Here is a 56,861-nt window from a genome sequence, read left to right on the forward strand (position 1 = left end):
CTTACTTCTATTTATTCCCCTCGCGAAGCCCTACCCACCCCTAGTATATTCCTCTGGAGCGTAAGCGGAATGGGGTATTTATATGTAATCATCGAATTTAAGCGATGTCAAGTAAACTTAATATTTTATTTACAATTACTTAATAAATTTAGCTAGCAGAAATAAAATAGTAATTAAACCGCTAAAATTCGGTGTTTTTACGGTTACAAAATACTATTTAAGAACTTATTCAGAATAAGTTCTTAAATATCAGTTCTTGCTACCCTTGAATCAAGGCTCTAGGAGACGGTAAGAAAGAGCCTAATTAAGTTAATAAGACTCAAGAGTAATGATGGATGAAATAGAAACTATCTCCTGGCGTGAGCTTACAGGAAATAAATTCTTGCGTACTATTGACCCTGCAATGCTAACCGAAAAAGGGTACGTCAAAAGGTCTGCTCTCAGACGCATTGGAGACAGGGACAAAACTATGTTTGATGTGGTTTACGATCGCGAGTATTTAATTAAGGCAATTGGCAAAACTGTCTGTAAGCATATGTTTATTATTGGCAAAGAAAAGACCTTAGAACTTGTCAGTGAAGCTTGGGATACTTGCTATCCCAATTCAAGCGAGAATCATCTACAAGCCAGGAGGGTAGTTGATGAGAACTACGCCAAAATATAAATCTAAAGTTGTCTTTTTTGACACTGACAAGCAAATAGTTATTGATAGTTCTGAGGTTGAAAGATATCGTAACAAAGCACGCTTAAGGCTACCTGAGAACATTACTAGGTTTGACTCTCAGCATGAGTTCAAGGTTTACCTGGAGCTATGTAGAATCTATGGGGCAGACAGAATAGTCAGGCAGTATCCAATCGAGCTTATCCCTCCTGGACAATGTTACCCAAAGGGGAAAACCTGGAAAGTAGATTTTGCTATCAAAGATGCTGACAAGAGAGAAGCCTTAACTACTCTGGTAGAAGCTAAAGGCGCGCTGATGCCTGAATTCATTAGCACTCTTGCTCATTTGGAAGTAAATGAGCCTGATGCTTTTGAAGACCTTGTTGTTGTCTTTAGTCGCTCAATACCTACTGATAACAAAGTAATCAAATCTCTGCTGAATAAGACTTACGCCCCCCAATTTTATACCCTTAAGGAGTTAGAACAATCGACACACGAAATTTCACACCTATAACTTCCCTTGAAGATGTACGTCTAGTCACCCTGATAGGCGTAGCGATTAACGCAATTGAGAGCTGTGCAATTGAGATAGGTGATGATCCTGATTACATTCTAGCAAGCAGTCTTTACACGATCACTAAACACATACATGAAATGGGTACAGATTGCTATTTAGAAAAGCTAATTTCTCATTACTCATTACTTAAAGAAGCGATCAACTAGCTCATTTCACTTGCATATATGCAATCAAGAATAATATGGTAGTCAAATATTTAGACCCGTGGAAAGACGACCTTTACGGCAAGCTTAGAGGAGACAAAACAGATGCGTATCTTAAAATCACTTTTGATGAAGCTCAGGTACATAAGACTGATGATGCTTATATACTTGCTGCTTTTGTTACAGCCTATCAGGGTGTGGTTAGAAACTTTAAACCAGAAAATCCGCTAACACCTGGTTTATGTGCCGTACCTATTTACGGTCAAGAATATGAGATTAGACAGAAGGATAAGGATGGCAACTGGACGGGGGTTAAGTATCAGCCTTCTAAGTTTGAAAAGGCTCTCTATGAGAATATCCAAACCCATGAGTCGCTTTGGATACCCGAAGGACAAGGCATCAAAGGAGAGATTACCTTTATGCCTGATGGGATGTGTGCCAATATGGATGCCCCCACCTTAGATGGTCTGGTGGCAGCTAACAGTCAAACTAATCCCGTTCCTCTCACTGGTAAACTTCCTGCTTTCACTCCTCCTAGTGGCAACGCTCAACGGAAAAGCTCTGGCAAATCTTACGGCTTATCCCCAGACGAGCGAATCATCTTCATTAAGAAGCAGCTTTGTAATGACTTAGCCTCGTCAGGTTTCACCACTGAAAACAGCTTGCCCCTGTTAATCCAGCAGATGATTAATGAGCATCCAATGGATAATGACTTACTTACGATTTACTTCGATACAATAACCGCTTGCGCTAGATAATTATGTCTTTCGACTACTCAGTTTTATATAAATCTGAGGATGGTATAAGTAACACCTGGAGGGAGGTATACGATGAGAATTCCTCTCTTCCAGAGAACTTACTTTGCATCCTACAAAGTTCCGTCTTTTTGCCTCATGATTTTTACGATCTTATTGCTGCTTACTTTCTCCTCCCTTCTGCTTTGTGTAACGTTGTTCCTTACCTATTTCTTCACGGACAGTCGGGGAGTGGGAAGTCTACACTTGCTAAGGTTGCTAAACATCTGCACGGGGTTGCTTTTAACTCTTCTAGTGATACTTTTGCAGGGATAAGGAACAGCTTAGACCAACGACGGACTACTTGGGTAGAAATGCCCTTACCAGAAGATTCAAGGCGTACCTACAGTAAGCAGGTAGAGAAAAATACTTGTATGGTCTGGGATGATGTAGACGCTTCTGTATTTATTAATTCCCCTGACTTGTACCGCCTCTTCAAGTTTGGCTACGACCGTAGCACCGACAAAATTACTCTATCATCCAAAGAAGTTGGTCAAAACTTAGAATTTAGATGCTTTTGTCCCAAGGTATTCTCAACCATCTCCCCACTGCATCTAGATGACCGTTTTAGGGAGCTAAAACGAAGATTGATTGTTATCCCCTGTAAACGAGTAGAGGAGATACCAGAGGCTCGTTTAAGCGAGATGGGGATTACTGTAGATAACTGGCAACAGAAGCTACTAAACATCGATGCTTACGACTGGTCTGGTTTTAGTAAGGAGTTCCAAGCTTACTGGGACTTGGATAAGGCTCAAGCCTTTATTGAGACTAGGCGGGAGCTTACTAAGTCAAAGGTAGGCTTAACCTCTCAGCAACTAGCGATCAGTGTTGACCTGCTTACTACTGGTATCGTTGCGGGTATCTGGGAGGATAGACACCACGCTGTTACTAGACTTAAAACCTACTGGGACTGGTTCAAGTCTGAGACAGAGCAAGGCGCTGGGTTGGGACAGTTGTTGAAGAGCTTTTTAGTTAGCGAGATTAAAAGCTGTCAAGTTTCAGGTAGGACACCAGAGGTTTATTCTTGTTCAATCCGTCAACAGGTTAAAGCTTGGGTGGAGATGGGCTGGCTTTACGAAGCCCCCAAAGGGACGATCGTTAGAGATTTGATGTATGACTTGGGCTGGCGTTTTAATGAGGGCAAATGGAGGAAAGGATAAGAAAATGAGATTAACACAAGAGGAAGAGCTAGAAATGATTAGCTTTTTAATACGTGACTTGGGACACTCTGAAGATGTATTACTATCCTTCCCCTCAGATATAAAAGAGCTAAAGCCAGAGCATAAATTCTTGCGCAATGTACCTGCTACTGTTGTGTCCTCAGCAGTCTTAAGAGCAAGCTTTCTAAAAGTTTTAATGAGCAAAAATAAGCTTCCTCCTTTGACTAAGGAGGGTTATCGGCTAATCGATCTCTGGACGAAGGTTGGAGATGGTCTACCAGAGGAGGAAGTTGATGATACCTAAAGACACTACGGCTTTTTACAACCTTATCCATGCTATAGATGACCAGGTAGCCCGTTTAGGTTGGTCAAAGGAGAGATGTATCGTTTACATCAAAGATCGCTATCATGTGCGTTCTCGTTTGGCTATGACAGACGAACAGCTAAAACACTTCTTAAAGGTGCTTAGTAGCATGAGTATTCATGCTACCAGTGAAAGGTCAATTATTCGAGTAGGCAGAAGAAGAAAGAAGAAGCATATCTAGGAAGTGTTAAATAAGTTATTTAACACTTCTCAAAGATGCCTCTAATAAGACTAGCAAAAAGCTTAACTCGCTCTAACTAGATATCCCCCTCTTAGATGAGGCGGGGGCTTATCCTCTCCTAGGAGTGATATCTAATTGTCATCAAACCTCAAGCAAACAACGCTTAAGAAGAGTTTCAAATAGGCTTTTCCGCCCTGTAAACGGGTTGGTTAGTCCATTTGACAGATCTGGAAGATAGTAGTATAATGAGCGCTTTTTTGAATACTTGGGGTAGCTCCTCTCAGGTCAGGGCTGCTAGACAGCTACAGCTCAATTTAATTTAAGGCAGGCTGAGGATAGAGGTCATGATTTTTTATGACCTCTATTAGTGCATAGCTATTTAAGCGTTTAATAAATTGGGGTATATATGTACCCCGTTTACTTATCTCTTGACGATCGCTATAGTTACTTTTGAGTAAGTTTTGAGTAAAGCGCCATGCCTTACAAGCAGGACGTCACCGTGAAAACCAGTCAAGGATTGAGCGGAAGCGAAATGGGCGATACTGGATTTGAACCAGTGACGTCCTGCTTGTAAGGCAGGCGCTCTACCGCTGAGCTAATCGCCCAAATATGCTGTTTAGACACTTGGTTAGTATAGCAGCATTAAGGTTTTTTGTGCAAATAGGCAGAGCAAAAGCATACTCAAGAATTAAGGAATACTGAAAATGTCAGGCGATCGCCTTGAGTAAACCCTTGACGTTAATTTAATAAAAAAGGTGGGTAAATCCCACCTTTAGTTAAATGTAGCTTGAATTATATTATTCTAGCGATCTACTGATCCCATAATGATGTCTACACTGCCGAGAATGGGCATTATATCTGCCAACTTAACGCCCTTTAGTAGTTCAGGTAAAATCTGAAGATTGTTAAAGTCAGGGGCGCGAATTTTCCAACGCCAGGGAAAGACATTATCGTTACCGACGATAAAGATACCTAATTCACCTTTACCACTTTCCAATCGAACATAGTGTTCTCCTGCGGGCATTTTGAAGGTGGGGGCAACTTTTTTGGCAATATACTGATATTCAAAGTCATTCCACTTTGATTTACGTCCTTCTGCCATTCTTTGTGCTTCCAGGTTTTCATAAGGGCCACCAGGAATACCTTTTAATGCCTGACGAATAATTTTGATTGCTTCGCGCATTTCGCGCACCCGTACTAAGTAACGAGCAAAACAATCTCCCGCAGTCTCCCACTGGACATCCCAATCAAAATCGTCATAACATTCGTAGTGGTCTACCTTGCGTAAATCCCATTTGACTCCCGATGCCCGTAGCATTGGCCCTGACAAGCCCCAGTTGATTGCCTGAGCGCGAGAAATTGTGCCGACTCCTTCCACTCGCCGACGGAAAATTGGGTTATTGGTGATCAATTTTTCATATTCATCAACTTTTGGGTCGAAATAATCACAAAAATCTGTGCACTTATCAATCCAGCCATAGGGTAAATCGACGGATACGCCACCAATACGAAAATAGTTATTGTTAATTAATCGTTGTCCTGTGGCTGCTTCCCAAAGATCGTAAATTAACTCTCGTTCGCGGAAAATGTAGAAAAAGGGAGTTTGTGCGCCCACATCCGCCATAAATGGACCAAGCCACAATAAATGGTTGGCAATGCGGTTCAACTCCAGCATGATGACTCGGATATATTGAGCGCGTTTAGGTACTTCAATACCTGCCAGCTTTTCGGGAGCATTAACCGTAATGGCTTCATTAAACATTCCTGCTGCATAGTCCCAACGACTTACATAGGGAACATACATGACGCTAGTACGACTTTCGGCGATTTTCTCCATCCCTCGATGAAGATAACCGATTACGGGCTCACAATCGATGACATCTTCCCCATCAAGGGTAACAATGAGGCGCAAAACGCCATGCATTGAAGGATGATGAGGTCCCATGTTGAGAATCATGGGTTCGGTTCTAGTTTCTATCTGTGCCATAAATCAGCGCTTTGTCTTAATATGAGGAATTATTATCTTCAACTGCAACTTTGTTATCTATCTTATCTAGTTTCTTGACCTGAATATGACATTACATTATTTACTTGATTCCGAGTCGATTAATAATTCTTAAAAAAATTAAAGACTCCGACCATGCCATAGATTATGATTGTCTGAGTGGCGATATTTCGGCGGAGTTGTGGAGATGGTAGTTCAGGAAAATAGGATTAGCACTCTTCTAGATCCTTTTCAACGTTTCGGCGTTCACCTAGGTTTAGAGCGAATTAAAAAACTGCTAGCAGACTTAGGTAATCCTCATCATCAAGTACCGATTATTCATGTGACAGGTACTAACGGGAAAGGTTCTGTCTGTGCTTACCTCTCTTCGATCTTGACCGAAGCAGGTTATCGAGTCGGGCGCTATACTTCCCCACATTTGGTCGATTGGACAGAACGTATCCAGATCAACGAACAGGATATTGCCAATAATGCTTTGGTAGAAATCTTACAGGAAATACAGTCGGCGATCGCCACGAACACCCCCAGTCCGACTCAATTTGAAGTGATTACCGCAGCAGCCTGGGTCTATTTTGCGCGATCGCAAGTCGATCTAGCGGTGATTGAAGTTGGCTTAGGTGGTAGGCTCGATGCTACAAATGTCAAGGATAGTAGCTTAGTGAGCGTGATTACATCCTTGAGTAGAGAACATTGGCAACGTTTAGGCCCTACTCTAGCTGATATTGCTCAAGAGAAAGCAGGAATAATTAAAGCTAATTGCCCTGTAATTGTGGGTCAACTGCCAGCATCAGTCAAAGAAGTGTTTAAGGCGAAGGCAGAAGAATTAAATGCGCCCATGACCACCGTTGAACCTGCTACCGAAGTAAAAATTACGGGAGCTAACCAAATCACCTGGGCAAACTATCAAGATTTGCAATATCCGCTGCCTTTGTTGGGTCAATTTCAGTTGAGTAATTCGGCGATCGCTATTGCCACAATTAAAGCTCTGCAACAGCAAGGATGGCTTATTCCCGAACTAGCAATTCAAACTGGTATGAATAAAACTCGCTGGCGAGGAAGATTGCAGTGGACAACCTGGAATGATCATCCTTTGTTAGTTGACGGCGCTCATAATCCCGCAGCAGCGATCGCCCTACGTCAGTATGTAGACACCCTCAACCAGCCTGTTACTTGGGTAATGGGGATGTTATCTACCAAAGATCACGAAGATATTTTTGAGGCGCTGTTAAAGCCCCATGATGAACTGCATTTAGTTCCCGTGCCAGGTCATAGCAGCGCCGATCCTGAAGAATTAGCTGCTTTGGCAATTCAAGTTTGCCCTCGTCTCAACAATTGCCAAACCCATCAGGATGTTGCTCAAGCACTGGATGTGGCGATCGCTCAATCTAATCAAGATTCAGACCGATTAACTATTTTATGTGGCTCTTTATATCTTATTGGTAGCATTAGTTGTTTAAAACAGAATGTTTAGAGTTAAAAGCAATTTTAATTTACTTTGCTTTATATTATTAATGCTTCTTAATTTTAATACTCCACGTTTCAACATAATCAAATAAGCTATTATTCAACTTCCCTTGTTGCCAAAGTTTTCTTACGGCATGATGATTTACACTCGTGGTTTTGAAATCATCGGCAAGTTCTTCTAATGGCACTTTAGATTTGACTTGAGTAATACTATCTATACGCTCAACTTGCTGACCATTATTCAAGGGCATATTATTTCTCTCTATTTTTTTGAGGTAAAGACCGCATTTAGTTTTAATGATGTCTTCTCTTTTGCTTAGAGCTAAACGTTGTGCCGATATTTCTTCTAATTCAAGACAAATATTAACTAAGTCATCATTGTTGTTGATCTCAAGAATCTCAGAATCTTCTTCAATTTCAGCATTAGCTATTTCCTGCAAAATACGAAGTGTTTGTCGACAATCACCTTGAGCAGTATGATCTCCACCAAGTTTTTCAGTATTCTTTGTACCTGTAAATTGCTGACGAAGACGCATGAGACAAAATGCTTCTTTTACAGGACTATCGTATCCATATAAAGCTGCGGTTTGCATGATCATCTTTTGATCAAAGCTAGAATTGTAGGCAAGCATTATTTTGCCAGCAAGAGCCTGATTTATTTTGTCAGCGCTATTATCCCAAGTAATTGCACCTTTTTGTTGCAAAACCTCCTTGGTAAGACCGTGTTTGGAAATTGTTTCAGGCAAAATCATCCCCGTAGGCATAAAAAAACACTCAAGTACAATCTCTCCCTGTAAGTTCATAGCACATATCTCTAGGACTTCTGCGCTATCGCCTAATCCTGATGTTTCGGTATCAACAATGATATATTTATCAGAATTGCTCAAAATTTCTTGAGCTTTGAATATGGCATGATTTCGCTTGGTTACTTTGCTCAGAATCATCTTAAGTTATGTAGTTATAATTCAAATAAGATTCTGCATCTTAAAAAAATAATTGTCACTACTAGCCAAACAAAAATAGGTCATATAACTGTACGTAAGGATTTTATTGTGGCGATCGCTATTTTCCCTACCGTCGTAATTTCTTCTGGGGTATTAAACCGACCAATGCCAAAGCGTAAAGAAGCATGGGCTAGTTTTTCGTCTCGACCTAAAGCAGTTAAAACATGAGAAGGTGCAGTAGATTCAGCAGAACAAGCCGAACCAGAAGAGACTGCTACTAATGGCTGTAAAGCTAGTAACAAAGCCGAACCGTTGACCCCTTCAACACTCAAATTAAGATTATTTGGCAGGCTATGAGTAAAATCGCCGTTTAAATAAATACCATCTAGAGGTTCAAACATCGACCAGAGTTGTTGTTTAAGCTGCATGAAACGCTCTGATTCACTTTTCATGGATTCCACTCCAATTTCGAGAGCTTTAGCAAAGCCAACTATCTGCGGAGTATAGAGAGTACCCGATCGCCTACCTCTTTCTTGTCCGCCTCCTTGAATCTGAGAAGCTAACTTAACTCGGGGATCGCGACGACGTACATACAACGCGCCGATCCCTTTTGGCCCATAGATCTTGTGAGCAGTTAAAGACATCAAATCAATGTTCATTGCTGCTACATCTAAAGGAATTTTGGCGATCGCTTGAGCAGCATCGGTATGAAATAATACTCCGCGACTATGACAAAGTTTGCCTATTTCGGCTAAAGGTTGCAGTACGCCTATTTCGTTATTAGCTGCCATGACAGAAACCAAAATCGTATCCTCGCGGATGGCTGCTGCTAGCTTGGTCAAATCTAAAATGCCGTTGGACTGCACAGTCAGATAAGTAACCTCAAAGCCTAGCGTTTCTAAATAAGCACAGGGATCGAGTACTGCCCGATGTTCGGTAGCCACGGTAATCAAATGTTTACCTTGATTAAAATAAGCTTCGGCAACTCCTTTGATCGCTAAATTATTGGCTTCCGTTGCCCCACTGGTAAAAACAATTTCTTCAGGAGTAGCGTTAATTATCTGGGCAATTACTTCTCTGGCATTTTTTACGGCAGCACTAGCTTCCCAACCATAAATATGAGTATTGCTCGAAGGATTCCCAAAACTCTCGGTAAAGAAGGGCAGCATTGCTTCTAATACCCGTTGATCCACGGGAGTAGTGGCGTGAGCATCTAGATAGATTGGGCGTTGATCCATAGTTTAAATATCAAACTTTTCATACCTAAGTATAGCTAGCGTGATTGGCACAAGAATCGACGAACATGGCGAGAACCAATACGAACGATCCAAATTTGAGCGTCTGGGTAACGAGCTTCAAGACGATCGCAAGCAGCAATTTCACTAGCATCGACTTCAAATGCTCCAGTTTCAAGATCGATCGCCACTATCTTGCCACGATTACCTTCTTCGACTTGCGATCGCACCTCAGACTCATACAGAGCGTCACCCCTCTGGGCAAATTCTTCTTTGCTATATCGGGGTTGTCTGAGTGCCATAAGTTTGACCTCGCTACGACTTCACTACTTCATTTTAGCTTGGTGTCGCGATCGATGGCTTAGGCTGCACTAGAATTCCTTACTGCGATCATCTCAATGTATCGCTCCTAACAGTTGTTCCAGATACAAAGCCCATTTAAACGTCAAATCCATATTCCATCGATAGCTGTTTTCTCACCAACTATATCGCCTGTATTAATTGTTTTGGCTATTTCGACTAACATAGCTTGGCATTCATGCTGTGCAGATGTTTTATGCTCCATCCCTTTCGGTATGATAAACATTTCTCCATCTTTTATGATTGCATCACCATCTTTAAAGTGAATCGTCATTTCCCCATGAATCACGATAAAAACTTCATCCGTATCGCTATGATTATGCCAGACAAATTCTCCTTGGAATTTGACAAGCTTAAATTGATACTCATTCATCTGAGCAATAATTTTGGGCGACCAGTGTTCAGAAAATTTAGAAAATTTATCCGCTAGGTTAATTGGTTCGTAATTCATACGTCTAATGTGAATTAGGAAAAAGTGAGGAAAAGAAAGAAGATGAAAGTTACCAAGCTCATCATCAAAAATCCTTCCTCATGAATAACATAGACTTTGAAAGTGTAATTATCACAGTATTTGTTCTCGTAGACGACTGGTATCAGGAAGAAGGGAAAGCTCTCAAAGCAATATCTCCAGGGGCTAAGGCTGAGATGAGCGATAGCGAAATAATCACCCTGGCGTTAATCATGGATTATTTACCATTTCCAGGTGAAACTTAATTTATTGGCTTTATGCGAGCTGGGGAAATATATATTGCTCAGTAATCACTAGCCCGTAATCAATAATTAATATGCTTCACTATAAATTTAATCCACGAAATCATCTTTGTTCTCTAGTTTGGACGTTATTTTTATTGATTACCGTAACCAAAGAAACTAAGCTCATCAACGGTGTTACCTGTGCTGCATTGTTTGGTTTGCCTACCATTGTGGCGGGAATTAATCTACGAGAAAAAGCCGAATGCCATCGCCGTCGACGAATTATTAAAATTATTACAGAAAAGCAAATGCTCACTGTTGGTCAAGCTGCTAACATCTTGGATATTCCCGCCAAGGAGGCTGAGGTATTGCTGAGTCAACTCTACCGAGAATCAAGAATTGATCTTGGTAATCGCAGTGATGACATGGCTGTTGTTTATCTTCCCTCAAAATAAATAATAAAATAATATGACAGAATGCGCGATCGCTTTAGGCAGTAATCAAGGTGATTCTCTAAGCATCTTAGAGAGTTCTCTCAATGTTCTCAATCAAATTCCTGGGATTGATCTCAAGACAACTTCAAGCTGGTATCAAACCAAACCTGTCGGTACTGCCGAAGCCCAGGATGATTATCTCAACGGCTGTGTTTTATTATCTGTCGCCCAAACTCCAGAAGAATTATTAGCTATTTTGCAAGCTACGGAACTTCAGTTTGGCAGAACCAGTAAAGGAGATCGTCAACCCCGTACTTTAGATCTAGATTTACTGTTGTATGGAGATTTAGTCCTCAACACGCCAAACTTAACTCTACCCCATCCCAGGATGACAGAAAGAGCATTTGTGTTAGTACCCTTGGCGGAGATTGCTGCTGACTGGATTGAACCAAGATCGGGGACGAAGATTGCTAAATTACTGAAAAATATCGATACGAGTGGTGTGCAGCTTTTTATGATGGCTTAAAGCTTAAAACTTCGCTCGTTTACCTGGTCACTGGTGAGATCTGATCTTCCTGCTTCAATTAAAGCGCGATCGCGTATTCGACAAGAATCACATAAACCACAGGGGTTTACGACTCCCTGATAACAAGACCAAGTATCGGCAATAGGTACATTTAACTCCAAAGCGCGACGAACAATATCAACCTTCGAATCTTCTACCAAAGGAGCAACTAATTGAGGGGCATTACCTTCTACTCCCGCTTTGGAGGAAAGATTAGCCAACTTTTGATAGGCTGCCAAATATTCGGGGCGACAATCTGGATAACCAGAATAGTCTATAGCATTAATCCCTAGATAAATCGCTTGAGCATTTTTTGCTTCGGCAAGGGAAAGAGCGATCGCGAGAAATACCGTGTTGCGTCCTGGTACATAGGTAGAAGGAATAATATCAGGCTGTAAACCTCCTTGAGGGATTGCCATCGATTGATCTGTTAAGGAAGATCCCCCCCACTGAGATAGATCGATATCGGTGATAAAGTGTTCTGTAATTCCCAATGCTTCAGCTATTTTTTTCGCTGCTGCTAATTCCTTTGCGTGTCTTTGACCATAGCGGAAAGAAAGAGCAATAACCTGATACCCTTGGGCGATCGCAATCGCTGCTGTGGTGGCGGAATCCAATCCTCCAGAAAGTAAGACTACTGCTTTATTCATATTTATTCAGGCAAATTTATCATTTAATATAAATATAATCAAAATTCATCTATTTAATAGCTCAAATGCCTATCCAGGGAGAAACCATTGTAGCGATCGCCACTGCTATATTACCCCAACAGGGTAGCGTTGGCATCGTACGTCTATCAGGCACCAAATCTCTGGCGATCGCGAAAAGTCTGTTTTATTCCCCTGGAAAGCAGGAATGGTCATCTCATCGCATTCTTTATGGTTATATTCGCGATCCCGAAACCAAACAGACCATAGATGAAGCGCTACTAATGTTAATGCTGCAACCTCGTTCTTTTACCCGCGAGGATGTAGTCGAGTTTCACTGTCACGGCGGAATTATTGCGGTACAGGAGGTTCTACAGCTATGTGTAGCCCAAGGAGCAAGATTAGCCCAGCCAGGAGAATTTAGCCTCAGAGCTTTTCTTAATGGCAGAATTGATTTAACTCAAGCTGAAAGTATTGCTGAATTAGTCTCCGCTCAATCAAAACAAGCCTCGCAAATAGCTTTAGCAGGTTTACAGGGTAAATTAGGCAGTCCGATTCGGGATCTGCGCACAACTTGTTTAGATATCTTGGCAGAAGTAGAGGCACGTATTGATTTTGCTGACGATTTGCCACCATTGAATGAAGCGCAAATCGAGCAACAGCTAGAGGATGTGTTAGACCGAGTAAACCAGATCTTGGCAACAGCAGAACAAGGAGAATTATTAAGAAACGGTTTAAAAGTAGCAATCGTTGGCTGCCCTAATGTGGGCAAGTCCAGTTTGCTAAACGCATGGAGCAAAAGCGATCGCGCCATTGTCACTGATTTACCAGGAACAACTCGTGATGTAATTGAGTCTACTTTGGTAGTTGCGGGAATTCCCATTCAGGTACTCGATACCGCAGGGATTCGGGAAACTGTCGATACTGTGGAAAGAATTGGGGTAGAGCGATCGCGTAGAGCAGCCCAAGATGCCGACTTGGTTCTCTTGACTGTTGATGCTTCCCAAGGCTGGACAGATGAGGATCTAGAAATCTATCAACAAGTAAAACATAGACCTTTAATCCTCGTAATCAATAAAGCCGATCTAGCCTCCCCCAAGTCTCTAAACTATCCCCAGGAAATAGAATCCACCGTCCATACTAGTGCTGCTCATCATCAGGGAATTACGGCTTTAGAAACGGCAATTATTAGTCTGGCTCATCAGGGTAAAGTAATGGCAGCTAACTCAGAAGTAGCAGTGAATCAAAGACAAGCATCCGCCTTAACTAGAGCCAGAGTTGCCCTCAAGCAGGTGCAAGAAACTGTCACCAATCAACTGCCCTTAGACTTTTGGACTATTGACCTTAGAGGTGCAATTCAAGCATTAGGCGAAATTACAGGAGAAGAGGTTACCGAGTCTGTACTTGATCGCATTTTCAGCCGTTTCTGCATCGGTAAATAGATTCAACTTACTCAACGGGGGAAACCTCCGCAACCTAACTGTCTCGCAATGAGCAGTTACTTTTTCTTTCAATAAGAGGATTGCTATTAAGGAAAGAATTTCTTTTTATTTCTTCGTGAACGAAGAGGTTATAAACCTGGTTAATCAATTGATCATTGTTCAATGTTCATTGATCATTGATCAACTACCTACCTTTACCTAGTATAACTACTCTTAAAGTCTTAAAAGCGATCCCTAAATCCATCAATAGAGAATAGTTCTTGATGTAATACAGGTCATACGCCACCTTTTGATAAGCATCTTCAACCGAAGCACCATAGGGGTAACAAACTTGCGCCCAGCCAGTAATTCCAGGCTTAACCAAGTAGCGCACGTCATAATAAGGAATCTGTTCTCTTAACTGCATATCGAATTCAGGACGCTCAGGACGAGGACCTACCAAACTCATCTCTCCTTTAAAGACATTCCACAGTTGAGGCAGTTCATCAATTCTCGTTAGGCGAATAAACGAACCAACTTTAGTGATACGAGGATCTTTTGTTTTTGCCCATTGAATTCCTTTCGATTCAGCGTTTTGATACATTGAGCGAAATTTGTAAACTCGAAACTTTTTCCCGTTTAATCCAGTTCTTACCTGTGAATAAAAAATTGCACCTGGACTACTTAACTTAATGGCGATCGCCACAGGAATAGTAATCGGTAGAGATACAACAATCATTACTGCTGCCACTACAATATCAATTAACTGTTTTAACTTAGCTTTAATTCTATTGTGTAAAATGTTGAACCCAGAAGTAAAGGCAAACCAGTCATCCTGAACATAGGCAGGAGGAATCTTTTGCCAAAATCGCTCACAAAAATCAGCAATACTATACACATAAACTCCTCTTAACCTCATATCCATCAAATCTCTAACCATCTGTTGAGATAAGCTTCTGTCCGCACCATCAATGAGAATTCCTGACCAGTACTGTTGTTTCCAAGTAGAGTTTAGACCATTTATTTTATTGAGTACTGCTGTATTGCTGTTGGATTGATTATAAACATCGGAATTTTCACTGGCAAAATCAGTAAAAGAAACAAATTCAGTCGGAGAGTTTAATTTGCGGTGTTCTTTCCCAAAATCGACAACTTTTCGATCATCACCTAATACTAAAAATCGGCTAGGTTGCTGATTTGTTTTGAGCCATCCATCTACAATTGTTCTGCTGATTACTGCCCAGATAGAAAACAAGCCAACGCTAATTAATAAGACACCCCTACCGACAATCGGCTCACTACCCCACAATCCTGTAATGTAAATCAGAGAAGTCACCGCTGCCACTGTAGCGACTATACCCAATATTGCTCTTTCTGAAAGGCGAACTCCTGAAACTTCTCGATTGAGTTTGTAGGTATCGGTTAAATATAATCCAAATAAATATATCGCAATCAGAGCATATAGAATTGGCATCCCTAAATCTAGAGATTTTGATACTCGCAACTCTAACGCTAAATTAAAGCACAATAGTAAACCAATGATATCTCCGATAACCAACAAGCAGACTATAATCATACGAGATGTATGACTATACATTAATAGAGTCGATACATACTTAGACGATCGCTTACCATATAGCATAAATTTGGATTATTAAAAAGGCTAGTTCAAGGGATTTTTATAGTTTAATTCTACAGGACAAACTGTAAATTTACCTATCAATTATAGTTACTTTATCGTCAACACAATCTGTGGTTTTACTGATTTATATAAATTAATAATTGAAGAGAATGTATTATTAATAAATCCAGGTAAAACAACCAAATAAAGCGCTTAAAGTAAAATTACATTAACTTATTGTAAAATCTTAAAATATTATTTTTGATGTATTACAGCCGTTTCCAATTGAATAGACTACGCTCTTAATTAATTAACTCGCAGCTCTAAGCTATAAGCCATAAGCTTTAAGCCTTTTCTAATCATTCTAATAACTGTGGTCTACTAACGTGAAAAACGCTGTAACCCTCTTTTGTCAGACTCTGAAAACTTTTGTCATTTCAAAAATCTAGAACCTTTATATAGAAAAGAATTGCTCTGTTTTTTTTTTAAAATAAAAGCTTAAAGCTAAAAATGGCTGTAATTCTTTCACTGTAAGGATCGATCTCGGAAAGCGACAAAAGAGGGGTAAGTACTAATATTTAAGCGGGGAAAAAGCTTAAAAACCAAGCATTTAATCAAGTTGCGATCTGCTGTCCCCGCATTCTTAGGCGGGAACAAACAATTACTAATCGCTAACGCTACTTTTAACGTCATCGTAAAAACTGGCAATAATCGCCAATAGTAGCCACCAAATGGTATTAATTTGAGGACGATACCAAACTGTATCGACAACTCCGTGGAAAGCTAGGCTAGCAGTTGCAGCGATCGCCGCAATTAAATAAATACCTCGTTTATTTCTACTTTGGCGCAGACGAGATAGCTGACGCAGACCATGATTACAGGTAACAGCTACTAGCCAGATCAAGCAGCTAAAGCCTAAATATCCCATCTCGACAATATGTTCTAGATAGATAGAATAGGCACTTAACGCAGGATAGCGAGAGTCCATGTAGCGAGGGTAAATTTGATTAAAAGCATCGTGTCCTGGTCCGATGCCAATTACGGGATAGTCTTTGATAATTTTAAAACAGGCTTCCCAGACATTAATCCGAAAATTGTTGCTACTATCCTCTCTCCCTGCAAAAATACTCATCAATCTCAAGCGTAGAGGTTCTAAAGTAATAAAGGCAATGAGTAATAGTCCTGCAAGAGAGCCAAATACTAACGGTAACAGCCAGATCTGCCAAAATCGAGGCAGATATTCGCGCCACCAAGCATAAAACAACAGTAGTAATGCGCCAATTAATACTGCCATTGCCAACCAAGCACCACGGCTATCGGTGAAATACAAACAGGCTGAATTTACCGCCGTCATAATTATTGCCAAGGTTGTTTGAATCCAGCCCTGCCAGATAAAGATCGCAGCAATACTAAAAGCGATCGCTGGCAATAAATAACTTCCCAGTAAATTAGGATTTCCTAAGTAACTATATACCCTGGTATCGTTAGCCAGAGGAGAATTAGGATCGTTCCAGGTTGCTAATTGCTGTACGCCAAAAAACTCTTGGCGCACGCCATAAGAGCTAACTATCAAAGCCGTCAAGAGGTAGCTAGTAATAATCCAGTTAAATAGCTTGGGCGATCGCAATATTTGAGCAGCTAGAGCAAAAAGAACTAGATACAAGGTCAAAGTAATCCAACCATTCAAGGCAGCAGACTTGACTGGAGAAAAGCCCGTGGCAACTGTGGCGACACACCAGTACAAGAACACCAGAACATGTACAGGAGTGATAATGGCTCTTTTATCTGCTGTGAGGGTGTTAATCAACCAATATCCCGCCACTGCAACCAGCAGCAAGCCAATTAGAGGTGTAGAGATATAGGGAGCAAGTAACAACACGATACTGATTAAAGCTGCACCAATTGCTTCAGACCACTGAAAGAGCCAACTGCCCTCTCGCCAGTCTGAAAGCCAGCCTGAGAATCGATGGAGATAGCTTCCCTTGAGCCACTGATTTAACTGAGGTTTTGAAAGGGTGATAATTGACCAAGCCGATTTCATGGATGAGATCATTAAGTTCCAAATTGAACATTAACATCCTAAACCACGTTTTCTGACAATCTCTGAAATACTTAAATGTTTTCTACAAATGGCATGACTGAGGATAGGGGACTAGTACCGCTTCGCTTAAGTAATAAGTAATAAGTAATAAGTTAGATATGATCGGGGTTTCAGGTTAACAAAATGGTGTCTTTACTTAAGCCTTCATCTACTAGGGAGAGTTGATCTGGATCATTTTTTTTGTATTTCCAATAACATTCAATTGATTGACTTAGCGGGGGGAACTTGCAACAAATAACGATAACCTGAACTAGGAGAACCTTGTACGACTATTTTTCCTCCGTGCATTTCGATTAAGTAGCAGGAAAATAGTAGACCTAAGATATCGCGGGGAATTTTATGGGTACTTTTGTCTAAAGTGTTTTCATCATTAACAACCATCATCAAAGCTAAAGAAGTTAAGACTGGGGGAGTATGAGGAGTTAGAACCTCGCTTCTAGCTGTTTGACGAGCATCTTCAGAATTTTGATTAAAGCTTAATGCCTTTGTTACCCCATGAGCATAGAGTTTTGCCTCACTAAAATCATTTCCCAGCCAGGGATGAGAAATGCTGACGGTAATGTTTAAGGCTTGACTACGTTGAGAAACATGAATCTGAATCTCTCCACCAGGTTCTGACATTGCTAAAATGCTGGCAACGAGATAATGGAGAGCTTGGCGAATTTTATCATTATCTAAAGTCCACAGCCGATTTCCTGGCTCGATGGACAATTTTAATGTCTGCTGATGTTGTTTTGATAGATCTTCTAGGCTATTAATTACTTGCTGACACAACATTTCAATATCTACAGTCGTCGGCTTAATTTCCGAGTTGGAATCGCTCAAAATTCCTAAATTAACTATTTCATCAACTAAACCAATTAAGTTTTGACCACTATCATGAATAATTTCTAAATACTCTTTTTGTTTAACCGTCAACGGACCATATACTTCTCGGTGCAGTACACTTGCCATGCCAATGACTGAAGTTAAGGGTGTTTTTAGCTCTTCAGTTAACTGCGAAAGCAGCTTGAGCTTAATCGGACTAGTTCTCGTGGGGTCTAATCTCAATTCAGCTTGTTCTGTAATAGCTAGTTGATGTTTGGATAATGAAGCGCCAGCAATTTTGTCACTTTGCCACCAAGATTGATGGGAGTGACGAATTAAACTTGGTTGATTTTCAAGCATTCGATTTAGCTCAAATTCCCCTAAACACCAACGAGCAAGCAATGCTAGGTAATCTATATCTCGGTCGTTGAACTCTCTTGCTACCCAGTCCATTACTTCTAAAGTTCCAATGCAAACTCCTGAAGCAGTTACTAGAGGAACTCCCAAATATGCTCTGATGCCATAATGCTGAGTTAAAATGCTGTTGGTAAAAGTAGCATTGTTCAAAGTGTTAGCAATAGATAAAGGCTGCTGGCTGTCAATTACATAAGTGCTAAAAGACTCTTGAAGCGATATTTTTCTTTGAGTAGCAAGCTGGTTAGTTAAATCAATAGCTGACAAGCCTACGGCTGACTTAAACCACAGTTCATCCTCCACAACTAAGCCTAAAATGCTGATTGGTGTATGAGCAAAGCTTGCTGCTTTTTGCGTAGTTTCTTCTAAGATTGGCACTGCTTGGGGAACCATTAAGCCGAGTTCATTGAGAGTGGCTAATCTTTGTTCTTGTCTGACGATAGGGGTAAGACCGTCTAAACGGCAAAAAAGCTGGTTTTTCGGTTTAACCATATTGTTGATTGACAATCCTAAATCTACTGCTTCCACTGGCATCACTAATTTTTTAATTAAAGTTATTGTTTATTGATGCAGTAGCTAATTCTGCATAAGTTAATTTCTTTGCAGCATTACGCGATCGATTTATTCTGCTCTAACTTAAAATTACAGATAAAAGGTCTGCGCGTTTTTTAGCCTGCTCACTCTAAAGTTCCCGAAAAAGTAGTTGAACAAACATTTTTAGCACAAAATATTCGACTTCTTAGGCATAAGAACGCCAGAAAATACCCAAATTAGGCTATTGAAACCATATCTGGCTGTAAATTTCATAAATTTGACTACAAAACCTTAATTTATGATTGCTCAATTGCTCAATCTTGCTTTGTCCAAGCGGGATGAGTAAAAATAGCGTCAATCACCCTAACTCCCCGTAGCTGATTAGATAAAGGTAAGTGACCTGCGGGAGCAGATAAATCCCAGGTAAAGCCTTGAGGATAACGAGTCCAAGCATTACCAGATTTCCAATTGATTTTTGTCCATAGTTTAGTAAAGTCCTTGCCCACAGACAACCAAATACGTCTTTGTACCGAAAACCCAAATTTACCAACAGAAGACATGAGCCACAGTCGATCTAAAGTGATTAAATCAGCGCTCGGCAGATTAATGACCTCGGTAAAGTAAATCCACTTGCGCTCTGTCGCAGCAGCTCCTGCTAGTTCACACATTTTTTGCAAAGTTAGCATATCAGCGCCCTGAAAATCTTGCTGTGCCAGCAACTTCTGTAGTGGTTGATAGTCAATTCCTGAAGTCGATGTTAAAGGTACAACTCCAAGGGGAAAGTTCTGCTCTAAAAATGCTTGAATTCTGGGATTGGTATTAAGATACAAAGCATGATATGCCTTGCCTAGAGCTAAGTTCTCAGACTGTTGTTGATTATCAATCATCCAATTCATCAGAATTTGCCGATCTGATTCCGAACCTTCTAATAGTTGATCGACTATTTTTAATTGATTTTGCTCAGATTCTAAATATATTGAATGATTGATGCTGCTAATATTCTGCATGTAATCTTTTCCTACCGCGAAGTGCTTACCTAATAAACAAACTTCAAGATTTTAACTAAACTTTGCACCAATGCTGACAAACTTCAATGAGTGTTTGTACTTAGTCATATTGCTATGCAAATATTATCATAATTTTGGAGCAGAAAACGCTTCAAATTATCTTGGCATTGGGATTGCTTTATTTTCCCAAGTTCAACCAGCACGATCGCAATTAAATTACGCCGACAATTTCGCTCAGGTGATGTTATGAAAGTAAGTAAGTTAAGCTTTTTCATATCCTTGCTCATAAGCAAAACGAACTAGCTGGGTGCGATTGTTTAAGTCGAGCTTATTGAGAATATTACTAAGATGGGTTTGAACGGTTCTGGGGCTAATAAACAAGCGATCGCTGATCTGTTTGTTTGTATATCCTTGAATAGTTTCCCAAAAAACTCTCTCTTCTGCGGGAGTTAGGGGCAATGGCTCTGGCAAAGAAGCAGCCACAGCAGTATCCTCATCTTTAATATTCTTTGGTGTCACACTGGTTTGAATCTCTCCAGCACAACCATTAAGCAGAGTATCTTTGACCTGTGAATAAGCTAACTGCTCAATCAAATGAACTATTTCAGCATGAACCCGTCGCGATCGCTCAATCAAGGCTTCAATATTTGCCAATAGTTCCTTCATCTCAAAGGGCTTGGTTAAATAGTTATCTGCGCCAATCGTATGACCCTGAACGCGATCGTCAAGTTCACCCTTGGCTGACAGAAAGATAAACGGAATCAGCTTTCCTGATGGTTGCGATCGCAGTTGACGGCAAAATTCAAATCCATCCATTTCAGGCATGGAAACGTCAGAAACGACCAGATCTGGGACATCTTGACTAAAGCTTGCCAAGGCATCTGTGCCAGAACCAACAGAAATTACTTGATACCCTCTTTGTTCTAAAGAATTTTGCAAAATTTTTCGCAAGGTTAAATCATCGTCTACTATCAGTATTTTTTTCATTGTGGATGAGATGATTAGAGTAATTAAATTTAAATTTTTGGCTGTTTTTTATTTATATTTATTATTCTGCCATCAGACACAGCAGGAACATAATTAAAAATCTTACTTAAGATCTGAATTTAAGTTATGCCTGAGCAAATGTAGGACGAAATATTTTGCTACTGTCAATGCACGGCTACTTAATTGTACTGTAGCTATATTCAGTTTGTTTTAACTAGACCTTTATGTTATGTACGAAAAACTTATCTTGCCAACTATCGGTTCAAAGATCACCTTTAAAGATGGCAAACCTATTGTTCCCGACGATCCCATTATTCCTTTTATTCGTGGGGACGGGACGGGGGTTGATATTTGGCCCGCCACAGAAGCGGTAATTAACGCTGCGGTGGCAACTGCTTATCACGGACAGCGTAAAATTAACTGGTTTAAAGTGTATGCAGGAGATGAAGCCTGTGAACAGTATGGCACTTATCAATACCTGCCTCAAGATACCCTAGATGCGATTAAAGAATATGGCGTAGCTATCAAAGGACCTCTAACTACCCCTGTAGGTGGAGGAATTCGCTCTCTCAATGTGGCTTTACGCCAAATTTTTCAGCTTTATGCTTGTGTGCGTCCCTGTCGCTACTATCAAGGAACTCCCTCCCCTCACAAATATCCTGAAAAACTCGAAGTAATTGTCTATCGGGAAAATACAGAAGACATTTATCTAGGAATTGAATGGAAACAAGGAGATGAAATTGGCATGAAGCTGATTAATCTTTTAAACCAAGAGTTAATTCCCAGCACTCCTGAACATGGTAAAAAGCAAATCCCTACAGATGCAGGAATTGGCATTAAACCGATTAGTAAAGCTGCTTCCCAGCGTTTAATCAGAAAAGCTATTCAACATGCATTAACCTTAGCGCCAGAAAAACAGCAGGTAACTTTAGTTCATAAAGGCAACATTATGAAATATACCGAAGGTGCTTTTCGCGATTGGGGTTATGAACTAGTCAAGAGCGAATTTCGTGCCGAATGCATCATTGAAAGAGAATCCTGGATTCTTAGTAACAAGGAAGCTAACCCTCAACTAACGACGGAAGATAACGCCCGTCAAATCGATCCTGGCTATGATTCCTTAACTCCTGAAAAACAAGCCCAAATTTGCCAAGAAGTAGAAGCTGTTTTAGCCGAAATTTGGGATACTCACGGCAATGGTCAATGGAAAACTAAGGTGATGGTTAACGATCGCATTGCTGACAGCATTTTTCAGCAGATTCAAACCCGTCCTGATGAATATTCAATCTTGGCAACGATGAATTTAAATGGAGACTATCTTTCTGATGCAGCAGCAGCCATCGTCGGGGGCTTAGGAATGAGTCCTGGGGCAAATATTGGTGATACCTGCGCTATCTTTGAAGCTACTCACGGTACAGCCCCAAAACATGCAGGATTAGATCGCATTAATCCTGGTTCGGTTATTCTTTCAGGAGTGATGATGCTAGAGTTTATGGGCTGGCAAGAAGCTGCGGATCTGATTCAAATGGGTTTGGCAAAGGCGATCGCGAGTAGAGAAGTAACTTACGATCTCGCGCGGTTGATGACTCCTGTGGTAGATCCTCCTTTGAAATGTTCCGAGTTTGCTCAAGCAATTATCAAATATTTTGCTAAAGTTTGATTAATCTAAATTATTAATACTAGTTTGAGATCAAGGCAAAGCTTCGATTTGTTGCTTTTGCTTTGATCGCTCTTAGATTAATTTAATGGTAATGTTTTGCACCTGTATTATATCTGTCCAATAACTTTGAGAATATTGGCAATATTAGTTTTCCAAGCTAAAAAATTAAGTTATCTAAAATAAATTATTGTTACCAATAAACAGGGCTGAGATTTTGGCACTAGTAAATTCATGAGTACAAATCTTCTCGAAGTCAACAATGTTCATGCGGGATACGTTAAAGACCTAAATATTTTGCAAGGCATCAATTTTCGGATCGCGCCTGGAGAATTAGTTGCCGTGATTGGACCCAACGGCGCGGGTAAATCTACTTTAGCCAAAGCTATTTTTGGCTTGCTGACTCCACAACAGGGAGAAATTATCTTCAAAGGGAAAAACATTGTGGGGCTAAAATCAGACAAAATTGTCAAACGCGGAATGTGTTATGTACCGCAAATTACCAATGTTTTTGCTTCATTATCCATCGAAGAAAACCTGGAAATGGGAGCGTTTATTCGTAGTGGCTCTCTCGATTCTCTTAAGCAAAAAATTTATACCATGTTTCCTAAATTAGGTTCTCGTCGTCGTCAAAAAGCGGGAACTTTATCAGGAGGAGAAAGACAAATGTTAGCGATGGGGAAAGCATTAATGCTAGAGCCTGATTTACTTTTGCTCGACGAACCTTCTGCTGCTCTCTCGCCAATTTTAGTTAACTCTGTCTTAGAGCAAGTAACCGCAATTAACCAAACAGGAACAGCAATTGTTTTAGTCGAACAAAACGCGAAGAAAGCTTTAGCAATGGCAGATCGAGCTTATGTACTAGAAAATGGTTGCGATCGCTTTGAAGGTAAAGGTATCGACTTGTTAAATGATCCCAAAGTGGGAGCATTATATTTGGGTGCAGCTTTTAAATCCGACTAAAAACTGATAATTGAGTTTATCGTCAGATTAATTTAAGATTATTCTTAGTGGCGTGGCGCAATGAAAGTTTATATATTTTTATATCGTTGCTGAAAAACGTTAGATATTTCCCAGGTATTATAGGTAATGGCTTGCGGGACGCGCCAAAACTTTTTATAGATTTAATTTAGTTAAACTTCAGGAGAAAAGATGGATTTTGTAACCAACATTTTTAGTGCTGTGGGCGGTATTAACTTTACCGTAATTTTTCAACTGCTATGTCTGGCTTTGATTGTGATTTCAGGCCCAGTAGTAATATTTTTGTTAGCTTTACGTGGTGGCGACCTCTAAGAAAATTTTTATATTAGATTTTTTTTGTCATACTGCTCTTTGGGTTTTACCTAGGGAGCAGTTTTGCTAATCAAGGTTGAAAAAAACTCAATTTATCAGATTAATGCACCAGCAACGCAACTTAGCCAAGGTTAATGCAGCTTTACAAACGGCTTATGAGCAAGCGATCTACGAGGTCTACTATGGTCAAGAAACGATTAAGATTTATATTGGCGAATACTGTCGACCATTAGATTACTTGATTGCTAAATGCGATTACGCTCCGCGTAGCCTTACGAATCGCCCTACTTGGGCATTAATAACCGCTGCAAATCCCTATTCAAAACCTCTGTCTGAGCTAGAAAATCAACAGCGTCAGCAAAAGTTGATTGAGTATTTACAAGAGTTGCCATGGTCTTGGTTAGATGCTGTAGGCAAGGATCGCACTGGGGTTTGGACTCCAGAACCTAGCTTGTTGATCTTGGGTATTGACCGTTTTGAGGCGATCGCTATAGGTCAAAAATTTGAGCAAAATGCTCTTGTTTATGGCGAGTTAAACCAGCCAGCGGAGCTTCAATGGCTATAAATATAAAATTGAAATAGTAGCATTGATCTTTAAAGCAATATAAATTTAATTGTTCGTATCATGTGACACAGAAGTTTACTGAAAAATAAAATTTGTCTGGTAAAAATTAGTAAATTAGCATTTTTGTTCTAATGTACAGAAAATTCAAATGATCGGATTTTCTGTTATGAACATTATTGCTATTCTCGTTTCTTTGATCGTAACTACTATTAGTTTGCTAATTATTTCTAAACTTCCTTTGGGAATTGAGATTGACAATTTACAAAAAGGCATAATTGCTGCAATAGTCTTTGGCATTCTCAATGCCGTACTCCATCCAATTTTGACGGCGTTTGGCTTACTTACTGTGGTAACTTTTGGCTTGGCTTCTTTAGTAGCTAATATAATTATCTTCGGACTTGCAGCATTATTAGTTGAAGGTTTTAGACTGCGTTCTAAAATTTGGAGTCCGATTATTGGTGCATTTGCCTTAAGCGTAATTAACTCAATCATTTTCAAAATTCTTGAGAATGTAGGAATCATCACGCCAACACCCTAGTACCGCTGCGCGTAAGTAATAAGTAATAAGTAATAAGTATTGATTTATCAGCTTTTACAGATTATTCGATGGTTACTTTATTTACGCCCTCGTCTACTAGAAATCTACTACTAGCTATTGAGAAAATTCAAGTATGTAATGATCGCCATCATCAGCGATCTTTTTTATTTTTAATTCCTTAAACTTGTTATGGTGTGAGTATCTGAGCCGAGGATTAACCGATGAACTTACCCGATCTAGTCTCTTTTCTTCAGCACAAAACCTGTTTGAGCATTTTGTCAACGGATATTTTAACGGCGATCGCCGTTAATTTAAGCGAACAAACTATTGCTGCCCAGCAAACGATAATTACTGAAAATACTGCGCCCGATGCTTTGTATATTGTTCAATCAGGAAGGCTAGCTAGTAATAGTGCCTTAGAATCTAGTCAGAGTAGTTTACTATCAGGGACGGTGTTAAATCTCTATGCTCTACTGTTAGATCAGCCAACTCAGTATCAAGTGGAAACGATTACAGAAGTTAAGGTTTGGTTGATTAATCGTGAACAGTTTCAAGCATTAATCCAGCAATATCCCCAGATCCCTCAGGCTTTTTCTCAACAGTTAGCCAGCCAGGTTAAGGAATTATCAGCACAGCTACAGTTTGAACAAGAGCGTCAGGTAATATTAAGACCTTATTTGGTCAGTAAAGCTAAACGGGGTGTCATTGGTAAAAGTCGTTACGCTACTAAATTGCGATCGCAAATTAAACAGGCTGCGCAAACTAAAGAGTCGGTTTTGATTTTTGGTGAACCAGGATTAGAAAAAGATAACCTGGCAACTTTAATTCACTTTGGTTCTGCTAATCGTCGTCAACCGATTATTAAAATTGACTGTTCTAAGTTGCAGACTAGCGGTGCTGAATTATTTGGTCGCAGTGGGGGAAAACCAGGACTAATTGCCAGCCTCCAAGAGGGAACTTTGGTTCTCAATAATATTCACCTATTGCCAAAAGAATTGATTCCCGCGATCGCCAATCTGGTTAAAACCAATCAATATACGCCGATTATCCGTCCAGGGGGAGAAGCAGCCGAACCTCAAAGATCTCAAGCTAGAATAATTATTATTTCTGAGCAAAAGATTCCCGCGATCAATTCGGCAGTAGCAAATCTGATCAAAGTTCCGCCTCTGAGAGTACGTAAAGTAGATCTAGATGAGCAGATCAACTATTATCTCAGTCTAATTGGGCGCAATAAATGTCTGCAAAGAACAAAAATCACTCCTGAAGCAGTGCGCAATCTGCAAACCTATGACTTTCCCAATAATTTACGGGAACTGGAAAGCATTGTCGAACGCGCTTTAGCTCAACTCCAAGGGTGCGATGAGATTACGGAAGAAGTAGTTTGGCAGTCTCAAAGTAAAAAGAAACAGTACCGCTTGAATTTACTCAACAGATATCCTCAGCTTAGGTACTGGTTACGGAGTGACTGGTATCCCACCAGAATCAACTATGGCTTTACTCTCGGCTTTTTTGCCTTTATTGTCCTCATCCTATTTTTTGCCCCCCAAAACCGCCAGGAAAACTTTGCCCTGAACATGTTTTGGGCGTGGTGGTGGCCCTTGATTTTAATTGGCTTTCCCTTTGTGGGTAGGTTGTGGTGTGCCGTATGCCCCTTTATGATTTATGGCGAGATTACGCAAAAACTATCGTTGATATTATTTCCGCGATCGCTTAAAAAATGGCCCAGACAGGCTGCGGAACAATGGGGTGGCTGGTTCTTATTTGGTTTATTTGCGCTGATCCTACTTTGGGAAGAACTGTGGGATCTAGAAAATACTGCCTATCTTTCGGCTTGTTTATTGCTGTTGATCACCGCAGGGGCAATGATCTTTTCTACCATTTTTGAACGGCGTTTTTGGTGTCGCTATCTTTGTCCAATCGGCGGTATGAACGGTTTGTTTGCCAAACTCTCCATGACGGAATTACGGGCGCAACAAGGGACTTGTTCGGCAGAATGTACTACCTACCAATGTTATAAAGGTGGTGCTGCTAAAGGAGAAGGACAAGAAACCAACGGCTGTCCTCTCTATTCCCATCCCGCCCAGTTAACAGAGAATAAAGATTGCGTCCTCTGTATGACTTGTCTAAAAGCCTGCCCTCATCGTTCAGTAGAGTTTAATTTGCGCCCCCCTGGGATTGAACTCTGGACAACCCATATACCCCATAGCTACGAAGTAGCACTATTGTTCTTACTGTTAAATGTGGTCTTTCTCCATCGTCTACCAGAAATATCTACTAGGCTGGGTTTAGATCTGCATCTAGAACGATTTAGTAATCATGCCTTGGTATCAATCATAGTTTTGACTGCACCGATGATCTTCCCCCTACTAGCTCAAGGTATTAATATTTTGATTGGTAAATTAAACCGCACATTTGCACCTCATAAATTTATTGAGCTAGCCTATGGCTATTTACCTCTTGTTTTAGCGGGAAATTTAGCCCACTATCTACGTCTAGGATTGAGTGAGGGAGGCAGAATACTTCCCGTAACGATGGCAACCTTCGGCTTCAACGGATCAATGCCGATGCTGGTAGCTCATCCTGCGGTAATTGCTTTTTTACAGGGTAGCTGTTTAATTGTCGGCGTGGTACTGTCAATTTTATTGACTCAAAAGATTGCCCGTCAGCAGTTTAAATATTTACTTCCGCAACATTTAGCGATCGCAATTTTGGCAAGAGGAATGTGGCAAATTATTGTCGGGTTTTAACCAAGCTGATAGCTAAGTAGACAGATATAGCTCTCTTCTGTAATTCTCGGCAGAAGAGACATAAAAGTCATCCCAACAAAGACACAAGCATTGTGGAAGGGAATTAGTTCTCTCGATCAAACATCAAATCCCAGTCGTGGATTAATTACTGTTCGAGGCTATAGTCATTTCAAATAGCAACCAGTGGATCTTACAACGAAGTAGCAAGTAGCAAGTAACAAGTAACAAGTAACAAGTAAAATTCACCATCATCATTAATACAAAGTAACCATAGGGAAATTAATTAAAATGACTATAAATTATCGTTAGTACTTATTTGAATATGAATATTCGTGAAGCTAAGTTAGAAGATGCAGCAGCGATCGCCTTTGTTCATGTTGACTCTTCGCAGACTACATATCGTGATTTATTGCCGAATGATCATTTAAACAAATTCTCTTACAAAAAACGTGCAAATAACTGGAAAAATAGCCTTAACGTTAGTACTAAAGCCCAAACAAACTATTTCATTTATGTAGCTGAAAATCCTATGGGCGAAATTGTTGGTTTTATAGATGGTGGTTTAGTTAGAGGCGATTCTACTTATCAAGGCGAGATTTACGCTCTATATATTTTAGAAGCTTATCAAAGAAAAGGTATCGGCAGAAGTCTCATTAAGGCGATCGCCTTGAGATTATCTCAATCTAGGTTAACCTCAATTATGGTTTGGGTTTTAGCAGGTAATCCAGCAGTTCAATTTTATCAAGCTCTTGATGCTCAAAGAATAGGACAAAAGCTGATTAAAACTAGAGGTATTGAATGTACCAAAATAGCTTATGGTTGGAACGATATACAGGTTTTGCTGACAGAATAGCGCGATCGCACTTTAAAGATTGTTCAAAAAGATGTTAGTAGACAAACATTTCTTGTAAAACAGATAAAACTGCTTTTAATTCTCTGTTTGATAACGCGCCTAATTTTGAAATCAAGCGTTTTTTTTCAACAGTTCTAATCTGGTCGAGCATAATTTCTCCCTCTTTATTCTGGAAACTTACACCTACCCTACTTTTATAATATTTTTGTTTGCTAGTCATAGGGGCAATAACTACCGTGCGAATATATTGATTCATTTCATTTGGAGAAACCACTACACAGGGACGAGTCTTCTTGACTTCTAAACCGATAGTTGGATCGAGATTAATTAAGTAAACATGCCCTCTTTTTATCATTCCCATTCCTCATCGTATTCCGTAGGAAGAGTATCATCAATTAATAATTCATCATCCCCCTTAGCTGCCATTAACTTAAACGATTCTGCCCAACCCACCCTAATTTGAGCTGGTTTTAAAACAAGATTACCGTCTTTAATTTCTATCTCAACTGACTCACTGAAACCGCATTGCTCCATAATTGTCTTAGGAATTCTAATTCCTTGGGAGTTACCTATTTTTATAATGTCAATTTTCATAATGGCAATTTAAGTAATTACATTGTAATCACTTTAGTTTAACACTATAAAACACAAGTTATTTGATGTCTGATTCACAAGCGATTAATCAAGCCGTTGCCAATTTATACAATACCTATCCCTTTCCCCCCGATCCTCTTTCTGACTTAGAACCCCCAGGCTATAACTGGCGCTGGAGTTGGACGGCAGCCTATAGTTTTTGCACGGGAAAAAAACCCGTAACTCAAGATATTCGGATTCTCGATGCTGGTTGTGGCACAGGTTCTGGTACAGATTATTTAATTCACCTCAATCCAGCAGCAGAAGTTACGGCGATCGATCTAAGTGAAAAAGCGTTAGCAGTGGCAGAAGAACGCTGTAATCGTTCAGGAGTGATTGCTAAACACTCTAAGCCAGTTAAGTTTTTAAACTTGAAGTTAGAAGAGGCAACCCAGCTAGAAGGAGAGTTCGATTTGATTAACTGTGTTGGGGTACTACATCATTTACCTGAACCTGACAAGGGTATAAAAGCATTGGCAAAAAAATTAAAGCCAGGAGGTATTCTTCATATATTTGTTTATGCTGAACTAGGACGCTGGGAAATTAGCTTAATGCAAAAGGCGATCGCACTTCTTCAAGGAGACAAACGGGGTGACTATCGAGATGGGGTAAAAGTAGGTAGGGAAATTTTTGCTAATCTACCCGAACACAACCGTCTTCTTCAGCAAGAGAAAAAACTGTGGTCACTGGAAAATCATCGAGATGAATCTTTTGCGGATATGTATGTTCATCCCCAAGAAATCGATTACAACGTAGAAACGCTATTCGATTTGATTGAAGCTTCGGGATTAGATTTTGTCGGCTTTTCTAATCCTAAATATTGGCAACTAGACAGGCTCGTCGGTGAATCTGAAGAATTAATGATTAGAGCAAAAGGATTGAGCGATCGCGCTCGATATCGTCTAATTGAATTACTAGATCCTAGTTTGACCCATTACGAGTTTTTCTTGAGTAAGCCAATTTTAGTAAAAGAAAACTGGTCGGATGACGCAACCTTGAATGGGGCAATTCCCGAATGTAATCCCTGTATGCAGGGGTTTCCTAGCCAAAGTTTTCTGGACTTTGAATATCAAATGGTGCATTTAACAGAGGCAGAGTATCAGTTTATGTTGGCTTGCCACCAGAATACGGAGCAACAAGTCAGGGTTGGTGAGATTTTGACGAGGTGTGACTTGAATTTAGAGGGAGTGCGATCGCTTTTTGAACGACAGTTAATTATTTTAAGCAGCAATTAAATCTGCAATTATCTAGAATATTCAATTAATTTTTGATTTAAAGCGATCGCCTTTGATCAGAGTTCTCATGCTGAAGATGAACTAATGATGATTTGAATCGAGAAGCTAATCACCTCAAGCCCATAAGTTTACTTAAATATCCCTCACTTGCCCATTTAGAAATTTTTAATAATTGGTTACAGTACCGTGATATGATTTCTGGGTACTGTGACTGAAAAGCATTACTGCCAGGTTCGTAGTATTGCCCAGTAGTGCCTTAGTAAACAATTGTTGGGCTAAGGTAATTCCATTATTCAAATGGATAAATAGCTGCTTAAATTGATCTACATTATATGTAAAGAAATTTAGTGGTAGCAGTAACCAAAAATAAGAATGGATTCGCATTCGAGTGACGTGCTTTTGTCTAATCAATCTTCCGAACCATTACTAGTTCAAAATGAGCAAATTACTCATCATGATGCTGGTTCTTTAGAAGCTCATGACTCAATGGCAGATTTTTATCAATTACAGCGATCGCTGTTGTTAACTACTCTGGTATTGATGGGAATAATTTTTTTTCCTGTGTGGTATTTTTTCTCTCTTAATACTGCTTTTAATTATTTATTGGGTGCAGTTGTTGGGCTGGTGTATTTGAGAATGTTAGCCAAAGATGTTGAGCGCCTAGGTCAACAACGCCTCGGTGCTAAGGGATTAGGACTTTTTGTCATCCTGATACTGATTGCTAGTAAGTGGCAACAGTTACACATTCTTCCTGTCTTTCTTGGATTTCTAACTTATAAGCCAGCGATCATTATCTACACTGTTAAGTCAATCTTTTGGTCAACAGAAGAAAATGATGCTTGAAATAAGAGATTTTTAAAGAAACTACAAGAGCAGTTTTAATTTAATGTTTTGTTCAATCTAGGCATATGGAAATTCTAGGTGCTTTGACTTTTGTAAATACTTATACCCTGGCGGAACTAGAAGTTGGCGAACATTTTCTGTGGAAAATCGGCAATTTTACAGTTCACGGACAGGTTTTTCTCAATTCTTGGATAGTAATCGGACTTTTAGTAATAGCTTCTTTAGCTGCCACGCGGAACATTCAAAAAATTCCTGGTGGGATTCAAAACTTCATGGAGTTTGTCCTCGAGTTTATTCGAGATTTGGTGAGAAATCAGATCGGGGAAAAAGAATATCGTGACTGGGTGCCATTTATCGGCACTTTGTTTTTGTTCATCTTTGTGTCAAATTGGTCAGGTGCATTAGTCCCCTGGAAACTCATTGAGTTACCATCTGGTGAACTGGCTGCTCCCACAAATGACATCAATACAACGTTAGCTCTAGCATTGCTTACTTCCTTGGCGTATTTCTACGCTGGATTGAAGAAAAAAGGACTGAGTTACTTCAAACATTATATTGAACCAACTCCTGTTCTACTTCCCATTGCAATTCTAGAAGATTTCACCAAGCCTCTTTCTCTAAGCTTCCGTCTCTTTGGTAATATTTTAGCTGACGAATTAGTAGTTGCTGTATTAGTACTGCTGGTTCCGTTATTCATTCCATTACCAGTTATGGCATTAGGCTTATTTACTAGTGCGATTCAAGCTTTAGTATTTGCTACCCTAGCTGGGGCATATATACACGAAGCTTTAGTAGATCACCACGATTAAGAGGTTCAATTTAGAAGCAATCTAACTTCTAAATTTTGTTTAAGTGTTGAAGTATAGTTACTATGACTTCAATCCATTTTTTAAGTTCTTTCAGTAAATTTAAAGTAGGTAAAATTTCATGGATATTCAAGTTGCTTCCGTTATCGCTGCTGCATTAGCTATTGGTTTGGCTTCAATTGGCCCTGGTATTGGACAAGGTAATGCTTCTGGGCAAGCAGTAGCTGGTATTGCTCGTCAGCCTGAAGCTGAAGGCAAAATTCGCGGTACTCTGCTATTGACTTTGGCGTTTATGGAATCTTTGACCATCTATGGTCTAGTAGTCGCCTTGGTATTATTATTTGCCAATCCCTTCGTATAAATTTTTCTAAAATCTGTTGGAGATACTTTTGAGTGTCTCTACAGGTTTGATTGTTCAATCCAATTTGCCCTATAAAAAATGTTTGATTTTGATGCGACTTTGCCTTTAATGGCAGTGCAGTTTTTGCTCTTAACAGCACTGTTAAACGCAGTATTTTACAAGCCATTAATGAAGGTGCTGGATGAACGAGAGGATTATCTTCGCAGTGGTGATACTGGTTCTAAAGATAAACTAGCCAAAGCTGAAAGCATAGTCAAAGAATATGAGAGACAAATAGCCCAAGCGCGCCGAGAATCTCAAGATCTGATCCAAAAAGCTCAAGCAGAAGCAAAGGAAATTACGACGACCAAAGTGGCCGCCGCCCAGCAAGAAGTTCAATCCCAAAGAGAAGCCGCAACTCAAGAAATAGAGCAGCAAAAAGCAGCCGCTTTTGCAACTTTAGAGCAGCAAGTTGATTCTCTGTCTCGTCAAATCTTAGAAAAAATACTCGACCCAGAATTAGTCAAATAAATTAAATAAATTTGATTAATAGCGGTCATAAATGAAAAAAATAACAAAACTCAACTGGGTATGATAGAGACTTTATTATTTCTTGCAGAAGCACACTCAGAGGTTGAAAGTGGTTTTGGTTTAAATTTAGATATTTTTGAAACAAACCTAATTAACCTCACCCTCTTAGTGGGAATACTAGTTTATTTTGGTAAACCAGTACTGAGCAAAATTTTGACCGAAAGACGTTCAAAAATTGCCGAGCAGATTCAGGCAGTTGAGCAGAAGAAAAAACAAGCTGAGGTTACTCTAGCAAACGAACAGAAAAAACTAGAAGAAGCTAAGGTAATAGCTGCTAAAATTCGTTCTGAAGCAACTACCAATGCTCAAAAAGCAAGAGAAGCGATTTTAGCTCAAGGTGAAAAAGAGGTTCAACGCCTCAGGGAGATTGCGGGTAAAGACCTTAGTTCCGAACAAGAAAAAGCGATCGCCCAGCTAAGAGCGCGTGTAGTGGCATTAGCTTTAGAACAGGCAAGATCCCAAATGGACAATATGCTGAACGACGACGTACAGCGCAAGCTAATTGACCGCAGTATCGCTAAATTAGGAGGTTAATCATTATGGGTGGAACTCTAATCAACAGTGAAATTGGAGAACCCTATGCACAAGCATTAATGTCTCTAGCACAGCAGCGTGATTTAACCAATCAGTTTGGTGAAACTTTCCGTTCTCTAGATTCATTACTTTCCGAATCAAAAGAATTCAAAGACTTTGTGCTTAATCCAGTAGTTAAAGGAGAAGACAAAAAAGCAGTACTGAAGCAGGTATTGGGTAACGACGCAAACCCGTACTTAGTAAACTTCATGATGCTCTTGGTTGATAAGAGACGGATTGTCTTTTTAGAGCCAATTGTCGAGCAATATTTAAACCTACTGCGCAAGCTGAATCAAACTGTTCTGGCAGAAGTAACTTCTGCTACAGAGTTAAGCGATTCCCAGAAACAAAGCATTATTGAAAAGGTAAAGGCGATCGCTGATGCTCGTGATGTAGAGCTAAAAACCAGCATTGACTCTGACTTGATTGGCGGGGTAATTATCAAAGTTGGGTCGAAAGTAATTGATGCCAGTATTCGCGGACAACTCCGTCGTATTAGCATCAGCTTAAATCAATAAATCACCAGGCAGGCGCAAGAACTATTTAAGGGATCGCCTCTCAACAATCAGACAGAATAAAACTAACTCTTAACATACAAAGAAAGCTATGGTTAGCATCAGACCAGACGAAATTAGCAACATTATTAAGCAGCAGATCGAATCTTACGAGCAGGACGTTCAAGTATCCAATGTAGGTACTGTACTTCAAGTAGGTGATGGAATTGCGCGGGTTTACGGTCTAGAGCAGGCAATGGCAGGAGAACTGCTGGAGTTTGAAGACGGTACAGTAGGTATCGCTCTTAACTTGGAAGAAGATAACGTCGGTGCTGTACTGATGGGTAACGGTTTCGGTATCCAAGAAGGAAGTACCGTCAAAGCTTCTGGTAAAATTGCAGCGATTCCCGTGGGGGAAGCTCTAATTGGTAGAGTTGTTGATTCCCTGGCAGCACCTCTAGATGGAAAAGGTGAGATCAACAGTAATGAAACTCGCTTGATTGAATCTATGGCTCCAGGGATTATTGCTCGTAAGTCAGTTTGTGAACCCATGCAAACAGGAATTACAGCGATTGACGCGATGATTCCAGTTGGTCGTGGTCAACGTGAATTGATTATTGGTGATAGACAGACTGGCAAAACTGCCGTGGCGGTAGATACCATCATCAACCAGAAGGGTGAGGATGTAATCTGTGTATACGTGGCTATCGGGCAAAAAGCTTCTACAGTAGCTCAGGTAGTTAATACCCTCGAATCAAAAGGAGCAATGGACTATACCGTAGTCGTTGCGGCCAACGCAAATGATCCTGCTACTCTACAGTACCTTGCTCCCTATACAGGTGCTGCGATCGCCGAATACTTTATGTATCAAGGTAAGGCAACCCTAATTATCTATGATGATTTGACCAAACAGGCTCAAGCATATCGTCAAATGTCCTTGTTATTACGCCGTCCACCAGGTCGTGAAGCATATCCAGGAGACGTATTCTATCTTCACTCCCGTTTATTAGAACGTGCAGCAAAATTGAGTGATGCTTTGGGTGGTGGTAGCATGACTGCTCTACCGATCATTGAAACTCAAGCTGGTGACGTATCAGCCTATATTCCGACTAACGTAATTTCTATTACTGACGGTCAAATATTCTTGTCTTCTGACTTATTTAATGCTGGTTTCCGTCCAGCGATCAATGCGGGGATCTCAGTATCCCGTGTCGGTTCGGCAGCTCAAACCAAAGCGATGAAGCAGGTAGCAGGTAAACTTAAGCTAGAACTGGCTCAGTTTGCCGAATTAGAAGCATTTGCTCAGTTTGCCTCAGACTTAGATGCTGCTACTCAAAATCAACTTGCCAGAGGTCAACGTCTACGTCAAATCCTTAAACAAGCTCAAGGTTCTCCTTTATCGGTAGCCGAGCAAGTGGCAAAAGTATACGCTGGCTTAAATGGTTATTTAGATGATGTTCCTGTCGAAAAAGCGAGTGATTTCGCTCAAGGATTACAAGAATATCTCGGTAGTAGCAAAGCCAGATATGGTGAGATCATTGCTTCTGAGAAAAAACTAACCGACGAAGCGGAAAACTTGCTTAAAGAAGGAATTAACGAATTTAAACAATCCTTTATGGCAACAGCTTAACTTTTTAGGGTAATGGGTAATGGGTAATGGGTAATGGGTAAGCAGGACATAGGAAATCAATAATATTGACCTATTACCTACTACCTACTACCTATTTGCGAAGCTTATCCTTTAGGACTACCTATTATTTTTTCCTCATCCTTCATCCTTTATAAATATGGCTAATTTAAAAGCGATTCGCGATCGCATCGCATCAGTTAAAAATACGAAGAAGATCACCGAAGCAATGCGTCTAGTTGCTGCTGCTAAGGTTCGTCGCGCTCAAGAACAGGTCAACTCAACTCGTCCTTTTGCCGATAGCTTGGCACAGGTGCTTTACAATATCCAGGGCAAACTTCAGTTTGAAGATGTTGAGCTGCCTTTGCTTGAACAAAGAGAAATCAGGAAAGTTGCTCTACTAGTAGTGAGTAGCGATCGCGGTTTATGTGGTGGTTATAATGCTAATGTAATTCGTCATGCTGAAAATAGAGCTAAAGAATTAACCTCTCAGGGTATTGAGTATACCTATGTAGTTATTGGGCGAAAAGCAACTCAATACTTTGGCAACGAAACTCGCAATGCGCCGATCGAAAAAAGCTTTGTTGGTTTAGAGCAAATACCTACCGCTCCTGAAGCAGAAGAAATTGGAGATGAATTATTATCTCTGTTTTTAGCAGAAGAAGTAGACAAAGTAGAGCTAATTTACACTAAGTTTGTATCTTTAATTGCTTCTAAACCCGTAATTCAAACCTTGCTGCCTTTAACAACTCAAGGGTTAGCAGTAAAAGACGATGAAATTTTCCGTCTGACCACTAAAGGTGGAAAATTTGGTGTAGAAAGAGAAAGCGTCACCTCAAAAGTTGAATCATATCCTCAAGATACAATCTTTGAACAAGACCCAGTTCAGATCTTAAATGCTTTACTACCTCTTTATCTCAATAACCAAATTTTGCGCTCTTTACAAGAAGCGGCAGCCAGTGAACTAGCAGCCAGAATGACGGCGATGAATAATGCTAGTGAAAATGCGAGCGATCTGATGGGCAACTTAACCCTGTCTTATAACAAAGCCAGACAAGCTGCAATTACTCAGGAACTTTCCGAGGTAGTTGCTGGTGCTAATGCTTTGTAATTTGAGGTTAATTAGCTAGTTTTAGGCTCTAAGCTCTAAGCCCTAAGCGAAATCATAAATCTATACATCTATTGAAGACAACCAACGTTCAGAGGAAATCTGAGCGTTTTTTTTATGAGGATGAGCGTCGAGAGATGTCACTATCAGTTATTATTGCGCCACCAGCCACGAACTAACCTAATTTCTTCATAGCTATATTCCTCTCCCAAACTATCTTTAATAGGGGTTAGAGTCATATCTCCCACCTGTCTAATCACCTCGATAATTGCCTGCTGTTTATCGGGTGTAACTAACTTATTCAGCGCAACTGGCTGGTTCATTTCGATTAGTTCGCTCAAGTGAGTATTAATTGTACTAACGGCAAAACCACGCTGCTGAGCAATTTCGGTGACGCTTAATCCCTGTTGATGGAGTTGCAGGGTAGCCATTTGGCTTTTAGAAGGAATACTGACGGGAAGCTGATGCTGTCGATCAAATTCCAGAATTTCGGAGATAAAGCGATCGCCGTATTGTTGTGCTTTATATTCATTGACCCCTGAGAGGTTAGCAAAATCGGTAATATTTTTAGGGCGTAGCTGCGCCATTAGTTTAAGACTAGAATCAGCAAAAATCATATAGGGGGCAAGAGAATTGCGATCGGCAATTTGTTTGCGTAGCTTCCTGAGTTTTTCAAACAGTAACTCTGCTTCTGCCTGACGGGGATTATAAGCCGTGGTAGTCTTCCCTGGCGACTTGTCCACTGCTACCTCAACTTTTAATTGTCCACGGAAAATTTCCCAACTACGTTTATTTAGCTTAAGCACGGGATAACCATCAGTAGTTTGTCCCACTAAGCCTTGATGGATGAGACTTCTCCCCAGCATCCTCCATTCATCAGCAGTTCGACCTTTACCGATGCCGTAAGTAGACAAAAGGTGATGTCCATATTGATGAATTTTTTGCTTACGCGAACCGATCAGCACATCAACTATATGATTAGTGCCAAACTTTTCTTGGCAACGGGCAACACAGGAAAGAAACTTCTGAGCCTCTTCTGTCCAGTCTTCAATTGGCTTAGGGTTGAGACAGTTATCACACTTACCGCAGTTTCCTGAATAGCGTTCCCCAAAATAGCGCAGGATAATTTTACGACGGCAATCATTCCCCTCGGCGTAGTCGATTACCTGTCTTAACTGTTGTCGAGCAATCTTTTGTTCGTTAGCATCGGGTTTCTGTTCAATCAAAAATTCAATTTTTTTGCGATCGCCAAAACTAAAAAATAATACAGATTTAGATGGTTCTCCATCTCTGCCTGCCCTACCTGATTCTTGATAAAAGCTTTCCAGACTGCGGGGCAAATCATAATGGAACACAAAACGTACATCGGGCTTATTAATACCCATCCCAAAAGCGATGGTGGCAACAATGATCTGAACATCATCCCGCAAAAAACTGGTTTGATTTTTGCTGCGTTCTTCTACGGGTAATTTGGCGTGATAGGGTAAAGCGTCAATCCCGTCATGTTTAAGTCTAGTCGCAATTTCTTCCACACGATTACGACTCAGGCAATAAACTATCCCAGCCCCAGATTCTGCCCGAATAGCCCGCAGTAACTTGAGGTAAATATTACGGTCTTTGGGCTGGATTTCATAGTGAATATTGCTGCGGTCAAAACTAGCCACATGAATGTCAGGCGATCGCAAATTTAATTGGTTAACAATATCCTCTCGGACTCTTTTAGTCGCCGTGGCGGTAAGTGCCTGGATCGGGATCTGTGGATAGCGCTGACGGATTTGTTTTAATTGACTATATTCTGGGCGAAAATCATGCCCCCACTCCGAGACGCAGTGAGCTTCATCAATAGCGATCGCACTAATGCCCACATCATGATGTACCCGATCTAGAAATAAGGCAAATCTTTCATTGAGTAATCTTTCTGGGGCAACATAAAGTAATTTAACTTGATTTTTAAGAATTGCGATCTGGCGGTTTCTTCTCTCCTCATACTCCAGCGTGCTATTTAGGTAGGTAGCATTAATCCCGTTGTCCTGTAAGGCATCTACCTGATCTTGCATCAGCGCAATTAACGGGGAAACCACAATGGTTAGACCTTCTCTGAGTAAAGCTGGTAGCTGAAAACAGAGGGATTTCCCCCCTCCTGTGGGCATAATCGTCAGTAAATCCTTATTGCGTAAGGCAGCTTCAATAATCTTCTTTTGCCCAGGACGAAAAGTGTCGTGACCAAAATAATGTTTTAAGGAATCCTCCAGTGAGGCGAAAGTCAACATAACCTATCAGGGCAATAAATGATTATTTGTTTTTAGTTCTCAGGAAAATTATAGTTGTCATACTGGAATTCACCAAGGCAGAGAGTTTCCTGGAAATCTTTATGTAGTTTAATTGTTTCACAAAATGAAGAAATTATTAGAAATTAAAGACTTTTGGGCAACAGACCGCATGATCTCACCCAAGATAATGAGCAAACAATATACAGTTGGTACTATAAAAATAAAGATAATAAAAGCTTCATAACTAAATAATTAAGAAGATGAATCCTAATAATTGGTTGAGCGTCTTTTCCTTCTGTGCGATCGCCACCCTCTTGAGCATAAGTTATGGTTGGTTGGTGAAAAAAGAAAAATTACCCTTCAACTCAATCATGGCTTTTAATGATACACAGTTGCAGTTTATGAAGATTTGGGTCAATGTCGCTTTGGTAATTGGGGTAATTATTCCTGTGATTATGTGGATTGTCTTTTGGAATACGCCAATTCTGCGTCAATTTTTCAGTTGCTACTTATTGGCTGTTGTTGTTCAGTTAGCCTGTGAGATTAGTTTTAGCCGTACATTTTGTAAAAGCGTTGTGGTAATTATTGGAACGCTTTACACGGGATTTCGGATTTGGCAATTATGGTCTGGGTTGCAATTAGTAACTTATTCTCAGCCTTGGCTTGGTTTGTTGTGGTTAGTTTTACTATTTTGGATAGCAAACATGATTATGTTAACTACGATGGCGATTCCTAGCATCCTGCCCAAATTAGATAGTTATAGCTTCAGTGATGAGGAGTAGTTTGAAGTTTAATTATTGTGGCTTAGAAAGTGCGATCTTTTGATAAATTATCCTCTGACAGGACAAACGGAGTATTACTGCTTAAGTAAATTTTAAAGTGAATTTTTTAATGATTTTGGAGATTAGAAGTAAAAAGTAAAGCGATCGCACCTTAAATTCGGAATGTGTTGATACAGCTTTCAAAAGATATCCTAACGTATATGCGTAATGCTATAAATTAAAAATATTCACCGAAATTAACCCCACTTAAAGATAGCCGAACCCCAGGTTAAACCTGCACCAAAACCAGAAGCAGCGATAATATCTCCAGGCTTAACTCTACCATCTCTTACCGCAGCATCAAGGGCAAGGGGAATAGAAGCTGCGGAGGTATTACCATATTCAGCTATATTGCTTAAAATCTTAGATTGGGCAATATTAAGCCGTTTTGCTACGGCATCCATAATGCGTTGGTTTGCCTGATGAAGTAATAGCCAATCAATATCATCGGCGGTCAAATTTGCCTGAAACATTGTCTTGCTGATTGCTTCGGGAACTTTGGCTACAGCAAAGCGATATACTTCTTTACCGTTCATCGTGATCGGATTATAAGAACCGTGTTGTACCGTCAGATTGTCAACTAAAGGTTTACCATTGCCATGATAATTGAGGTTAAGAGAATCATTTTGACTACCATTACTATACATGCCGAAACTCAGTAAACGGTTGTCTTTTACCCCCTGACATACCACTGCACCAGCACCATCACCAAACAAAATACAGCTAGTGCGATCGCTCCAGTCTACCCAGCGAGAAAGCACGTCTGCACCAATAACTAGCACATTGTGATACATTCCCGTACTAATAAACTGCGAAGCGGTAATTAAAGCAAACAAAAAGCCCGAACAGGCAGCAGTTAGATCGAAGGCTACAGCATTAGTTGCGCCAATCAAGCCTTGAATTCGACAGGCGCTACCAAATAAATCGTCGGGAGTGGAAGTCGCCAGAATAATTAGATCAATGTCTGTCGGGGAAATTCCCGCCATGGCGATCGCGCCCTTAGCAGCGACAGCGGATAGCTGACTTAGAGATTCGCTGGGTGAAGCGATATGACGGTTTTTCATCCCTGTTCTAATGTTGATCCACTCATCGGAAGTATCTACCATCTGAGCAAGATGATCATTAGTCAAAATTGACTCTGGTGCAGCCGAACCACATCCAGTAATCGCCATACCCACACCCATATTGTTCAATGTCTTACTCCATTACTTGTTTGAGCTATCTATAAATTAATTAGCTGTTGCTTCGGTATGTGTTTCCGTTGCCAATTGTTGCTGATTATTAGCTTTAATCTTTTCTAATACCTCATTGTCGATCGCTTCTTTCGCTAAGCGAATAGCACTAAATATTGAACCTCGGCGAGAACTACCATGACTAATAATACAAATTCCTGCGACACCAAACAACAATGCTCCTCCGTGTTCAGCGCGATCAATACGGCGCTTGATGTTCATTAAATTAGGCTTGAGGATGGCTGTCCCTAATTTACCGTGTACGCCTTGAGGTAACTCCTCTTTCATAATTTGCAGCATTACCTCACCAATTGCCTCAGCAAATTTAAGCACAATATTGCCCACAAAACCATCACAGACGATAATGTCAAATTCACCCGATAAGACATCTCTGCCTTCAGCATTTCCCAGAAAGGGAATCTGGGGATTATCAGTTAATAACTTATGAGTAGACAAGGCTAGCTCATTTCCTTTAGAAGACTCTTCGCCAATGTTGAGCAAACCGACTTTCGGTTCTGATCTTCCCAAAACATATCTGCTGTAAATCGTACCCATCAAGGCAAACTGTTCTAAATATCTTGCTTTGCAATCTACATTTGCCCCAACATCTAAAACAATTACCGATTGATCGGGAATAATTGTAGGTAAAACTGCACCAATTGCTGGACGTTCAATACTTTGTAAAAGACCCAGTTTTAGTCGAGCAGATGCCATAGCTGCGCCTGAATGCCCCGCTGAAACCACCGCATCGGCTTGTTTCTTTTTAACTAAATTTATCGCCACGTTAATTGAAGCTTTAGGTTTGCGACGAATCGCTTTTAACGGTTCTTCTTTCATGGCGATCACGTCTTCGGCATGAATTACCTTGATCTGTTCTGAATTTTTACCGCCATGTTTCTTTACCAGAGAGTTTATCTGTTGCTCATCTCCCACCAGTAAGACATCTACGCCTAATTCTGCCGAAGCTTGGATTGCTCCTGCAACAATTTCTTCAGGGGCAAAGTCTCCCCCCATAGCGTCTACTGCAATCCTTGCGCGCGTTAATCCCATGTAGCAAATTTTATATAAGCCTTACAAATTTTAACAGTCTGAGGTTAAAGATTCCTAATATTCAGCGAAAATGACTTAAAAAATTATCTTGAGGAACTTTTATGGAAAATAAAAACGTTATAAATGGTGTTGTTATCTTTGATTACTATGTTGGATTTGCTAGTTTTGAGTGTGACAAGCGTTACTACTTGGTTTAATTGGTTTAATCCCTTTCCCCCAGGCAAAGCTGATTTACAACCATTAGAATTTTTCCCCTGGGAACAATCCGCTGTATTTAAACTGCCTGAATTTAATCGCGATCGCCTTAGTCAAACCATCGTCGATAATTATCTACAAAAGCTCACTCAGCAAGGATTTAATCGCGATCGCCAAGGGATATGGGTGCAATCGGGTTGGGATATATCGGCGAGTAATTTGGGCAAGATACCTCTTCCTGCTGCTTCTTTGAGCAAAATTGCCACCACTCTAACTGCTTTAAGCGAATGGGGCGCAAATCATCAATTTACGACAGATGTTTACTTTACAGGTGAAATTAATCATGGTGTGGTTACGGGAGATCTAATTATTCAGGGAACGGGCGATCCTCTGTTTGTCTGGGAAGAAGCGATCGCTTTAGGCAATGCTCTCAACCAACTCGGTATTAAAGAGATTCTGGGCAATATTTTAGTTACAGACAAATTTTATATGAACTTTGAGTCGCAATCTGTAACCGCAGGCAAACTCTTGCAGCAAGCGTTAAATCAAAGTTTGTGGTCATCAGAAATTAGCCAGCAATATCAACAGATGCCAATCGGCACAAAACACCCAGAAGTAATAACTAAAGGACAAGTCAAGCAAATCAAACAACTTCCTATTAATGCGCAACTATTAATTAATCATCGCTCATTACCGTTAGCAGAAATCCTGCGCCAAATGAATATTTATAGTAATAACCAGATGGCGCAAATGTTAGCAGACTTGCTAGGTGGTGCAGACATAATTGCTCAATCCGCAGCCAAAATAGCTGGCTTCCCTCAAGCAGAAATAAAGCTAGTTAATGGTTCGGGTTTAGGAGAGGAAAACAAAATATCCCCTCGTGCAGTTTGTCAAATGCTGATGGCGATCGATCGCCTACTGCAACAACATGACTCTGATTTAGCCAATATAGCCGACCTCTTCCCAACGGCTAGTAAAGATTTCGTCGGCACAGTCAAAGATCGAGGTTTACCTAAAGGTACAACCATAAAAACAGGAACTTTAGACAACGTTAGCGCTATAGCTGGGGTAATTCCGACAAGCGATCGCCTCTACTTCAGCATCATCAACTATGGTCGTCCAGTGAACTATCTCCGCCAACAACAGGACAATCTCTTAAACCAATTAGTACAACCTTGGCAACTAATACCAAATAACTTTAATCTGACTCAAAAAAATAATTGGGATCTCGGCAATCCGCAGCGCAATCAGTTAAATACTCTCAATTAATTCAATTTATGGCGATCGTCTTTAAGTAAATATGCTAAGTAAATATGCCAATTTTTGGTGTTTATAATCTCTAATAATCTGTCTTTTAGCTTGACCTATGCAAAAAAGTATTTTTAGTATGTAAAAACAACATAAATATGAGAACAGAGATGATTTCAGTATCAATATATACGATATACCCTGGATTTTAGTGTAATCATGACCTCAAGATTAGTGTATTTAAAGAACTAAATTTAGTCGCTCAAGTTGATTAAATGTCGAAAGAGAAAAGCTAAAGTTAGAGGCAATTATTACAAACATATTATAGTAAGCATTTAAAGCAAAAATCTCAACATTATGAGCTTTGCCTAACTTTCTTATGCAGTCTTTCAATTTCAATTCAATTTCAAATATTGTAGTTAGATTTATCAGGGAAGACTTAACAAGTGTTTTTAACCGAATTTATCAGTAAAGCAACTCAGGGAAGGTATAAAATCCTGCACATGACTTGGTTTGCTTTCTTCTTATCCTTTGTAGTTTGGTTCAACTTTGCCCCTTTTCAAACCACGATTGGGCAAGATTTTGGGCTAACTAAGCCACAATTAGGCACGATCGGCTTGTGTAACGTGGCACTGACGGTGCCAGCACGGATTCTCATTGGTATGCTGCTGGACAAATATGGACCTCGTATTACCTATTCTCTACTTTTAATTTATGCAGCAGTTCCCTGTCTAATTTTTGCTACTGCCCAAAGTTTTAATCAGCTTGTGTTGGGTCGTTTGTTGATGGGTATTGTTGGTGCTGGTTTTGTGATCGGTATCCGCATGGTCGCAGAATGGTTTCCCCCTAAAGACGTAGGTACAGCAGAAGGAATTTACGGTGGTTGGGGGAACTTCGGTTCGTCGTTTTCCGCCTTCACCATGGTTTTATTTGCGATCGCACTATCTGCTTTGCCTGGCTCGTTTAGTTTTGGTGAACCAGAAAGTTTTAAAATTCTCTTTTTCCCTGCTGTCAATGCCGAGGTTTTAAACTGGCGTGCAGCGATCGCTGGGAGTGGAATCATTGCCGCTATTTACGGCGTAATCTACTACTTTAGCGTTAGCGATACTCCACCTGGAAAAGTCTATCGTCGTCCTCGTAGTGCCAGAGGTATTGAAGTAACCACGGTCAAAGATTTCTGGTTCTTGATGCTCATGAATCTACCTTTAACTCTCATCTTGGGTGTATTGGCTTGGCGCTTACAAAAAGTAGAGTTCTTGACTAATGGTGGTATGTATATTGCTTGGCTTATCTTAGCTGGTTTATATGCCTTTCAATCATATAACTGTTGGGTAGTAAACAAGGAGCTATTAGCAGGTACGAAGCGTTATCCTCCTGAAGATCGCTACGATTTTAAACAGGTAGCGCTGTTGGAATTAACATACGTAGTTAACTTTGGTTCAGAACTAGCTGTAGTGACAATGTTGCCTGCTTTCTTTGAAGGAACGTTCGGTTTAGATAAGGCGACGGCAGGGATTATTGCCTCTACCTATGCCTTCATGAACCTAGTATCCCGTCCTGGTGGCGGAATTATTTCCGATACTTTGGGAAGTCGCAAATGGACTATGGCAATTTTGACGGGCGGGATGGGAATTGGTTATTTATTAATGAGTCAGGTTGGTAGTAGCTGGTCACTATCTCTAGCAGTGTTGTTAACTATGGCTTGTTCCTTCTTTGTCCAAGCGGCTGAAGGTTCTACCTTTGCAATTGTCCCGTTGATTAAACGTCGAATTACAGGACAGGTTGCTGGTAATGTTGGTGCTTACGGTAACGTTGGTGCAGTAGCTTACCTGACAATTTTGCTACTGTTGACGGAAAGATCGGAAACAGCTAATGGTGGCGCAGCAGTGATGTCAGCTGTAAACGGTAGTTTCTTTCAAGTGTTAGGTATTGCAGCCCTAATTGTGGCTTTCTTGTGTGCTTTCTTCCTCAAAGAACCCAAAGATTCTTTCGCGGATCATTATGAAGGTGAAGAAGATAACCTGACTGTACCAGAATCAAAAAATTTAGAGCCAAAAAGGACTTGAGCGATCGCTAGGTCATAATTACTTTAGTGCTGGGGATGTCTTTAGATCTTCTCAGCACTTTTTGATTGTTAAGACACAGTATCAGCCATCTGAATCAAATATCATGATCGGCAATAGCAAACCTTGATGCCAAATATGAGTGAGTGAATAAAAGCTTTAAATATAAAAATTTGCCAGATCAACCAAATCAATAAAATCAATAAATTTAGCTACCTATAAATAAAATATTCAACTGGGAGAGAAGGATGAGCGAACCAATAAAAACCTTATGTCCTTATTGTGGCGTTGGCTGCGGTTTAGAAGTATTGCCCCCTGCACAATTAGGAAAAGCTATCAATCGAGATAATCAAGGAACTCCTCTGTGGCAAGTTAGAGGCGATCGCTCTCACCCCTCTAGCAAAGGTAAAGTCTGTGTTAAAGGAGGAACAGTCGCCGAATCGTTGGATAAAAATCGCCTCAAATATCCGATGATGCGAGATTCTCTAGACCAAGAATTTTCCCGAGTTAGTTGGGATCAGGCTTTAGCAAGAATCACCTCGCAAATGCAGCAGATCATCCAGACTCAGGGGGCGGATGGTATCTGTATGTATGGTTCAGGACAGTTTCAAACGGAAGATTATTACATTGCTCAAAAGTTACTTAAAGGTTGCCTGGGGACAAATAACTTTGATGCTAACTCTCGTCTTTGTATGTCGTCAGCGGTAGCAGGGTATATGCAAAGCTTTGGTTCCGATGGACCTCCAGCTTGTTACGACGATCTGGAGTTGACCGACTGTGCCTTTTTGATTGGCACAAACACTGCCGACTGTCATCCCATTGTCTACAATCGTCTGCGGATGCACCACAAAAAAAACCGCAAGGTGAAGATGATTGTGGTCGATCCACGCCAAACTAAAACAGCAAAAGATGCCGATTTACACCTGGCAATTCAGCCTGGGACAGATATAGATCTACTCAACGGGATCGCTCATCTGTTATTGCGTTGGGGGGAACTGGATACGTTCTTTATTGATGAATGTACTCAAGGCTTTGGTCAGTTTGTTGAGGTAATTCAGGCTTATCCACCAGAACTAGTGGCTCATCGCTGTGGAATTGAAGTCAATCAGCTTGAACAAGCAGCCCGCTATTGGGCAGATTCATCACAAGTTTTGTCTTTATGGTCGATGGGGGTTAACCAGTCTTCTGAGGGAACAGCAAAAGTTCGCACAATTATCAATTTACACCTGATGACAGGAAACATTGGTAAACCAGGCGCGGGCCCATTTTCTTTAACAGGACAGCCTAATGCAATGGGTGGTCGAGAAGCAGGGGGTCTATGCCATATTCTGCCTGGCTATCGTACGGTCACAAATCCTCATCATCGCCAGGAATTAGAACAGGCTTGGCAATTGCCCCCAGGCAGAATCAATCCGTTGCCAGGAAGAGATGCCTGGAGTATGATTACGGGTTTAGAAACAGGGGATGTTGGGATGTTGTGGGTAGCAGCGACTAATCCTGCGGTAAGTATGCCCGATCTAGTTAGAACAAAACAAGCTTTATTGCGATCGCCTTTTACCGTTGTCCAAGATGCCTACTATCCTCTGGAAACTGCTAGCTTTGCTCATGTCGTGTTGCCCGCAGCCCAGTGGGGAGAAAAGACAGGCACGATGACTAATTCGGAGCGAGTTGTCACCCTTTGTTCTCAGTTTCGCCCAGCCCCAGGTGAAGCCCGCCCAGACTGGGAAATTTTTGCAGAAGTAGGTCGTCGTTTAGGCTTTACTCAAGAATTTGACTTTGCCAACTCGGCAGAGGTTTATCAAGAATTTGTCCAGTTAACTCAAGGTCGTCCTTGCGATATGAGTGGTTTAACTCACGGCAGGTTACGCCAACAAGGCCCGATTCAGTGGCCCTGTCCTTTAAACGAGGTAACAACTACTAACAGCATTACTTTAACTTGCAGCACCGAAAAAAATATTGCTCAAGATCAAGAAGAAGTCAAAGGTCTATTTTCCAATCTGTTTCGTGCCAAAGATGAAACCCTAGCTCCTAAAAGACTCTACACTAATGGCAGATTTAATACTGCTGATGGTCGGGCAAAATTTGCCGCTCTCCATTCAAAAGGACTAGCCGAACCCATCGATCCTGACTATCCTTTTGTCTTGACTATTGGTCGCCTTTATGAACACTGGCACACCATGACTCGTACAGGTCGGATTGAGAAAATCATGAAAAAACAACCCCGACCATTTATCGAAATTCACCCCAAAGATGCTCGCAAATTAGGGATTGAAACAGAAATGATGGTAGAGATACAGTCGCGTCGAGGTACGGGGCGTTTTGCAGCTAGAGTTACCGAAGCGATCGCGCCTGGGACAGTCTTTGTGCCAATGCATTGGGGCGCATTGTGGACAGATAACGGGGAGGCAAATCTATTTACTCATCCTGAAAGCTGCCCTATCTCCCTCCAGCCAGAATTAAAAGCCTGTGCCGTTAATTTAACTCTAGCTAAATTAAAACCCGAAACCAAAAGCGACGGTCAAACAACATTTCCCAAGGTCATAGAAAAATCCCTGTCAATCAAAAGTTGAACTAAATCAGAAGTTGTTTAAATGACTCTAAAGGTATTTCTAACTCTTGAGCAGTCTTGCTCAACTGAGTTTTGAACGCTGCTGTATTAGAGCCAAAGCCACATAGTTTAGCTGCCTGTTCTAATCCCCCAGAGGCATTAGCTCCCGCACAGCTAATTAATTCTTTTCCTGTCAAGGGTTCTTCTCCTGACAGTAGCTTGCGCTGCGATTCTCCCCAAAAAGCACTGAGAGTACAAATTTGCCGATCATCTTGATTTTCAATTGACCAACGGTAAGTTACCTTTTGGGGATTAATCCGTACTTCAACTAATTTTGCTCCCATATAATACTGCATCTGGCTCAGGGTTTTTTGTCTAACTTCCACAGGATCTTTTTTATTGATGATTCGCTCTAAATGAGCCTGAGTCGGTTTAGCCATGTTTGAAAATTGAATAATTATCTGATGTCAATAATCGTTATTTTATAATTTTGACTGTAAAAATTTGACTAGGTTAAACCGTCTCCCTCTATCTTGCTGTTAATTACAGTCCAGTCTTGAGGTGTATTACAGTTAAATAGACAACTGCGATCGCTCAACACTAATTCTCTGACAGAATGCTCTGCTAACCAGGATTGAAAAGATCCTCCTCCCTCGCTGATATATTGCTCCAAAGAAGACAAACAGGTTCGCCGATAAAAACCACAAAGAGGCTCCCATCCCTTGACACTACGGGGCAAAACAGCAATTTCTGAGGGGAACACTGTTGTCAAAGCTGAGAACCACTGTTTTACTTGAGATGAAGATAAGTAAGGTAGATCACAAGCAAGTAATAATACCCATTCTGTTTCAACTAGCTTTAATCCCTGAGCAAAACCAATCAGAGGAGTATTAGAGCAAGCGTTTAAAACCAACTGTTCTTTCACAGCCTGGCAATCATGGGGCAGAAAATTCTGATACTTTTCAATCCACGGTGAAATTACATAAGTTTGAGCCGTACATTCACTAGCGATCAGACAAACGTGAGACAGCAATGTATCGCCGTTAAAACGCAATAAAGCCTTGTCTTGACCCATACGGGTGCTTTCACCTCCCGCCAAAACGATCGCCGTAACCTGATTTTTACTTAATGCCATTAGACTCTAAATTTACCAACCAATAAGACAATGAGCAATCACTCACACACTACAAAACAAACAGAACAATATCTCCAGCTATGGATTTATTTCCTACCTGTTGTCGGTGTCATTCCCGCTGTTTGGACTTTATCTCAATCTAAGCCTGAAAAAATAGCTGATTCTCAGCAGAACCCGTTAAAAAATTCCGCTCAATTAGTTCAGCAACTAAAAGCCAGTCGTTTATCTCTTAACCTAACTCTCATTTGGTTATGTGCTTATGTTCTGTTTTCCTATGGTGCTGCTGACGAGACACAAATTATTGCTTTTCGCTTTTTGTATGCCAATGCTATAGTTACCACGAGTTATTTTGTTGCCTGTACCTATTTTATTACTCGTCTAGGTAAAAAAAGACTATTTTCAGCCGCTCAGATCGACTAATTGATTGCAAATTAGTTTATAAAGACAAGGCAATTAAGGCAATTTTTTTTCCTAGCTTTACCCCCCTGTCGTTACTCGAATGAGGTAGCTAGAATTAGAAAGCATCATGCGGCCTTTAACAATCAATCAAAATAGACTGTCAAGCAAAAATTATCTTATTCAAATCTTTACCTGGTAATTGCTTGTCTAAATATTTTTTCCAGTAAATAGCTGCTAATATTATCTGACATTATATTTGTTATTTTACGTATCTTAATTTTTCTTTGAAAAACATTATTTATTGTTATCTAGGAGAAGGCTGCCAGTGTCAATGAGAAAAGCTTATGAATCGACTCCTTCGGGGCGAAAATCTACCGCTCAATTCAATTCAGTTAACTACCCACACAAGAAATTGAATAAAGGAAAAGCTATTTTAGTTGGACTGGGTTTAGCCAGTATATCGTTAGTATCAGCAGTCGTTGGTGCATTTTTAGCCGTTACGGTGTCGGACGTGCCACCGTTAAAGCAAGCAGAGCTAAGTCAGGAAGAGCAGCAAGTTTTTAGTGGCACAGATATGGTAGCTGCAAACCTTAATCTGCCCGAACTAAAACGACCCGTGAATATACTGCTGCTGGGCATTAAAGTGGTTCGCTCTGACTTGGAAAACAAAGGAATTCCCTTTGAAAAACAAAACGTTGGCTATGACCACCTCGTCAACTCTTTTCATGGTTTGAGTGACAGCATGTTGTTGTTAAGGTTCGATCCTGAAAAAGAAAAAGTGTCAGTACTTTCAATTCCTAGAGATACCCGCGTCAATATTGAAGGATATGGGGTCAGAAAAATCAATCATGCCAACGATTATGGTGGGCCTGCTTTAACTGCTAAAGTTGCCAGCGAATTACTGGGTGGAGTTAAGATCGACCGTTATGTACGGGTTAATGTTCAAGGAGTAGAAAAACTCATTGATGCTCTAGGTGGCGTTACGGTAGATGTGCCTAAAGATATGAAATACAATGACTTTAGCCAACACCTTTATATCGACCTCAAAAAAGGTGTTCAGCATCTTGATGGCGATAAAGCTTTGCAGTTTTTACGTTTTCGCTATGACGAGTACGGTGATATTTCTCGTGTACAACGTCAACAAATGCTGATGCGCTCTGCGGTAGAGCAAACCCTAAAACCAGCAACAATAGTTAAAATTCCCCAAATATTATCGGTAATTCAGTCCCATTTAGACACCAATCTAACTGTTAGAGAGTTAATGGCGCTGTCCAATTTCGCTTCTAAAACTGACAGGTCAAACATCAACATGATGATGCTTCCCGGAGACTTTAACGATCCGAATGAACGGGTGAGTTATTGGCTTCCTAATGACAGCAAAATTCATAACCTGATGACGCAATATTTTGAGTTGCCTAAAAATGATGCCGACTATGCAAAACTCGCTAATGACCGTTATGCCACATTAGAAGGTGTATCTCACATCAATACTCCCCGCATTAAAATTTCGGTTCAGGATAGTACTAACAGCCAAGAAGCCTTACAATCCTCTCTGGATATGCTGAGAGAAGCAGGTTATCGACAAGTATCTGCTAGCCAAAACTGGCAAGAGCCTCTAGCAAGAACTAGGATAATTGCTCAATCAGGAGATCATGAAGCAGCAGCAGAAGTAAAATCTATCCTTGGTCTTGGTGAAGTAGTAGTAGAAAGTACAGGAGTACTAAATTCTGATGTCACCATTCAGTTAGGTCGTGACTGGAAAAAACAACTCAATCAATCAGTGAGCAATGAGCAATAAGTAATAAGTAATGAGACAATAGGGTGGGCAAACAAGCAAATATTACTTGTATGTTTTCAATGTTTTTTATGCCCAGCTAATTAGTAATCAGTAATTATTCTCATAATGAGTGATCGCCAAATCGAGCAAGATCTTTCCCTTACTCGTAAACGTCTGCCTAACCAAAGATGGCAGATTGCCCCACCACAAGCCGAAAAAGCTCAAGAATTAAGTCTAGCTACTGGTTTATTGCCTTTAGTGGCACAAGTAATGATCAATCGTGAGATTGCTACGGCTGAGGATGCTCAGGCTTATATCGAGCCAGAATCTCTGGATTTACCCTCTCCCCTAGATGAATTCAAAGATCTAGCTATCAGCGTTGAGTTAATTAAAAATGCGATCGCCGATGAAGAAGCGATCGCCATCTGTGGGGATTATGATGCAGACGGTATGACTAGTACTGCTTTGCTGTTAAGGGCTTTAAAACATCTGGGGGCAAATGTCGATTACGCTATTCCCAGTCGGATGAAAGACGGTTATGGCATTAATAATCGTATCGTTGAAGAGTTTGCCGAAAACGGCGTAGGTTTGATTCTGACGGTAGATAATGGCATTTCTGCCTATGAACCTGTAGCAAGAGCCGTTGAGCTGGGTTTGAGCGTCATTATTACCGATCACCACGATTTACCCGAAAAACTTCCTCCTGCCGATGCCATTCTCAATCCCAAGTTATTAAAAGATACTTCTCCCTATAAAGGATTAGCAGGAGTTGGGGTAGCTTATATTTTGGCGATCGCCACTGCTCAAAGTCTAGGCAAACTCAAGGGTTTAACCAATCCGATTATGGAACTATTTACCCTAGGAACAATTGCCGATCTCGCTCCTCTGGTGGGGGTTAATCGTCGCTGGCTCAAGCGGGGTTTACGGGCATTACCTAATTCCCAGTTATTAGGTATTCAGGCATTAATCCAGGTAGCAGGAGTAGATGAAGCCCAAAAACAGCTTAAACCAGATGACATCGGCTTTCGTTTAGGGCCAAGAATTAATGCTGTAGGTCGGATTGGTGATCCGCAAATGGTAATTGAATTATTAACTACCGATGACCCTGGAATCGCTTTAGAAAGGGCAATGCAGTGTGAGCAAATTAATCAAAAACGTCGTCAACTGTGTGAGCAAATTGAACAAGAAGCGATCGCTCTGGTGGAAAATACCCCAATTCCTTGGCAGCGCGATCGCCTTTTAGTAGTAGTGGCAGCAGGTTGGCACCATGGAGTCATTGGGATTGTGGCATCTCGACTGGTGGAACGTTATGGTGTACCTGTGTTTATTGGTACTTATGAAGATCACGAAGAAGCAGAAGATCAAGAAAAAGAAAAAGATACACCTCCCTCTCCCAGAATGATTCGCGGTTCGGCTAGAAGTATTGATGAATTTAATGTATTTGATGCTCTCAACTATTGCAGTGACTTATTAGGTAAATATGGCGGACATCGTGCAGCAGGAGGTTTTAGTTTCCTCGCGGATAATCTCGAACAGGTAACTCAAAGACTCAGCGAGTTCGCCCATAAATGTCTGGAAGTAGAACATCTTAAACCTTTGGTCAAAATAGATGCTCAAGCCAGTTTAGGACAGGTTAATTACGAACTTTATCAGCAGATCGAAAGTTTGCAGCCTTGGGGAATTGGCAATAGCACCCCTGTATTTTGGACTCCTAATGTCAGAGTCATTGAGCAAAGAGCGATTGGTAAAACTCAGACTCATCTAAAACTAACCTTGCAGGAAGAGGGTTCGGCTACCCAAATCAAAGCTCTAGCTTGGCGCTGGGGAGAATATTGCCCCTTACCAGAACATTTAGATATTGCTTACAAACTGAAAGAAAACCATTGGCAAGGCAACACTAATATCGAACTTGAATTAGTAGGAGTCAAATCTCAAGTACAGCCGAGTAATAATATCTCTGCTACCAATAAACCCATTAAAAACAGTAACGTGCAAAAAGCTGTCTTTACCCATAGTGGGAGAATTTATGTATGCAGTAAAACTACCAAAGAGCTTCGCATTCGGAACGATCGCGGTAATGTATTGGCGGTTAGTCAAGGCGATCGCACTGGCTTATTAGGTAAATCTAGAGAGGTCGCAAAACAAGTAAATGTCACTCAAGCACCTTATTTTCAGTTGATTAAGGTAGCACTAGAAGCGATTAAAAAAGACAACTTTTAATGTCTGATCTTGTGAATCGCCTTAATTAAAGATTTAATTGAGCGGTTACACTGAGTGTAGATCGGAGCGATCGCTTTGATCTAAACCATCTTTCATAATTTAGTTGCTTCGTGCAAAATTCGGTTGCGAATCGCACTAGACAAACCTTGTTCCGTGACAATATCAACTTTACAGCCTAATAAATCTTCTAAATCAGCTAGTAGACCACCAGGAAACCAAGGACTAATTTTGGCTAAATCGTAATCCACTAAAAAATCAACATCACTAGTTGAAGTTTCTTCACCTCTGGCTACAGAGCCGAAAACCCTGACATTAGAAGCGCCATGTTTAGAGGCAATTTCGATAATCTTATGGCGCTTTGTTTGAATTAATGTTTTTAGTTTCATGGATTTATCTAGAAGCTAACTAGATCTCAAAACTCCTAGTAACATTGTAAGATGCGCCCTTAGTTAAGCAAGACATCTTAAGGGACTAGAGATCTAAGCATTAGGTTGATTTCTTTTGCTTTAACCAATCAATAACATCCTGAGCATTTTGATTGGGTGGAAAAACTGGATAAAATACTTTGATTATTTTTCCTGCTTGAGCGATTAAAGTTAAACGTTTGATTAGGCGCTTATTTTCCACTTCAAAAGTTGGCAATTCCAATGCTGTCGTCAATTTAAAATCTAGATCGCTTAAAAGTTCAAAGGGTAAATGAAGACGTTGTTGTGCTTCTAATTGAGCAGAAGTTTCCTGTGTACTTACTCCGTAGACTTGAGTGTTAAGTGCTTGAAGCTCTTGATAATGATCGCGAAAACTACATGATTGAGGAGTACATCCTCTAGCACCAGGAATCAAATCCCAATCTGCGGGTAGTTTGACCCCAGGTTGTCCTGTCATGGGGTAACAGTAAAGTACTATTCTGCCTTTAATGTTGGCGAGACTTATTTGGTTACCAGAAGTAGAAGCAAGAATAACATGAGGAAGGTTTTTGCCTAATAGGCGATCGCTTGCTCCATCATCTACAGGGACAGGCAAATTTGGTGGTAGTTTAGAGAAATCTTGAGTCATCGTTTTCGTATCTATCAAATTGCTGACTGTAAAGGATTATTGTCACACTTCAATTAGGGTGAGAATCGCACTAAATCTTTAGCATCAAAGTGATTTTGGAAATAGTTTCTCATTAAACATTATGCTGTGCAAAAAACTATTGCCCCTATCAATTTCGGTTATTTTAAGCTGTGGATATGTTCAAGTAGCCCAAGCAGATGTAGCTTGCGAAGACAAATTTTCCGATGCTGCTTTTGGTATTCTGGAAAAAAGACACATAGATCGCTTGAAACAAGAGTTTCTGACAGCCACAAGATCTATTAAGTCCCCTAAAACTGTCTATCTTCATGATGTACAAGCAATATTAAATTTTCCAGGAGAGCAAACCAAAACCGCCAGCAATCGAAGAATTGAGGATCGAATCTGGATCGATCAAGACGATTGTCAGCGTAAGGTTAAAGCATCATTTAGCGATCGCACATTAGTTAAAATTAAAATCTACGGTTTTTGGGGAATTTGATCTAGGGGTGTATCTTACAATATTGGTAGGAGTCTTTAGATGTAGGGTCTAAAAACTCCAAAAGATCATTTATAACCTCAATTTTGATTATACCAATGACAACCACAAACAACATTGAAATTCAAGAGTTAAAACAATTTATCAGCGATCGCTTTAATCAATTAGATCGTAAGCTTGATGAAACTAAATCAGAACTCAAACAAGATATTGGCGATCTTAAAGGGGATCTTAAAGCACTCCATGTGGAAGTTAAAGGTTTAGAGAAACGTCTTTCTAATGTCGAAATTTCTGCTAACAAAATTCCTGAGATCACTGAGAAATTTGGCGAATTAAAAAACTGGAGACAAACCGCTTTTGTGATTATTGCAGGTGTTGTCAGTGTCTTTCTCGGCTGGCTAGTTAGAGGCGGGAAAGTTTAAATTTCCTTATATCATAACTTTTGCGTCACGTCAGTTAGTAACTATGATTGCGATCGCCTATGCTGGTCTATATTTGTGTTCTATATTTTCTCAGTTTTGATTTACCTGTGTGATTTGCTCTAATATTTGCTCAATAGTAGTTGCAGGTTCTAAACAAGATGAACTGGTGCAGACTAAAGCGATCGCACCTTCAGGTAATTCCTCTTCAATTCTGTATACGCTAGTCGGTAGGTAATGAGAACTTAATTGCTCTAAATTTTCTCGATTACTTTTGACACTTGTACCATGCAGCCACCAATCTAAGGCGGTGAATAGACTAGGACAGGCTGTAGGCGATTTTTCCATTACTAAACTAAATGCCTGGAGTCCTTGCTGTGCTTGTTCTCGATATTCTAAATTATCAGTTAATAAAGACAAACGGATTAAATTAGCGATCGCAATGCCATTAGCCGCAGGGGTAGCATTATCCATATAGCTACGTTCCCTGACTAATAACTCTTTTCCAGCATCGGTGGAATTATTGTAATAGCCACCCTGTTCGATACTCCAGAGTAAATCATCAAATTCCCCTTGAATTCTTAAGGCGTGTTCTAACCATTGGGAATCTTCTGGACAAGCAGCCTGAAGATCTAATAAAGCTTTAATCAATAAGGCATAGTCTTCTGACTGAGCAGGTACTGTCGCCACGCCATCATAGTTGAGCCGTTGTAATCTACCCTCTAGCCATTGGTTTTGTAGGATAAACTGAATTGCCTTAGTGGCTAAATCTAAATAAGACTGTTCTTTAAATACACCGTAGGCTCTAGCCAATCCTGAGATCATCAGACTATTCCAAGCTGTGATCGCTTTTGTATCCGTAACAGGCGGAATACGCCCCAGCCAATTTTTGGTCTTAGCTTCCTGGTTATTT

Annotated in this window: 57 protein-coding genes and 1 tRNA gene (1 of these 58 running past the window's edge); 36 read left to right on the forward strand and 22 right to left on the reverse strand. The window is 40.4% G+C overall.

The annotated features are described in order from the left end of the window. Window positions 1-328: 328 nt before the first annotated feature. From C7B62_RS06635 to C7B62_RS06660, 6 genes are all read left to right on the forward strand, one after another. Window positions 329-664, forward strand: a complete 336-nt coding sequence (locus tag C7B62_RS06635) for a hypothetical protein (protein ID WP_146132059.1) — start codon at window positions 329-331, stop codon at window positions 662-664. Next, window positions 642-1,175: a hypothetical protein gene (locus tag C7B62_RS06640; protein WP_106233840.1), complete on the forward strand. Its 534-nt coding sequence runs from the start codon at window positions 642-644 to the stop codon at window positions 1,173-1,175. The genes C7B62_RS06635 and C7B62_RS06640 overlap by 23 nt, the downstream gene beginning before the upstream one ends. Window positions 1,176-1,419: 244 nt before the next feature. Next, entirely contained in the window at window positions 1,420-2,139 is a 720-nt protein-coding gene (locus C7B62_RS06645; protein WP_106233842.1) for a hypothetical protein, read from the forward strand. A gap of 2 nt (window positions 2,140-2,141) precedes the next feature. Then, window positions 2,142-3,335 (forward strand): hypothetical protein, encoded by a 1,194-nt coding sequence (locus C7B62_RS06650; RefSeq protein WP_106233844.1) that lies wholly within the window; start codon window positions 2,142-2,144, stop codon window positions 3,333-3,335. A gap of 4 nt (window positions 3,336-3,339) precedes the next feature. Further along, entirely contained in the window at window positions 3,340-3,639 is a 300-nt protein-coding gene (locus C7B62_RS06655) for a hypothetical protein (protein WP_146132060.1), read from the forward strand. Continuing rightward, window positions 3,629-3,880, forward strand: a complete 252-nt coding sequence (locus C7B62_RS06660) for a hypothetical protein (protein ID WP_106233849.1) — start codon at window positions 3,629-3,631, stop codon at window positions 3,878-3,880. Before C7B62_RS06655 ends, C7B62_RS06660 begins: the two co-directional genes overlap by 11 nt. A 533-nt stretch (window positions 3,881-4,413) precedes the next feature. Here C7B62_RS06660 and C7B62_RS06665 read toward each other — a convergent pair. Together C7B62_RS06665 and C7B62_RS06670 are read right to left on the reverse strand one after the other, a co-directional pair. Further along, window positions 4,414-4,485: transfer RNA gene (locus C7B62_RS06665), tRNA-Val, on the reverse strand. A gap of 197 nt (window positions 4,486-4,682) precedes the next feature. Further along, window positions 4,683-5,867, reverse strand: a complete 1,185-nt coding sequence (locus C7B62_RS06670) for an NAD(P)H-quinone oxidoreductase subunit H (RefSeq protein ID WP_106233851.1) — start codon at window positions 5,865-5,867, stop codon at window positions 4,683-4,685. A gap of 205 nt (window positions 5,868-6,072) precedes the next feature. Here C7B62_RS06670 and C7B62_RS06675 point away from each other — a divergent pair, with 205 nt between their 5' ends. Further along, window positions 6,073-7,356 (forward strand): folylpolyglutamate synthase/dihydrofolate synthase family protein, encoded by a 1,284-nt coding sequence (locus C7B62_RS06675; protein WP_106233854.1) that lies wholly within the window; start codon window positions 6,073-6,075, stop codon window positions 7,354-7,356. Window positions 7,357-7,393: 37 nt separating this feature from the next. Here the strand turns inward: C7B62_RS06675 and C7B62_RS06680 are convergent, their stop codons facing one another. From C7B62_RS06680 to C7B62_RS06695, 4 genes are all read right to left on the reverse strand, one after another. Continuing rightward, a complete protein-coding gene (locus C7B62_RS06680) occupies window positions 7,394-8,293 on the reverse strand; it encodes a 3'-5' exonuclease (RefSeq protein WP_106233857.1) in 900 nt (299 codons plus the stop codon). Between the two features lie 80 nt (window positions 8,294-8,373). Then, window positions 8,374-9,531 (reverse strand): cysteine desulfurase family protein, encoded by a 1,158-nt coding sequence (locus C7B62_RS06685; protein WP_106233859.1) that lies wholly within the window; start codon window positions 9,529-9,531, stop codon window positions 8,374-8,376. 35 nt (window positions 9,532-9,566) lie between these two features. Continuing rightward, entirely contained in the window at window positions 9,567-9,830 is a 264-nt protein-coding gene (locus C7B62_RS06690) for a hypothetical protein (RefSeq protein ID WP_106233861.1), read from the reverse strand. Window positions 9,831-9,973: 143 nt separating this feature from the next. After that, complete coding sequence (locus C7B62_RS06695; protein WP_106233864.1) at window positions 9,974-10,339, reverse strand: cupin domain-containing protein; 366 nt, start codon at window positions 10,337-10,339, stop codon at window positions 9,974-9,976. An 80-nt stretch (window positions 10,340-10,419) separates the two neighbouring features. Between C7B62_RS06695 and C7B62_RS06700 the strand changes: the two genes are divergently transcribed. The 3 genes from C7B62_RS06700 to folK all read left to right on the forward strand — a co-directional run bounded on the left by C7B62_RS06700 (window position 10,420) and on the right by folK (window position 11,541). Continuing rightward, window positions 10,420-10,602, forward strand: coding sequence for a hypothetical protein (locus tag C7B62_RS06700; RefSeq protein WP_106233867.1), 183 nt, complete (start codon window positions 10,420-10,422; stop codon window positions 10,600-10,602). A gap of 71 nt (window positions 10,603-10,673) precedes the next feature. After that, a complete protein-coding gene (locus tag C7B62_RS06705; RefSeq protein ID WP_106233869.1) occupies window positions 10,674-11,036 on the forward strand; it encodes a hypothetical protein in 363 nt (120 codons plus the stop codon). Window positions 11,037-11,049: 13 nt separating this feature from the next. Then, complete coding sequence (folK, locus tag C7B62_RS06710) at window positions 11,050-11,541, forward strand: 2-amino-4-hydroxy-6-hydroxymethyldihydropteridine diphosphokinase (protein ID WP_106233872.1); 492 nt, start codon at window positions 11,050-11,052, stop codon at window positions 11,539-11,541. On the opposite strand, the gene queC is transcribed toward folK, so the two are convergent. Further along, window positions 11,538-12,230 carry a 7-cyano-7-deazaguanine synthase QueC gene (gene queC, locus C7B62_RS06715; RefSeq protein WP_106233874.1) on the reverse strand — a complete coding sequence of 231 codons (693 nt, stop codon included), beginning with the start codon at window positions 12,228-12,230 and terminating at the stop codon, window positions 11,538-11,540. The genes folK and queC overlap by 4 nt on opposite strands. Window positions 12,231-12,295: 65 nt before the next feature. On the opposite strand from queC, the gene mnmE reads away from it, so the two are divergent. After that, complete coding sequence (mnmE, locus tag C7B62_RS06720; RefSeq protein ID WP_106233877.1) at window positions 12,296-13,669, forward strand: tRNA uridine-5-carboxymethylaminomethyl(34) synthesis GTPase MnmE; 1,374 nt, start codon at window positions 12,296-12,298, stop codon at window positions 13,667-13,669. A 184-nt stretch (window positions 13,670-13,853) separates the two neighbouring features. On the opposite strand, the gene C7B62_RS06725 is transcribed toward mnmE, so the two are convergent. From C7B62_RS06725 to C7B62_RS06745, 5 genes are all read right to left on the reverse strand, one after another. Beyond that, window positions 13,854-15,290 carry a sugar transferase gene (locus C7B62_RS06725; RefSeq protein WP_233219843.1) on the reverse strand — a complete coding sequence of 479 codons (1,437 nt, stop codon included), beginning with the start codon at window positions 15,288-15,290 and terminating at the stop codon, window positions 13,854-13,856. A gap of 643 nt (window positions 15,291-15,933) precedes the next feature. Further along, on the reverse strand, window positions 15,934-17,310 hold the full coding sequence (locus C7B62_RS06730) for an IctB family putative bicarbonate transporter (RefSeq protein ID WP_106233882.1): 1,377 nt from the start codon (window positions 17,308-17,310) through the stop codon (window positions 15,934-15,936). Between the two features lie 258 nt (window positions 17,311-17,568). Next, complete coding sequence (locus tag C7B62_RS06735) at window positions 17,569-19,125, reverse strand: histidine kinase dimerization/phospho-acceptor domain-containing protein (RefSeq protein ID WP_233219845.1); 1,557 nt, start codon at window positions 19,123-19,125, stop codon at window positions 17,569-17,571. 314 nt (window positions 19,126-19,439) lie between these two features. Continuing rightward, window positions 19,440-20,132, reverse strand: a complete 693-nt coding sequence (locus C7B62_RS06740) for a GUN4 domain-containing protein (protein WP_106233887.1) — start codon at window positions 20,130-20,132, stop codon at window positions 19,440-19,442. Between the two features lie 261 nt (window positions 20,133-20,393). Continuing rightward, on the reverse strand, window positions 20,394-21,119 hold the full coding sequence (locus C7B62_RS06745) for a response regulator transcription factor (protein ID WP_106233890.1): 726 nt from the start codon (window positions 21,117-21,119) through the stop codon (window positions 20,394-20,396). Window positions 21,120-21,348: 229 nt separating this feature from the next. On the opposite strand from C7B62_RS06745, the gene C7B62_RS06750 reads away from it, so the two are divergent. The 7 genes from C7B62_RS06750 to C7B62_RS06780 all read left to right on the forward strand — a co-directional run bounded on the left by C7B62_RS06750 (window position 21,349) and on the right by C7B62_RS06780 (window position 28,772). After that, complete coding sequence (locus C7B62_RS06750; protein WP_106233893.1) at window positions 21,349-22,779, forward strand: NADP-dependent isocitrate dehydrogenase; 1,431 nt, start codon at window positions 21,349-21,351, stop codon at window positions 22,777-22,779. A 231-nt stretch (window positions 22,780-23,010) separates the two neighbouring features. Continuing rightward, entirely contained in the window at window positions 23,011-23,739 is a 729-nt protein-coding gene (locus C7B62_RS06755; protein WP_106233896.1) for an ABC transporter ATP-binding protein, read from the forward strand. Window positions 23,740-23,928: 189 nt separating this feature from the next. Continuing rightward, window positions 23,929-24,069, forward strand: coding sequence for a photosystem II reaction center protein Ycf12/Psb30 (gene psb30 / locus C7B62_RS06760; RefSeq protein WP_106233899.1), 141 nt, complete (start codon window positions 23,929-23,931; stop codon window positions 24,067-24,069). Window positions 24,070-24,172: 103 nt separating this feature from the next. Then, window positions 24,173-24,634, forward strand: coding sequence for a DUF3293 domain-containing protein (locus tag C7B62_RS06765; RefSeq protein ID WP_106233901.1), 462 nt, complete (start codon window positions 24,173-24,175; stop codon window positions 24,632-24,634). 166 nt (window positions 24,635-24,800) lie between these two features. Beyond that, entirely contained in the window at window positions 24,801-25,172 is a 372-nt protein-coding gene (locus C7B62_RS06770; protein ID WP_106233973.1) for a phage holin family protein, read from the forward strand. 221 nt (window positions 25,173-25,393) lie between these two features. Further along, window positions 25,394-27,919: a sigma 54-interacting transcriptional regulator gene (locus tag C7B62_RS06775; protein ID WP_106233903.1), complete on the forward strand. Its 2,526-nt coding sequence runs from the start codon at window positions 25,394-25,396 to the stop codon at window positions 27,917-27,919. Between the two features lie 322 nt (window positions 27,920-28,241). Continuing rightward, window positions 28,242-28,772 (forward strand): GNAT family N-acetyltransferase, encoded by a 531-nt coding sequence (locus C7B62_RS06780; RefSeq protein ID WP_106233906.1) that lies wholly within the window; start codon window positions 28,242-28,244, stop codon window positions 28,770-28,772. Window positions 28,773-28,806: 34 nt separating this feature from the next. Here C7B62_RS06780 and C7B62_RS06785 read toward each other — a convergent pair whose 3' ends face one another. Both C7B62_RS06785 and C7B62_RS06790 read right to left on the reverse strand, forming a co-directional pair. Then, complete coding sequence (locus C7B62_RS06785) at window positions 28,807-29,133, reverse strand: type II toxin-antitoxin system PemK/MazF family toxin (protein ID WP_106233908.1); 327 nt, start codon at window positions 29,131-29,133, stop codon at window positions 28,807-28,809. Further along, window positions 29,124-29,366, reverse strand: coding sequence for an AbrB/MazE/SpoVT family DNA-binding domain-containing protein (locus tag C7B62_RS06790; protein ID WP_106233911.1), 243 nt, complete (start codon window positions 29,364-29,366; stop codon window positions 29,124-29,126). The genes C7B62_RS06785 and C7B62_RS06790 overlap by 10 nt, the downstream gene beginning before the upstream one ends. A gap of 65 nt (window positions 29,367-29,431) precedes the next feature. Here C7B62_RS06790 and C7B62_RS06795 point away from each other — a divergent pair, with 65 nt between their 5' ends. From C7B62_RS06795 to C7B62_RS06835, 9 genes are all read left to right on the forward strand, one after another. Further along, a complete protein-coding gene (locus C7B62_RS06795; RefSeq protein ID WP_106233913.1) occupies window positions 29,432-30,640 on the forward strand; it encodes a bifunctional 2-polyprenyl-6-hydroxyphenol methylase/3-demethylubiquinol 3-O-methyltransferase UbiG in 1,209 nt (402 codons plus the stop codon). A gap of 372 nt (window positions 30,641-31,012) precedes the next feature. After that, the gene (locus tag C7B62_RS06800) at window positions 31,013-31,483 is read left to right on the forward strand and encodes an ATP synthase subunit I (RefSeq protein ID WP_199194088.1); all 471 of its coding nucleotides are present in this window, start codon (window positions 31,013-31,015) and stop codon (window positions 31,481-31,483) included. 65 nt (window positions 31,484-31,548) lie between these two features. Beyond that, window positions 31,549-32,292, forward strand: a complete 744-nt coding sequence (atpB, locus tag C7B62_RS06805; protein ID WP_106233915.1) for a F0F1 ATP synthase subunit A — start codon at window positions 31,549-31,551, stop codon at window positions 32,290-32,292. 118 nt (window positions 32,293-32,410) lie between these two features. Further along, window positions 32,411-32,650 carry an ATP synthase F0 subunit C gene (gene atpE, locus C7B62_RS06810; RefSeq protein ID WP_106233920.1) on the forward strand — a complete coding sequence of 80 codons (240 nt, stop codon included), beginning with the start codon at window positions 32,411-32,413 and terminating at the stop codon, window positions 32,648-32,650. Between the two features lie 78 nt (window positions 32,651-32,728). Then, window positions 32,729-33,160 (forward strand): F0F1 ATP synthase subunit B', encoded by a 432-nt coding sequence (locus C7B62_RS06815; protein ID WP_106233923.1) that lies wholly within the window; start codon window positions 32,729-32,731, stop codon window positions 33,158-33,160. Window positions 33,161-33,220: 60 nt separating this feature from the next. Next, window positions 33,221-33,754, forward strand: a complete 534-nt coding sequence (locus C7B62_RS06820; RefSeq protein WP_106233926.1) for a F0F1 ATP synthase subunit B — start codon at window positions 33,221-33,223, stop codon at window positions 33,752-33,754. Window positions 33,755-33,759: 5 nt separating this feature from the next. After that, complete coding sequence (gene atpH, locus C7B62_RS06825) at window positions 33,760-34,311, forward strand: ATP synthase F1 subunit delta (RefSeq protein ID WP_106233928.1); 552 nt, start codon at window positions 33,760-33,762, stop codon at window positions 34,309-34,311. A gap of 88 nt (window positions 34,312-34,399) precedes the next feature. After that, a complete protein-coding gene (atpA, locus tag C7B62_RS06830; protein ID WP_106233930.1) occupies window positions 34,400-35,917 on the forward strand; it encodes a F0F1 ATP synthase subunit alpha in 1,518 nt (505 codons plus the stop codon). Between the two features lie 157 nt (window positions 35,918-36,074). Further along, window positions 36,075-37,025 carry a F0F1 ATP synthase subunit gamma gene (locus C7B62_RS06835; protein ID WP_106233933.1) on the forward strand — a complete coding sequence of 317 codons (951 nt, stop codon included), beginning with the start codon at window positions 36,075-36,077 and terminating at the stop codon, window positions 37,023-37,025. A gap of 143 nt (window positions 37,026-37,168) precedes the next feature. Here C7B62_RS06835 and recQ read toward each other — a convergent pair whose 3' ends face one another. Beyond that, window positions 37,169-39,292 (reverse strand): DNA helicase RecQ, encoded by a 2,124-nt coding sequence (recQ, locus tag C7B62_RS06840; protein ID WP_106233935.1) that lies wholly within the window; start codon window positions 39,290-39,292, stop codon window positions 37,169-37,171. 260 nt (window positions 39,293-39,552) lie between these two features. Between recQ and C7B62_RS06845 the strand changes: the two genes are divergently transcribed. Beyond that, the gene (locus tag C7B62_RS06845) at window positions 39,553-40,074 is read left to right on the forward strand and encodes a hypothetical protein (RefSeq protein WP_106233937.1); all 522 of its coding nucleotides are present in this window, start codon (window positions 39,553-39,555) and stop codon (window positions 40,072-40,074) included. Window positions 40,075-40,310: 236 nt separating this feature from the next. Here the strand turns inward: C7B62_RS06845 and C7B62_RS06850 are convergent, their stop codons facing one another. Together C7B62_RS06850 and plsX are read right to left on the reverse strand one after the other, a co-directional pair. After that, window positions 40,311-41,306: a beta-ketoacyl-ACP synthase III gene (locus tag C7B62_RS06850; protein ID WP_370303824.1), complete on the reverse strand. Its 996-nt coding sequence runs from the start codon at window positions 41,304-41,306 to the stop codon at window positions 40,311-40,313. 36 nt (window positions 41,307-41,342) lie between these two features. Further along, entirely contained in the window at window positions 41,343-42,395 is a 1,053-nt protein-coding gene (gene plsX / locus C7B62_RS06855; RefSeq protein WP_106233942.1) for a phosphate acyltransferase PlsX, read from the reverse strand. Window positions 42,396-42,518: 123 nt separating this feature from the next. Here plsX and C7B62_RS06860 point away from each other — a divergent pair, with 123 nt between their 5' ends. From C7B62_RS06860 to C7B62_RS06870, 3 genes are all read left to right on the forward strand, one after another. Continuing rightward, window positions 42,519-43,859, forward strand: a complete 1,341-nt coding sequence (locus C7B62_RS06860) for a D-alanyl-D-alanine carboxypeptidase (protein WP_233219846.1) — start codon at window positions 42,519-42,521, stop codon at window positions 43,857-43,859. 482 nt (window positions 43,860-44,341) lie between these two features. Continuing rightward, window positions 44,342-45,904 carry an MFS transporter gene (locus C7B62_RS06865; RefSeq protein WP_106233944.1) on the forward strand — a complete coding sequence of 521 codons (1,563 nt, stop codon included), beginning with the start codon at window positions 44,342-44,344 and terminating at the stop codon, window positions 45,902-45,904. A 245-nt stretch (window positions 45,905-46,149) separates the two neighbouring features. Further along, complete coding sequence (locus C7B62_RS06870; RefSeq protein WP_106233946.1) at window positions 46,150-48,471, forward strand: molybdopterin oxidoreductase family protein; 2,322 nt, start codon at window positions 46,150-46,152, stop codon at window positions 48,469-48,471. A gap of 1 nt (window position 48,472) precedes the next feature. On the opposite strand, the gene C7B62_RS06875 is transcribed toward C7B62_RS06870, so the two are convergent. Next, window positions 48,473-48,889 (reverse strand): hypothetical protein, encoded by a 417-nt coding sequence (locus C7B62_RS06875; protein ID WP_106233948.1) that lies wholly within the window; start codon window positions 48,887-48,889, stop codon window positions 48,473-48,475. Between the two features lie 68 nt (window positions 48,890-48,957). Then, window positions 48,958-49,584 (reverse strand): molybdenum cofactor guanylyltransferase, encoded by a 627-nt coding sequence (locus tag C7B62_RS06880; RefSeq protein ID WP_106233950.1) that lies wholly within the window; start codon window positions 49,582-49,584, stop codon window positions 48,958-48,960. A 30-nt stretch (window positions 49,585-49,614) separates the two neighbouring features. Between C7B62_RS06880 and C7B62_RS06885 the strand changes: the two genes are divergently transcribed. The 3 genes from C7B62_RS06885 to recJ all read left to right on the forward strand — a co-directional run bounded on the left by C7B62_RS06885 (window position 49,615) and on the right by recJ (window position 53,980). Beyond that, window positions 49,615-50,004 (forward strand): hypothetical protein, encoded by a 390-nt coding sequence (locus C7B62_RS06885; RefSeq protein ID WP_106233953.1) that lies wholly within the window; start codon window positions 49,615-49,617, stop codon window positions 50,002-50,004. A gap of 310 nt (window positions 50,005-50,314) precedes the next feature. Then, complete coding sequence (locus tag C7B62_RS06890; protein ID WP_106233955.1) at window positions 50,315-51,781, forward strand: LCP family protein; 1,467 nt, start codon at window positions 50,315-50,317, stop codon at window positions 51,779-51,781. A 105-nt stretch (window positions 51,782-51,886) separates the two neighbouring features. Continuing rightward, window positions 51,887-53,980, forward strand: a complete 2,094-nt coding sequence (gene recJ, locus C7B62_RS06895) for a single-stranded-DNA-specific exonuclease RecJ (RefSeq protein ID WP_106233957.1) — start codon at window positions 51,887-51,889, stop codon at window positions 53,978-53,980. Window positions 53,981-54,072: 92 nt separating this feature from the next. Here the strand turns inward: recJ and C7B62_RS06900 are convergent, their stop codons facing one another. Next, entirely contained in the window at window positions 54,073-54,366 is a 294-nt protein-coding gene (locus C7B62_RS06900) for a nucleotidyltransferase family protein (protein WP_106233960.1), read from the reverse strand. A 100-nt stretch (window positions 54,367-54,466) separates the two neighbouring features. Beyond that, complete coding sequence (locus C7B62_RS06905; RefSeq protein ID WP_106233962.1) at window positions 54,467-55,033, reverse strand: peroxiredoxin; 567 nt, start codon at window positions 55,031-55,033, stop codon at window positions 54,467-54,469. A 121-nt stretch (window positions 55,034-55,154) separates the two neighbouring features. Between C7B62_RS06905 and C7B62_RS06910 the strand changes: the two genes are divergently transcribed. Next, entirely contained in the window at window positions 55,155-55,532 is a 378-nt protein-coding gene (locus C7B62_RS06910) for a hypothetical protein (RefSeq protein WP_106233964.1), read from the forward strand. A gap of 95 nt (window positions 55,533-55,627) precedes the next feature. Beyond that, window positions 55,628-55,951 carry a DUF1664 domain-containing protein gene (locus C7B62_RS06915; RefSeq protein ID WP_106233967.1) on the forward strand — a complete coding sequence of 108 codons (324 nt, stop codon included), beginning with the start codon at window positions 55,628-55,630 and terminating at the stop codon, window positions 55,949-55,951. 90 nt (window positions 55,952-56,041) lie between these two features. Here C7B62_RS06915 and C7B62_RS06920 read toward each other — a convergent pair. Continuing rightward, on the reverse strand, window positions 56,042-56,861 hold part of the coding region annotated (locus C7B62_RS06920; protein WP_106233970.1) for a thioredoxin domain-containing protein (this coding region is incomplete at its 5' end). The annotated region continues 1,035 nt past the right edge of the window; 820 of 1,855 annotated nt are visible.

It is taken from the genome of Pleurocapsa sp. CCALA 161 (assembly GCF_003003995.1).
Classification (GTDB): domain Bacteria; phylum Cyanobacteriota; class Cyanobacteriia; order Cyanobacteriales; family Xenococcaceae; genus Waterburya.

What these genes read in the sequence shown, in the direction of transcription:
- C7B62_RS06635 (WP_146132059.1), top strand. Translation starts at nt 329, where the DNA reads ATGATGGATGAAATAGAAACTATCTCCTGGCGTGAGCTTACAGGAAAT.
- C7B62_RS06640 (WP_106233840.1), top strand. Translation starts at nt 642, where the DNA reads ATGAGAACTACGCCAAAATATAAATCTAAAGTTGTCTTTTTTGACACT.
- C7B62_RS06645 (WP_106233842.1), top strand. Translation starts at nt 1,420, where the DNA reads ATGGTAGTCAAATATTTAGACCCGTGGAAAGACGACCTTTACGGCAAG.
- C7B62_RS06650 (WP_106233844.1), top strand. Translation starts at nt 2,142, where the DNA reads ATGTCTTTCGACTACTCAGTTTTATATAAATCTGAGGATGGTATAAGT.
- C7B62_RS06655 (WP_146132060.1), top strand. Translation starts at nt 3,340, where the DNA reads ATGAGATTAACACAAGAGGAAGAGCTAGAAATGATTAGCTTTTTAATA.
- C7B62_RS06660 (WP_106233849.1), top strand. Translation starts at nt 3,629, where the DNA reads ATGATACCTAAAGACACTACGGCTTTTTACAACCTTATCCATGCTATA.
- C7B62_RS06670 (WP_106233851.1), bottom strand. Translation starts at nt 5,867, where the DNA reads ATGGCACAGATAGAAACTAGAACCGAACCCATGATTCTCAACATGGGA.
- C7B62_RS06675 (WP_106233854.1), top strand. Translation starts at nt 6,073, where the DNA reads ATGGTAGTTCAGGAAAATAGGATTAGCACTCTTCTAGATCCTTTTCAA.
- C7B62_RS06680 (WP_106233857.1), bottom strand. Translation starts at nt 8,293, where the DNA reads ATGATTCTGAGCAAAGTAACCAAGCGAAATCATGCCATATTCAAAGCT.
- C7B62_RS06685 (WP_106233859.1), bottom strand. Translation starts at nt 9,531, where the DNA reads ATGGATCAACGCCCAATCTATCTAGATGCTCACGCCACTACTCCCGTG.
- C7B62_RS06690 (WP_106233861.1), bottom strand. Translation starts at nt 9,830, where the DNA reads ATGGCACTCAGACAACCCCGATATAGCAAAGAAGAATTTGCCCAGAGG.
- C7B62_RS06695 (WP_106233864.1), bottom strand. Translation starts at nt 10,339, where the DNA reads ATGAATTACGAACCAATTAACCTAGCGGATAAATTTTCTAAATTTTCT.
- C7B62_RS06700 (WP_106233867.1), top strand. Translation starts at nt 10,420, where the DNA reads ATGAATAACATAGACTTTGAAAGTGTAATTATCACAGTATTTGTTCTC.
- C7B62_RS06705 (WP_106233869.1), top strand. Translation starts at nt 10,674, where the DNA reads ATGCTTCACTATAAATTTAATCCACGAAATCATCTTTGTTCTCTAGTT.
- folK (WP_106233872.1), top strand. Translation starts at nt 11,050, where the DNA reads ATGACAGAATGCGCGATCGCTTTAGGCAGTAATCAAGGTGATTCTCTA.
- queC (WP_106233874.1), bottom strand. Translation starts at nt 12,230, where the DNA reads ATGAATAAAGCAGTAGTCTTACTTTCTGGAGGATTGGATTCCGCCACC.
- mnmE (WP_106233877.1), top strand. Translation starts at nt 12,296, where the DNA reads ATGCCTATCCAGGGAGAAACCATTGTAGCGATCGCCACTGCTATATTA.
- C7B62_RS06725 (WP_233219843.1), bottom strand. Translation starts at nt 15,290, where the DNA reads ATGCTATATGGTAAGCGATCGTCTAAGTATGTATCGACTCTATTAATG.
- C7B62_RS06730 (WP_106233882.1), bottom strand. Translation starts at nt 17,310, where the DNA reads ATGAAATCGGCTTGGTCAATTATCACCCTTTCAAAACCTCAGTTAAAT.
- C7B62_RS06735 (WP_233219845.1), bottom strand. Translation starts at nt 19,125, where the DNA reads ATGCCAGTGGAAGCAGTAGATTTAGGATTGTCAATCAACAATATGGTT.
- C7B62_RS06740 (WP_106233887.1), bottom strand. Translation starts at nt 20,132, where the DNA reads ATGCAGAATATTAGCAGCATCAATCATTCAATATATTTAGAATCTGAG.
- C7B62_RS06745 (WP_106233890.1), bottom strand. Translation starts at nt 21,119, where the DNA reads ATGAAAAAAATACTGATAGTAGACGATGATTTAACCTTGCGAAAAATT.
- C7B62_RS06750 (WP_106233893.1), top strand. Translation starts at nt 21,349, where the DNA reads ATGTACGAAAAACTTATCTTGCCAACTATCGGTTCAAAGATCACCTTT.
- C7B62_RS06755 (WP_106233896.1), top strand. Translation starts at nt 23,011, where the DNA reads ATGAGTACAAATCTTCTCGAAGTCAACAATGTTCATGCGGGATACGTT.
- psb30 (WP_106233899.1), top strand. Translation starts at nt 23,929, where the DNA reads ATGGATTTTGTAACCAACATTTTTAGTGCTGTGGGCGGTATTAACTTT.
- C7B62_RS06765 (WP_106233901.1), top strand. Translation starts at nt 24,173, where the DNA reads ATGCACCAGCAACGCAACTTAGCCAAGGTTAATGCAGCTTTACAAACG.
- C7B62_RS06770 (WP_106233973.1), top strand. Translation starts at nt 24,801, where the DNA reads ATGAACATTATTGCTATTCTCGTTTCTTTGATCGTAACTACTATTAGT.
- C7B62_RS06775 (WP_106233903.1), top strand. Translation starts at nt 25,394, where the DNA reads ATGAACTTACCCGATCTAGTCTCTTTTCTTCAGCACAAAACCTGTTTG.
- C7B62_RS06780 (WP_106233906.1), top strand. Translation starts at nt 28,242, where the DNA reads ATGAATATTCGTGAAGCTAAGTTAGAAGATGCAGCAGCGATCGCCTTT.
- C7B62_RS06785 (WP_106233908.1), bottom strand. Translation starts at nt 29,133, where the DNA reads ATGGGAATGATAAAAAGAGGGCATGTTTACTTAATTAATCTCGATCCA.
- C7B62_RS06790 (WP_106233911.1), bottom strand. Translation starts at nt 29,366, where the DNA reads ATGAAAATTGACATTATAAAAATAGGTAACTCCCAAGGAATTAGAATT.
- C7B62_RS06795 (WP_106233913.1), top strand. Translation starts at nt 29,432, where the DNA reads ATGTCTGATTCACAAGCGATTAATCAAGCCGTTGCCAATTTATACAAT.
- C7B62_RS06800 (WP_199194088.1), top strand. Translation starts at nt 31,013, where the DNA reads ATGGATTCGCATTCGAGTGACGTGCTTTTGTCTAATCAATCTTCCGAA.
- atpB (WP_106233915.1), top strand. Translation starts at nt 31,549, where the DNA reads ATGGAAATTCTAGGTGCTTTGACTTTTGTAAATACTTATACCCTGGCG.
- atpE (WP_106233920.1), top strand. Translation starts at nt 32,411, where the DNA reads ATGGATATTCAAGTTGCTTCCGTTATCGCTGCTGCATTAGCTATTGGT.
- C7B62_RS06815 (WP_106233923.1), top strand. Translation starts at nt 32,729, where the DNA reads ATGTTTGATTTTGATGCGACTTTGCCTTTAATGGCAGTGCAGTTTTTG.
- C7B62_RS06820 (WP_106233926.1), top strand. Translation starts at nt 33,221, where the DNA reads ATGATAGAGACTTTATTATTTCTTGCAGAAGCACACTCAGAGGTTGAA.
- atpH (WP_106233928.1), top strand. Translation starts at nt 33,760, where the DNA reads ATGGGTGGAACTCTAATCAACAGTGAAATTGGAGAACCCTATGCACAA.
- atpA (WP_106233930.1), top strand. Translation starts at nt 34,400, where the DNA reads ATGGTTAGCATCAGACCAGACGAAATTAGCAACATTATTAAGCAGCAG.
- C7B62_RS06835 (WP_106233933.1), top strand. Translation starts at nt 36,075, where the DNA reads ATGGCTAATTTAAAAGCGATTCGCGATCGCATCGCATCAGTTAAAAAT.
- recQ (WP_106233935.1), bottom strand. Translation starts at nt 39,292, where the DNA reads ATGTTGACTTTCGCCTCACTGGAGGATTCCTTAAAACATTATTTTGGT.
- C7B62_RS06845 (WP_106233937.1), top strand. Translation starts at nt 39,553, where the DNA reads ATGAATCCTAATAATTGGTTGAGCGTCTTTTCCTTCTGTGCGATCGCC.
- plsX (WP_106233942.1), bottom strand. Translation starts at nt 42,395, where the DNA reads ATGGGATTAACGCGCGCAAGGATTGCAGTAGACGCTATGGGGGGAGAC.
- C7B62_RS06860 (WP_233219846.1), top strand. Translation starts at nt 42,519, where the DNA reads ATGGTGTTGTTATCTTTGATTACTATGTTGGATTTGCTAGTTTTGAGT.
- C7B62_RS06865 (WP_106233944.1), top strand. Translation starts at nt 44,342, where the DNA reads ATGACTTGGTTTGCTTTCTTCTTATCCTTTGTAGTTTGGTTCAACTTT.
- C7B62_RS06870 (WP_106233946.1), top strand. Translation starts at nt 46,150, where the DNA reads ATGAGCGAACCAATAAAAACCTTATGTCCTTATTGTGGCGTTGGCTGC.
- C7B62_RS06875 (WP_106233948.1), bottom strand. Translation starts at nt 48,889, where the DNA reads ATGGCTAAACCGACTCAGGCTCATTTAGAGCGAATCATCAATAAAAAA.
- C7B62_RS06880 (WP_106233950.1), bottom strand. Translation starts at nt 49,584, where the DNA reads ATGGCATTAAGTAAAAATCAGGTTACGGCGATCGTTTTGGCGGGAGGT.
- C7B62_RS06885 (WP_106233953.1), top strand. Translation starts at nt 49,615, where the DNA reads ATGAGCAATCACTCACACACTACAAAACAAACAGAACAATATCTCCAG.
- C7B62_RS06890 (WP_106233955.1), top strand. Translation starts at nt 50,315, where the DNA reads ATGAGAAAAGCTTATGAATCGACTCCTTCGGGGCGAAAATCTACCGCT.
- recJ (WP_106233957.1), top strand. Translation starts at nt 51,887, where the DNA reads ATGAGTGATCGCCAAATCGAGCAAGATCTTTCCCTTACTCGTAAACGT.
- C7B62_RS06900 (WP_106233960.1), bottom strand. Translation starts at nt 54,366, where the DNA reads ATGAAACTAAAAACATTAATTCAAACAAAGCGCCATAAGATTATCGAA.
- C7B62_RS06905 (WP_106233962.1), bottom strand. Translation starts at nt 55,033, where the DNA reads ATGACTCAAGATTTCTCTAAACTACCACCAAATTTGCCTGTCCCTGTA.
- C7B62_RS06910 (WP_106233964.1), top strand. Translation starts at nt 55,155, where the DNA reads ATGCTGTGCAAAAAACTATTGCCCCTATCAATTTCGGTTATTTTAAGC.
- C7B62_RS06915 (WP_106233967.1), top strand. Translation starts at nt 55,628, where the DNA reads ATGACAACCACAAACAACATTGAAATTCAAGAGTTAAAACAATTTATC.